The following is a 55,109-nucleotide window of genomic DNA, read 5'->3' on the forward strand; positions in this document are numbered from 1 at the left end:
CCAGGCATACAGCGTGGCCATCAGCCCGGTCACCAGCAGCATCAGCACGGCCAGTGCACCGGCATCGGCCAGATTCAGCTCGTAGGCCACCAATTGGTAGATTTCCACCTCCACCGTGGCATAACGCTGTCCGCCCAGCAGCAGCGCCAGACCAAAACCGGAGAAGCAATACAAAAACACCAGACACAGCGCCGACCACAACCAGGGCCGCACCGCTGGCCACTCCACCCGCCAGAACACCCGCCACGGCGTGGCACCCAGCGTGCGCGCCGCCGCAATGCGGCTGGCCGGTATCAGGGACAAGCCTTCACACGCGGCACGAATCACCAGTGGCAGATTGAAAAACAGATTGCCGTACAGCAGCAGCCAGGGCGTGTCCTGCAGATTGATACCCAGCAAGCCTTGCGGACCGAACAGCGCCAGCACGCCCATGCCGGCCACCAGCGTGGGCATGACAAAGGGCAGCATCAGCAGGCGCAGCGTCAGGCGGCGTCCCGGAAACTGATAGCGCGCCAGACACCAGGCCAGCGGCAGGCCCACCAGCAGCGCGGCCACACAGCTGGCGGCCGCTTGTAGCAGCGACCAGACAATACGCCATTGCAGGTAGGAATCGGCCAGCAGCCCTACAGAAAACTGCCCCTGCCCCTCTTGCAGCAAACGCAGCAGAGGCAGGATGGACATCAGCAACAGAAAGGCCAGCGGCAACAGCGCCAGCGCAAAGGTACGGCGGCGCGCTGTCATGCATGGTCCTGCACGAAGGGCCAGTCGGCCACCAGCACGTCTTCCGGGCCGTCTTCCGGGTCTTCCACCCGCTCCAGCCAGCGAAAGCCCAGCCGGGCCGCCAGCTGCTGCGAGGGCAGATTGTCCGGGCTGATGGACAAGACAAAACGCTTCACCCCGGCGGTGTGGACCGCCCAGTCGGCACAGGCGGTCAAGGCTTCGGTGGCATAGCCCTGACGCCGGAAGGCGGGCAGCACGGTATAGCCCAGCTCCACATCACCGCGCCCCTTCAGGTAAGGGTGGCCCGGACAGGTATGAAAGTTGATATGCCCCACCAGCTGGCCGGTTTCGCGCAACAGCATGGCGCGCATCGACCATGGCGCGTAGTCCGGCTCGTTTTCCATCTGGTCCAGCCGCAGCGACATCACTGCCGCTTCCTCCAGCCAGCTGATGGGCAAGGGCGCGCCCAGCCAGCGTGCTGCTTCGGCCAGCCGCGCCTGCATGCTGGCCCGCAGCATGTCCGGCGTCAGATGACGCAGGATCAGTCGCGGGCTGACGATGTCCGGCACGGTACTGGCTGGAGGTATAAGTGGCTGCATTACTGGCCGGACTTCAGCACGATGCGGGTCCACTTGCCTACCCAGGCGGTGGTTTTGGCGGCAATCTGGCGGCTATCCGGCGTGGTGTGCGCCGTCGGTTTTTCCGCATGCTGGAATACCGGATCCAGCGCGATGCCCGGCTGCACCGGGTACATCCACATGCTGGTGGGAATATCCTTCTGCACCGCGTCCGAGCGCAGGAATTCAACAAACTTGCGCGCCAGCGCCGCTTCCTTGCCGCCTTTCACCAGCGCCGCACCTTCCACTTGCTGGAACACGGCACCAGGCAACAACAGGTTGCCGGTCGGCGAGGCGGTCAGCTTTTCCTTGCTGTAGAACACTTCCGCCGCCGGGCTGGTGGCATAGCTCACCACGATGGGGCGGGCACCGCCATTGCGGGAGAAATCGGTGTAATAGGCTTCGGTCCAGCCCTTGCTCACCTTCACGCCGTTATCGCGCAGCTTGCCCCAGAAGGCCATGGCCTTGGCTTCGCCCATGGCGGAAATGGTGGACAGCAAGAATGCCAGGCCAGGGCTGGAGGTGGCAGGGTTTTCTACCACCAGCAGGTCCTTGTAGGCCGGGCGGGTCAGGTCATCCAGTGTTTTGGGCAGCGGCAGCTGCTTTTTGGCAAACCAGGCTTTGTCGTAGTTGAGCGTGACATAGCCGTAATCGATGCTCACTGCACCGGGCAGCGACACCGCGCCGCCCTTGTCGCTCATCGGCAGCAGCACACCGGCAGTTTCAGCCTTGCCAATCAGGGTGTTGTCGATGCCGTACACCACGTCGGCAATCGGGTTGGCGCGGGTGAGGATCAGCTTGTTGACCATCTCCCCGGCGTCCCCCGCCTTGATGATGCTCAGCTTGACGCCGTTCTGCTTTTCGAACTCGGCCAGCAGCGGCTTGGCCACGGCAAAAGAACTATGCGTGAGTACGCGCAACTCGGCAGCGTGGGACAGGCCTGCGGCCAGCAGCGCGGCCAGCAAGGTGGTGGTTTTGAACAATTGCATGACATTCTCCGTGCGACAAAGCGCAATCGCCGGAGCAAGCGAAACAACAGACGGGTTGGCCTTCTGCATCACGCTCCCTCCGCTGGCATTATCCAGTTCAGGTTCTAGGGTGTTTCTCAGCCCGCGCGGGGCACCCCTGGTGATTGGCGGCATCCTTCAGATACCTGCCGACATGTTCGCTTACAAGGCGTTACCCGTTTTTCACGAAAATTAACACCCTGCCGCCAACAAACAATGGATTGTACACACTTTCCCGCCATGATGAATTCACAACAACAGCACGCTTGTTCAACCCGAATCACCAGATAACCCGAAGGAGCACCACCATGAAACTGACTACCCGCATCATGCTGATCAGCCTGTCCGCCGTCACCTTCGCCAGCCTGTCCGCCACCGCATCGGCCGAAACCGAATGGCAAAAACAGCACCCGCGCCGCGCCGAAGTGAACCACCGCCTGGCCAATCAGGACAAGCGCATCCACCAGGAACGCAAGGAAGGCGAAATCAGCAAGCAACAAGCACACGAACTGCACCAGCAAGACCGTGCCATCCGCCGCCAGGAACGTGCCGATGCCCGCCAGAACCACGGCCACATCACCAAGCAGGAACAAAAAACCCTGAACCAGGAAGAAAACACGGTCAGCAAGGAAATCGGCAAGTAAAATCCAGCCATGGGCTGGCCGCCCGCCAGCCCATTCTTACCGCACCCCGCAGCACTGGCAGCAGCTACCGCGCCGTGTTGCGGGCCGGTTTTTGCTGCGAGGCCATCCGTGAACATTGTCATCCGTCTGCTTCTGCTTGCCATGCTGCCGCTGCAAGCCTGGGCCGGCATCGGCGAGGCCGGTGCGCGTCATTTGCTGTCCCGTACCGGTTTCGGGGCAAATCCGGCGCAAATTGCCCTGTATGCACCGCTCAGCCGCCAGCAGGCGGTGGACCGGCTGCTCGATCACGTCAGCTACACCGCCCTCACCCCCCCGCCCGCCTGGGTCAACGAACCGTTTGAACGACCAGGCAAGCCCAATCTGACTGAAGACGAAAAGAAAGCGCTGCAAAAAGAGCGCAATGAACACGCGCTGGAACTGCGTGGCTGGTGGCTGGAAGAAATGCGCATCAGCCCCAGCCCGCTGACCGAAAAAATGACCCTTTTCTGGCACAACCATCTTGTTTCCGGCCTGGACAAGGTGGGTGTGCCACAGCTGATGTATCAACAGAATGTTTTGCTGCGCAAGCAGGCGGTGGGCAATTTCGGCCAGCTATTGCACGCCATCGCCCGCGACCCGGCCATGATGCGCTACCTGGACACAGTGAATAATCGCAAGGGCCAGCCCAATGAAAACTTTGCCCGCGAGGTGATGGAACTGTTCACCCTGGGCGAAGGCCATTACAGCGAGCAGGACATCCGCGAAGCCGCCCGCGCCTTTACCGGCTGGTCGCTGGACAAGGACTTCCAGTTTGTCTACCGGCCGAACCTGCATGACAACGGCGACAAGACCATCTTTGGCCAGCAAGGGAATTTTGATGGCGACGACGTGCTGGACATGCTGCTGCGCCAGCCGCAAACCGCCCGCTTTGTCACCCTCAAGCTGTGGAAATACCTGGTTTCCCCCACACCGAACGAGGCCGACATCCAGCGCCTGTCCGCGCTGTTCTACCGTGACAATTACGAAATCCGCCCGCTGCTGCGCGCCATGCTGCTCACCCCGGCTTTCTGGAACAGCCAGGGCCAGCTGGTGAAATCGCCGGTGGAACTGACCGTGGGCACACTGGTGACCTTCGACCTCACTCCGCCGGACTGGCGTGCGCTGGCCGGACTTAACCGCCAGCTGGGGCAGGACGTGTTCAATCCGCCCAATGTCAAGGGCTGGCCCGGTGGCGATAGCTGGATCAACAGCACCACCTTGCTCACCCGCAAACAGTTTCTCGACCGCCTGAGCCACGACGCCGCCCCCATCCGCAACAGCTTTGTCATGGCCGATGGCCAGATGGACGAACAACGTGGCCGCGAAGCCCGTATCCGCCGCCTGGTGCAGGCTGGTCTGCGTCCCATCAAGCTGCAACCGGACGAATGGGCCGCCATCTACCACGTCAACACTGCTGCCGATGCCACACGCCTGCTGCTGGCCGTGCCCCCCGCCCAGCCACTGCCGGCCGACATGAATGGTGCCCAGGCCATTGCCCCGCTATTGCTGGACCCGGCCTACCAGGTGCACTGAACCGCCCATTAAGGAAACTGCCATGTTTCAACGCCGCGAATTTCTCAAAGCCATGAGTGCCGGCCTGCTGGTATCGGTACTGCCCAATCTCAGCTATGCACTGGCCCCGGCCGGCTACCAGCGCCTGCTGGTGCTGGTGGAACTCAAGGGCGGCAATGACGGGCTGAACACCGTCATCCCCTACGTCAGTGACGACTATTACCGCCTGCGCCCCAGCATAGCCATTGCCCGCCCGCAAGTACTGCAACTGAGCGAACAAGTGGGCCTGCACCCGGCCATGCAAAGCCTGCTGCCGCTATGGCAAAAGCAGGAAGTAGCCGTGCTGCAAGGCGTAGGCTACCCGGAGCCCAATCTGTCCCACTTCCGCTCCATCGAAATCTGGGAAACCGCCTCGGCCAGCAATCAGTATCTGGGCGAAGGCTGGCTCACCCGGCTGTTTCGCAGCCAGCCCACCCCGCCCGGTTTTGCTGCCGATGGCGTGGTACTGTCCAGCCAGAACCTGGGCCCGCTGGATGGCGGTGCCCGTGCCGTAGTGCTGAACAATCCGCAAGACTTTGCCCGGCAAGCCAAGCTGGCGGCCGACCAGCAAGCCGGCGCGCACAGCAGCGCGCTGTCCCACATCCTGAAAGTGGAAGGCGACATCCGCACCGCCGCCAGCGCCCTGCAACAACCGGTGATGAAACCACCAGCCAACCCGGCCGACGCCCCCACCGCTCCCCCCAAAGCAGTCGGCGGCTTTGCCCAGGCCATCAACACCCTGGCTGATATCCTGCAAAACGGCACCCGCATTGCCGTGGCGCGCATCACCCTTACCGGCTTTGACACCCACGGCAACCAGCAGCCCACCCAGGCCCGCCTGCTGGGCGAACTGGCCGACGGCCTGGCCCTGCTCAAAACCCGCATGCAGGCGCAAGGCCGCTGGGACGACACCCTGGTATTGAGTTATGCCGAATTTGGCCGCCGCCCGCGCGAAAACGGCAATCGCGGCACCGACCACGGCACCGCCAACAGCCACTTCCTGCTGGGTGGACGCGTCAAGGGCGGCCTGTACGGCCAGACCGCCCCGCTGGCCGGGCTGACCGATGGCAACCTGCCCTACGCCATCGACTTCCGCCAGCTGTACAGCACCGTGGTGCAAGACTGGTGGGGGAAAGACGCCACCAGCCTGTTCGGCCAGCGCTTTGGCCGGCTGCCGCTGCTACGCGCCTAAGCCCGCAGCGCCTGCTTTTGCATGCGCTCGGCCAGGCGCAAATGGCAAGCTGCCGCCAGTTTGACCAGCTCGCGGGTACTCACCGGCAGCGGCCCCGCCTGGGCCACGCCATCGGCCAAGGCCGTCAGCGTACTCACCTCGGCCTGCAAGGCCATTGTTTTGCCGGATGGCCGCCGCTGTCCCTGCTCCATCTGATAGTGCAGGGAAATCAGCCAGCGCGACTGCTGCCAGTCCGCCTCCCCCGCCAATACCGACTCCCACACCGCCTGCCCCACCTGCCGCGCCGCCTCACCGGCCAGTGCGTAGGCCAGTTGCAGCTTGTCCTGATCAGCGTGTGTGCCTTTGCGCAAGATGGGTAGCAGGGTGTCGTCCAGCCAGCCTTGCAGTTGTTGCGCCTGTGGTTTGCCGCAGGTGCGCAGTACATCGCGCAGTTCTGTTTCGCTCAGGGTAAGCAGGGCCGGGCCACTGGCGGGCGTCAGCAGGCAACCAGCCTTCTTGCCCAGTGCGGTTTGCAGGGCGGTTTCATCCCGGTATTTGAGCAGTTTGGCGATATCGGCCGCGACAAAGCGCGGGCCTTGTGCCAATGGAAAGACACCAAGGGTTTTCTTGTTGAAGCGGAACTGGATGGGCGGGGAGGTACTACTGAGAGGTGGTGCTTTTTTCATGTCAGAAGCTCCATGTGGCAAACGAGTCATTGCCCCCCCATCGCCAGACGGGTGGCAAGCCAAAGCGGGGCTGGCGAACCGGCACATGGACCCGGCAGACCGTAAGGTCTCCCCACCCGGCCCGCCATTGAAGACATGAAGGTACACGAGTGCAACAAGCAACTACCGGAGCAGCTGCGTGCCATATGCCAGGGTCGCCAGACCCATGCTGTGTTGTTACGCACAGGAGGCCAAGACTAAGAACCTGACAACAGGAGAACAAGGGTAAGGACCGCCGCAAACACTGGCAAGACGTGCAGGTATGTCAGCGTTTAGGATTTACCGCTGACACCTCCGGGCACATGCCTGCGCCTTGCCAGAAAAATCCTCACCACGCATGGCTTTGGCAAAGTACCAGTCCGTAGGGCGGAAGCCCCGGAGTTACAGGGGCGTTCCGCCTCGGTGCGAGTAACAGTGGCGGAAATCACAGGGTTTTGCATCCGCAAACGCGGATGATGTGTTGAGTGCCGCTTCCGCGCGGCAGACGGGAAGGAGGGCTTGCCTGGCCAAGCCCTCCTTCACCTCCAAGGCCACCCCGGCAAGCATGGCCTGCGGCTCCCCTCCGGGGCCTGACACTGCTGCGGCACGGCTGGAACTCGCGATTGGCTATCGTCCAATCGCTCAGACAGCCAGCCGCTTAAAACCGCAGCAGCGCCACCCGTCGGCATGCTTGATGGGGCCCAAGAGCGCGTTGGTACGGTGCTTGCGGTAGAGAAGTACGGTGTAGATGGAGTGCTGATGTAGGCTAAGGATATGTTAATGCCATTGAGCTAAAATGGCTGATGTCGGCCAACAGTTGACACTGTTGGCATTTCATTAGTTGTGCAAGTGGCCATATTAATTTCAATTTTCATTCAAAACCATTTGCAATTCTTTGCTTGGTATTGGTCCAATTAGACACAGCCAAATAAAAAAAGGACTTGACTTAATGCTGCTCGTATTGATATCTCTGTGTTTATTTTTTATATATATTTTTATTGTTGCTTATGGCACGCCCATTCCATGGATACTTCTCATTATATTCATACTGATGGCAATCCATATTAAATACGCTAGTGCAAAAATAAAAAGGGAGGCTGCCGTTTTCTTTGAAAAAAATATACCCGCAAAAAACGAAGAAGAATTTATGGCTCAATTTGGCCCTGAAAAATACATTGCACTAAAACTCTGTCAATTTTGGGGTGAAAATTACAATGTCAACTATTTAAAAATGAAGCCAAATGACAAAATAATAGACCTGATATATTCCGGATACAGAGATACCTCTCGAACACTGATCGGGCCTTACTCAGCAGTACTGAGCAGGCAGGAGATTTTAGCAGCACGATCCATTAGGCAGCTTGCAATAAAAATATATAAAAAATGTGAAGTATGAGAATTGTGACTGTAGACATAAGAAAAAGAGAGGCCGCTCAGGGTCGATTGAAGACATTGATATCAGACTGCTATCGGCCAGATAGCCGCACCCTCGATGCATACCAATTATTCCTTAAAATAAAAAATGCAGACTTAGGGTTGGTGTTAAAAAGCTTAATGCGGAGTTTTAATTTTGAACTGGTCTAAAATACTATCACTAGCGCCAAATAAAACAATAAGAACGCTATTGCGAATCGCAAGCATATTTTTTTGGACGATTGCACTACTATCGATAGTTTTTAGGTTGTGGAATGGCATTGCACCGACACTGTCATTGGCTGTGTTCTTAATGGGGTTGGCCAATAAGAAGCCAAGAAATGATACCCCAACTTCATTTATATCAGCGTCCGATGGTACGTTTCTGCTTCAGGGTGAATCCATTTTTGAAAAAAGAAAGATGGTAACTAGGCTCACGTTAAATCAGAAAGAGCTTATCGCCGCAAGAAATGATCAATTATTCTGGCGAATCCGATTAGATATGATTGCCTCTGTCGAGGTTGATATTAAGAAGATATTTTTCAGAAAAAAAACATATGCATTACTACTGGTAAGATTAAACGATGGGGATTCTTATTCAATGCCGTGTCAGGACTTTGAGTGTGCGCACGTTCAGGAAATGGCAATGATTATTACTCAATGCATTTTGAAGTAAAGATATTTGACTAAATAGTGAAAAGACAAATCTCTTAGGATGTCTGCTTCGGGTCGAAAGCAGAAGTTCCACTTTGCAGTAGTTCTGACTCGGCACACGAAGCCCCCACATTGCTTGACGTTTCACCGCACCAACGCGACCCTTGGGCCCCGTCAAGCATGCCGACGGGTGAACGGGGCGAGGTCTTAAGCGCCTGCCCTGTTTGAGCGATTTGACGTTAGCAAATCGCGAGTTCAGGCGCGCCTCGCCCCGGTCGGGCCCTGTCGGGTAGCCGCAGGCCATGCTTGTGGGGTGGCCTTGGAGGTGAAGGAGGGCTTGGCCAGGCAAGCCCTCTTTCCCGTCCGCCGCGCGGAAGCGGCATCCAAATCACCATCCGCGTTAGCGGATACAACCTGTTTTACTGTGATGGTGAAGATGACAGGAATGACCGGACAGTGAGTCAGCACCGAAGCGGACTCCCCCCTGCTGCTCCACCGCCCGATGCATGATTCAAATACGCCACCGTCCCACCTCACAATCAAGCTCACGTAAAGTAGTCAATTACCATAGAATACTTTGATGATGCTGTGGTTTCTCACGTCCTCACACTGCGGAGGAAGAACGGGGAGATAATGTGACCGACAATGTATCCGAAGCCGCCTTGCGGCATGGCCTGGCGGCTGGTGAATTCTGGCCAGCCTTCCAGCCCCAGTTGAATCTGGTCAACGGGCACGTTTGTGGCTTCGAGGTGCTGGCGCGCTGGAACTCCCCGCAATATGGACGTGTCTCCCCTGCCATTTTCATTCCGCTGGCCGAGCGCAGCGGCATGTTGCATGCCCTGCTGCTGCAACTGATGGGCGAGGCCTGCCATGTGGCTGCAAGCTGGCCGGGTCAATTCTCGCTGGCATTCAACCTGGCACCCAGCCAGTTTTTGTTACCGACACTGGTGAGCGACCTGCTGGACACTGTAGGTAGCAGTGGTTTTCCCTTGTCACGGGTGGTGATTGAAATCACCGAAAGCGAGCTGTTCCACGATAACGCCTCCGTGCAGCAGGTGCTGGATGACCTCAAACGACACGGCATGGCGCTGTCGCTGGACGATTTTGGCACCGGTTATTCCAGTCTGACCCGGCTGAATTCACTACCGTTTGATGAGCTGAAGATCGATGCCAGTTTCGTGGCGGCCTTAAGCAGCGATACGCAATCGCTGCGGATCGTGACTGCCGTGCTGGGGCTTGGCCAAAGCCTGGGGCTGACCGTTGTCGCCGAAGGCGTGGAAAGCACGGAACAGGCCGCCGTACTGCGCAAACTGGGTTGCGATGCCGGACAGGGCTTTTTGTGGTCACCGGCGGTGCCGGCGGCACAAGCCTTGCAGCTGTTGCAGCAATGGGGCGTAGAACCAACCCAGACCACGCTGGACCTGTCGCCCTTCCAGCGCCTGCACCAGCTGGAAGCGCTGTACCAGGACTCCCCGGTTGGCTTGTGCTTCATCGATTGCCAGATGCGCATTGTCAGTGCCAACCAGCTGCTGGCCCGCTATCTGGGTGTAGAGCTGGACTACATTCTGCGCAAGTCGGCCAGCCAGATATTCGGCCATGAAATGACCCCCAACCTGATGGCGGTGCTGGTGCGGGTCATGGCGGGTGAAGTCTGTGAAACCACCGAGTACCGCCATCAACCCAGCGGTACTGCCTTCCTGATCGCCCATCAACGCATTGTCGATGCCCAGCAACTTCCGCTGGGTGTGTCCTTGGTATTGGTGGACATTACCAGTCGTGTAGAAGCGGAAAAGCAGCTGCGGCAAAGCGAAACCCACTTCCGGACTGTGCTGGAGCTGGGCCCGAATGTCACCTGGCGCGCCAATTGCGACGGGCTGGTTGACTATATGGGTGAATTCGTCGATTGCCCGGCAGATGCCAGTTATCAGGAGCGTCACGCTTGCTGGCTGGCACGCATGAATCCCGACGACCGGGTTCGTGTACGCGAAACCTGGCTGAAGCACCTGCCCAGCAAGCAGCCGTTTCTGATTGAATTCCGCATTTTGTGGCCGGATGGCAGCTGGCGCTGGATGCGCAGCCGTGCCTTTCCATCACTGAACGAACAAGGCGAGGTGCTGGCCTGGTACGGCATCATTTCCGATTTCACTACCGAGCATGAATTGACGCTGCGCGTGGTGGCGCTGGAGCAACAGCTGCACAAACTTCAGTCCAGCGCCTCTTGCTAACGCAGCGGCTAAGGCTTTTCTCACGTGAAAGGCAAGCAAGGCGATTGCCGGAGAAACACCTGCCCAAGAACCTTGAGGCCTGCCTGATGGCGCTTGGCAGCCAGCAACACGGCGGGAAACTGGCGGAGCATTGCAGCAATATGCAGACAAAAAAAGGGCCTGGGCAAATTGCCCAGGCCTGGCTTGATGCACGATTAAAGCCGCAGATTGCAACGGGACAGACTCACTCGCAAACCCGGCGCCACCGGGTATGCCCCTACTACTATGCAAACACCGTGCCAGCTTTTTTCGGGATAAATCGTCAGTAAAACCAGACAAATTTTGTTGCGCCGCACCAATAGCACGCCCTTCATGCACCGATTTCAGGATTTCCTGCACAACGCTGTTGCATGAGTACGCTATGATTAGCGCATGAACACGCCTGCCAATACCAGTAAACCGGCCCCGCCGCCCGAGCCCGAGCTGCGCGCCCCGGAAAGCGAGAATACCCTCGCCACCCTGGCCATGCCGCTGGGGGAATCGGTGCTTACCCTGACCGCAGGCTCGGCTCCGGTCTATGGCATCCTGCATCGCAGCCGTGCCATGACAAGTCAATCAGATTTCTTCCGCCTGCAATTTCGTGGTTTTGCCAGGATAGAAGGCAGCCAATGGCAGCATTATGCCAATGACGATGCCCGCTTCCACGTTGCCTACAACTGCGCCTGGGTGCGGGTGGACCATCCCAGCCGTTCGGTTACCTTCGGCCCCAAGAACGGCATCAACTGCACCGAGGCTTTTCAAAACCTCGGGCTGGATACCTTTTTGTTTGCCCAGACCATCACCTGGGTCAAAGGTGCCTACCCGGACTACGCCATCAGCCCCGGCCTGATTGCCATTACCGGTAATGCCAGCGAAGAAGAAAAGCTGCGGCGCAACGCCTTTTACGCCAGCCAGGGTTTCCAGTTTGACTGGCAGGATGCGGCGCAACGCAGCGGCCTGTTTTTCAAGGACAAGATCAACCGCTTGCTGGGCGTGTGGGACAAGGACCATATCCAGGAGGTAGGCGGCGAAGCCATGCTGCAATCGCTGGCCATGCAGGATGAGTCGCGCGTGGCGCTGGAGGACAAGGTCAACCGGCTGGAAGCTGCGCACAGCAGTATGAAGTCGGCCCTGCAAAAGGAACGCAATACCTCGCAAATTTTGATGGGCGTGCTGATAGTCGGGGTGATGCTGGCCTTGTGGGCGGTGATTTAAATAGTCATTGCTTGGAATTCCTGTCGGTTTTTAAAGATGAATCCTATAAAAGACAGGAGCATGCCTTATGTCAAAGTACGCCTACAGCAGGCGAGGTAGCATGCCGCAAGGCTGAAAAACATAGCGTGGTGCAAACCGGATCAAACAGTGCATGACAGCAGGGCCGGGGACAGGCTGACGTTCACCTGTCGTTTCTTGCAGTACCTGCCAGAGAGATAAAACAAGATTCTGGTTGCCTACGGATACTGCGGGCGGGAGAGAGATGAAACAAGAGAAACGGGGAGTTGCCCGGCTGTTTGAGCATGGGCTTGGTGTGCTGAACCTGGAATGGATGATTCCATTGTTCAGCCTGTTCCTGATTGCCATGATCTGGAGCGCGGTGTTGTGGCAGGTGAATACCGACAAGGTACGCAGCCAGCTGGAAATGCAGCGCCAGAGCGAAAACCTGGTCCGGGTGTTCGAGGAACACATTTCGCGCACCATTCGCGCGGTGGACCAGTCGGTTCTCTTCCTGAAGTACCAGTATGAGACCGAAGGCAACAAGATGAATATCCGCAGCTATCTGGACAAGGGCATCATCCAGAGCCAGCTGTTTGTGGGCCTGTACATCATCGGCCCGGATGGCATGCTGGAACTCTCCAGCCTGCCCAACTCGAAACGCATGAACCTGAGCGACCGGGAACACTTCAAGGTGCATATTGCACAGGACAGTGGCCAGTTGTTCATCAGCAAACCGCTCAAGGGACGTGCCTCGAACAAGTGGTCCTTGCAATTCACCCGCCGTATCAACAAGCCGGATGGCAGTTTTGGCGGCGTTGTGGTGGTATCGGTCGATCCCTTTTATTTCACCAGCTTTTATAAAGACCTCAACCTGGGCAAGACCGGGGTGGTGACCCTGGTAGGCCAGGACGGCATCGTCCGGGCCCGAACCAGTGCAGGTGGTGCGGGCATCGGCATGGACATCCACGCCAGCGGGCTGTTCAGGCAATGGCCGGGCAAGGACCACGGCCAGTACCAGCAGTTGAGCAGCATCGACCAGATTCAGCGCACCGTGAGTTTCCGTGCGGTGGAAGGCTACCCGCTTGCCGTATTGATGGGGGTGGGCGAAAACGAGGCCATGGCCGACTACTACGAACACCGCAATGCTTACTTCCTGGTGGCCAGTGTAGTCAGCCTGCTGATTTGTGCCGCCGGTTTCGTGATGTACCAGATGGCGGTACGGCTGAAAAACAGCAAGGCGCAAGCCGAATCGGCCAACCGCATGAAGTCGGAATTCCTGGCGCACATGTCGCACGAGTTGCGCACCCCGCTCAACGGCATTCTGGGCTGTTCGGAATTCCTGCAAGCCACCCTGAGTGACCCAGGGGATCTGGAAACCGCCAGCATGATCCACAAGAGTGGCCAGCATTTGCTGACGCTGGTGAATTCCATTCTGGACATGGCGCGCATCGAGGCCGGCCGCATGCCGATGGAAATGGTGGAGGTGGATCTGGCGCGGATGTTGCGTGACACGGTGGAGTTGTTCCGGCCCAAGGCGGAAGGCAAGGGTTTGCAGCTGGAATTTGACTACCAGCAGGCCGCTGGCTGCCCGGAACACTTCCGGCTGGATCAGACCAAACTGACCCAGGTGGTGAACAATCTGATGCACAATGCAGTGAAGTTTACCGAGCAAGGCAGCATACAAGTGACGGCCAAGGTGAGCGCTCACCAGTTGCAGCTGGCTATCCGCGATACCGGCTGCGGTATTCCGGCAGACCAGCAACAACTGGTATTCGAGCAATTCCGTCAGGCAGAAGCCTTCCTCACCCGGGCGCAAAGCGGCTCCGGCCTGGGGCTGGCACTGGTGAAGGAGCTGGTGCGGCTGATGGAAGGCAAGGTCAGTTTCGAATCACAAGTCGGCGTGGGAACGGTGTTCCACGTCAGCATTCCGCTGGAAGGAAAACAAGCATGAGCAAGCTGGACACCATTCTTGTCGTTGATGATGACGAAATCAATCGCAAGGTGGCAGGCCTGTTTCTGCAACGCATGGGCTGGAAGACCGATCAGGCCGCCAGCGCCTTCGAAGCACTGGAACATCTGCAGCAGCACGATTACCACTGCGTGATGCTGGACATCAGCATGCCGGGCATGAGCGGCATCGAACTGTGCCGCCAGCTGCGTCAGGAGCCGCGCTGGCAAAACCTGCACCTGATTGCCTACACCGCACACGCCATGAGTGACGAGCAACAAACCATTCTGCAAGCGGGTTTCAACGCCATTGTCACCAAGCCGCTGACCCGCGACAGCCTGGTGGCGGCGCTGGACAGCATCAAGTGATGTTGTGCTGGCAAACACCCGCAGAATGACCATGACAACCCTTGCCTGATAAACCCAGGTGGAGCACCGCTGGCCGTGCAAGAACAAAACAGACAGCCCGATACCACAACACGCGCCGAAACCAGCCCGGCACCTGCACCGGCGGCAGGTTTCGACTTTCAGCACGCCGCCTTGCAACAGCTGGAGCAACTGGGCGACCTGATACTCTCCTGCCGGCAGGACGGACAACTGCTGCACGCCAATCAAGCCTGGCTGGAAAGCCTGGGCTATTGCGCGTCGGAACTGGGCACGCTCAACATCTACCCTTTGCTGGCCGAGGATAGCCGGACTGCATTCCGCACCCAGTGCCAACACTTGCAAACAGGCCAGGCACCACAAGCCATTGCGCTGGTGATGCACGACCGCATGGGCCAGGCACTGTCGATGCAGGCCTGCTTTTTTCCCTTGCCCGGTCATGGTGTGCAGGTGGTGTTGCGCGATCTGACCGCACAAAAGAAACAGGCGCTGTGGCTGTCCACCCTGCTGGACAATATGGACGATGGCATCATCGCCATGGACACGGACGGGCTGCTGACCTACATGAACCAGCAGGCCGAACGCATCTTGCACTGGCAGCTGGAAGAGCTGCACGGCAAGAACGTGCACGAGCACATTCACCACCACCGTGCTGACGGTGCGCCGCTGTCCGTGGAAGACTGCCCGATCTACGACGCAGTACGGCAGAAAAGTACTTATCACTCCAGCGATGAAGTGTTCTTCCGCAAGGACGGCAGCATGGTGGCAGTGCGGGTAAGCAACACCCCGCTGCTGCTGGAAGGCCAGTTGGTGGGCAGTGTCACCACCTTTGCCGATGTCAGCGCCATGCGGCTGCGCGAACAGGAAATGCGGCAGGCCACACAGGCGGCGGAGGCGGCGGCGCGCGCCAAGAGCGAATTCCTGGCCACCATGAGCCATGAAATCCGCACGCCGCTCAACGGGGTGATCGGCATGATAGACCTGCTGATGGACACCCCGCTGGATGCCGAGCAATCCGACTTTGCCCGCACCATCAAGATGTCGGCGGACACCCTGCTGTCCATCATCAACGACATCCTGGACTTCTCCAAGATTGAAGCTGACGGGCTGGAAATCGAGACCATCGATTTTTCCCTGCGCCAGCTGCTGGAAGGCACGGTGGACATTCTGGCCAACAAGGCACATGGCAAGGGCCTGACCCTGGCCAGCTTTGCCACACCGGAAGTACCGGACAGCCTGCAAGGCGACCCTACCCGCTTGCGCCAGATCCTGCTGAACCTGCTGTCCAATGCCATCAAGTTTACCGAACAGGGCATGGTGCTGGTTTCCGCCACCGTCGAAGGCAACGACGAAAAACAGCTGCGGCTGTGTGTCAAGGACACCGGCATCGGCCTGTCCGAGCAGGCCAGAAGCCGCTTGTTCCAGCCCTTCTCCCAGGCCGACAGCTCCACCACCCGCAAATACGGCGGCACCGGCCTTGGACTGGCCATCTGCAAACGGCTGGCCGAGGCCATGGGTGGCAGCATCGGGGTGGAAAGCACGCTGGGCCAAGGCTCGGAATTCTGGATCAGCATCCCGCTGCATGCCATCAAGGGTGACAGCTGCCTCTCGGCAGGCCCACAGCTTGACCAGCATCTGGTACTGCTGGCTGGCGACAATGCCTGTCAGCAATCCCTGTGGCATCACTATCTGGACAGCTGGGCCATACCGCACCACTGCGCCGACAGCCTGGCAAGCCTGCTGGAAACCCTGCGCCGACTGGATGCAGCCGGTAGCAAGCCCGATGTGCTGCTGCTGGTGGAACCCTTGCCGGATGCCACGCTGGAGCAGGCAGCACAAACTCTGGCCGTAGAAGGCATCCCGCTGGTGGTCTGCCTGCAAGGACAGGACAACCAGCGCAAAACCAGCCTGGCCCAGCAAGGCATTGCCGTGCTGCACAAGCCGATGAAGCAATCTGCGCTGCTGGATGCACTGACCATTCAATGGGCACCAGGCACCATCCGCCTGCACACCCCGGAAGTGAGCAACAGCCAGATCACGCAGACTGCCAGCGCGCAGCGCCATCACCATTTGCTGCTGGCCGAAGACAACCCGGTGAACCAGCGCGTGGCCGCCAGCATGCTGCACAAGCTGGGCTATGGGGTTGATGTGGTGAGCGACGGAAACGAAGCGCTGGCCGCAATAGCACAGCGGCATTATGATGCCATCCTGATGGACTGCCAGATGCCGGGCATGGATGGCTACGCCGCCACGCGGCAGCTGCGCCGACAGGAAAGTGAGTCGGCACAAGGTGGGCACCTGCCGGTGATCGCCATGACCGCCAATGCCATGGAGGGGGATCGCGAGCTGTGCCTGGCAGCAGGCATGGACGACTATCTGGCCAAGCCCATTGAATACGCCAGACTCAAAAACCTGCTGGAACACTGGCTGCCCCAACAGGCTGGCGTAGCCACCGCAACGGCCACCGCAGCAAAAACACCGCGTGGCCAGGTACAAGGCAGCCTGACCGTGCAGCGCCTGACCGAGTTTCTGGGCGACGACCCGGCAGGCATTGCCGAAATGCTGGATATCTTCCGCGACTCGCTGCAACGCTGGCGCGAACGCCTGCGGCTGGACATGCGTCATGGCGGACAGGGGCTGCGGCAACTGGCGCACGAGCTCAAGGGCAGCGCTGCCAATGTCGGTGCCGATGCGCTGGCCTCGCTGGCCGGTCAACTGCACGCCGCTGCGCTGGATGGCAAGCCGGATGCCATCCGGCACATTGCCGCACAGATTGAAACCGAAATGGAAGACCTGCTGGCCTTCATTGCCGCGTACGGAAAGGATGATTGATGTCCCACGTCATCGTGGTGGACGACAACGACACCAACCTCTTGCTGCTACGCCATATCCTGCAACGGCTGGAAGGCGTGACGGTGGACACCTTTGCCGACCCGCAACTGGCACTGGCCTGGTGTGCCGAGCAGGAACCGGACCTGGTCTTGCTGGACTACATGATGCCGGAGATGGACGGTCTGGAATTCATGCGCCGCTTCTTTGCCCTGCCGCAACGGCAGGATGTGCCGGTAGTGATGGTCACCGCCGATACCGAACGCGATGTACGTCACCTGGCCTTGCAACAGGGCGCGCGCGACTTCCTCACCAAACCGGTGGACAAGGTGGAGCTGACGGTACGGGTGCGCAACCTGCTGGCACTGCGCAAAAGCAGCCAACAGCTGGCCAACCGTGCCGCCTGGTTGCTGGAAGAAGTCAAACTGGCCACGACGGAAATCCGTGCCCGGGAGAAAGAAGCCATCCTGCGCCTGTCGCGTGCAGCAGAATACCGCGACCCGGAAACCGGCGCCCACCTGTTACGCATGTCGGCCTATACCCGGCTGATTGCCCGCCAGTTGGGCCTGCCCCAGTCCGAACAGGAAATGCTGCAGGAAGCCGCCCCCATGCACGATATCGGCAAGGTGGGCATTCCGGATGCCATCCTGCTAAAACCCGGCAGGCTGACCGAACCTGAAATGGCCATCATGCGCCAGCATCCGCTGTTCGGGCATGAAATTCTCAATGGCTCCGTCTCCCCCTTGCTACAATGCGCCGCCGTAGTGGCGCTGAGCCATCACGAAAAATATGATGGCAGCGGCTATCCGCATGGCCTGCGCGGCGAGGATATTCCCTTATGGGGCCGTATCGTGGCGGTGGCGGACGTGTTTGACGCCCTCACCTCCTCACGCCCCTACAAACCAGCCTGGCCACTGGAAAAAGCCAGGCACTACCTTGAAAGCAACAAGGGCAGTCACTTCGACCCGGCCTGTGTCGAAGCGCTGTTTGCCCTGTGGCCCGAAGTCATGAACATCCGCCAGCAATACGCCGACGAACAAGAGCTGTTCAGCATGCCGCAAATGCCACCCGGAGCGCCGTATGCTTGAGGCCAGCAAGTTCAACGAACTGAAAATCAGCGGTAATCTGCCCTCGCCCAAGGGCACGGTATTGAAAATCATGGAGTTGAGCGAGCACAACAATGTGCCGCTGCCCGAGCTGATTGCCGTGCTGAATACCGATCCGGTCATGATTGGCCGCCTGCTCAAGCTGGCCAATTCCGCCTCCTTCGTACGCAGCCGCCCGGCGGTGGCGCTGACGCCGGATGTGCTGATGTCCATCGGCCTGAATGCGGTACGCCAGATTGCCCTCACCTTTGCCCTGGTGGCGGAACACCACCGTGGCGAATGCCAGCAATTCGATTACAACCTGCACTGGTCGCGTGCGCTGGCCTGTGGTGCAGCCATGCAGCTGTTGGGTCAGCAGTTGCGCATTGCGCCGCCAGGCGAGCTGTTTACCATCGGCATCCTCTCCTCCATTGGCCAGCTGGCCATGGCCACCCTGCATCCGGTCGAGTATGGCGCACTGATCCAGGCGCAGGGCAACCCTTATGCACGGGGGATGACACGCGAGGAAGAAAGCCGCTTCGGCTACCACCACCTGGACATTGCTGGCGCCCTGTTGCGCGACTGGGGCCTGCCAGGCATGTTCTGCGATGCCGTGCGCCAGCATGAAGACCTGCCGCCGGTGGATGTGGCGGAACACTCACGTGCCGGCAGGCTGGCATTGTGCCTGCATCTGGCCAGCCGTCTGGCCGATGTCTGCCTGCTGGAAGGCCAGGCCCGGGCACATGGCTATGAAGAACTGAAAAAGCAGGCCTGCCGGCTGGAAGTGGACCCGACGCATTTTCCAAGGCTGTGCGACGAGGTGGTGCAGGAATGGCGCGACTGGAGCGCCCAGCTGTCCATCAGCACGCCAAGGCAGGAGTCCTTCTCGCTGCTGGAGCGCCGCCAGCCTGCACCAGCTGAACCCGCAGGTGCGGAAGAAGAACTGCCACCGCTGCATATCCTGGTGGTGGAGGATGAAGCCAGCCAGCGCATGATGCTGCAGCGGCTGCTGCAGATCCTCGGCCATCAGGTGGATGTTGCCGCCAACGGTCAGGAAGCATTCGAGCTGGTGCAAAAACAGCCGCCGCAACTGGTGATTACCGACCTCGCCATGCCGGAAATGGACGGCATGGAGCTGATCCGCCGCCTGCGCGCCCTGCCGGACGGGCGGCAGCTGTACATCATCGTGCTGACCATTCTGGATGACGAAGACAATCTGGCTGCCGTATTCAGCAGCGGCGCGGACGACTTCATCAGCAAGCCGATACCGCCGCGCATCCTGCAAGCCCGGCTCAAGGCCGGACAGCGCATCATTCTGGAACAGCAGAACCTGCGCCAGGAACAGGCCCGCCTGCGCCGTCATCTGGAAGAGCTGTCCATCGATAACCGGCTGGCACAGGAAGCGGCCCAGACCGACGGCCTCACCGGCCTGTACAACCGTCACTATGCCATGCGCTATCTGCCGCAAATCTGGGAAGAAGCGCGGCTGGCGCAACAGCCCTTGTCGGCACTGATGCTGGATATCGACCACTTCAAGGTGGTGAACGATGAACACGGCCACGATGTGGGCGATAACATCCTGCAGCAATTTGCCGGCATCCTGCGGCTGTTCTGCCGACGTACCGACATCATCTGCCGCTTTGGCGGTGAGGAATTCCTCATCATCCTGCCCGATACCCGGCTGGATACCGCCATCCAGGTGGCCGAGCGCATCCGTGCCACGCTGGCCAGCCGCAATCTGGTGACGGCCGGGCTGTCGCTGTCGCTGACGGTGAGCATTGGCGTGGCGGAAAACCAGGCACAGCACAAGTCGGTGGAAGCGCTGATCAAGAGTGCAGACCAGGCGCTGTACCGCGCCAAGCGCACCGGCCGCAACCGGGTGGAAGCGGCCCACTGACCCTACGCGGTACATGACAAGGGCCAGCTGCCGTCACGGCGCTGGCCCTTGTCATTTCATGGCTGGCAAAACCGGCAGCTGATTACAGGTCGTCGGTGTCCGCCCAGCCTTCGCGATTGCCACGCTGGAATACCTTGTCGTCCGGGGCGATGTCCCCGGCACCCAGTACCGGCTGTTGCAACAACTGCTGGTAGATGGGGGTGAAGTCCACCGCCGTGGCATCAAACAGCTGCTGGAAGCTGTCGATGACGAAATAGGTTTTCTGGAAGGTGTCAATGCGATAGCGGGTACGCATCAGCCGTTGCAGGTCAAAACCCACACGGTTGGGGCTGGCACTATCCAGGCAATATTGCGACTCGGACTTGCTGGACACGATGCCGGCACCGTAAATGCGCATGCCCTGCGGGGTGTTGATCAGGCCGAACTCCACCGTGTACCAGTACAAGCGCGCCAGCACCGGCAGGAAGCCCAGGTGCTTGGCCTTGATGCCACCCTGGCCATAGGCTTGCAGGTAATCGGCAAACACCGGGTTCATCAGCAGCGGGACATGGCCGAACAGGTCATGAAACACGTCCGGCTCTTGCAGGTAGTCCAGCTGGTGTGGTTCGCGCAGCCACCAGGTCACCGGAAAGCGGCGGTTGGCCAGATGCTCGAAAAACACATCATCCGGAATCAGCCCCGGCACCGCCACAATGCGCCAGCCGGTGGCCGCCAGCAGCTTCTGGTTGAGCACGGCAAAGTCCGGCACCTGGTCGGCGTCCACTTCCAGCTGCTGCAAGCCCTGCATGAACTCGTCACAGGCCCGCCCCGGCAGCATCGCGCATTGGCGCTGGTATAGCGTGGCCCAGGTGGCGTGGTCGGCCGCGCTGTAACGCTCCAGCGGCTGCGGCAGGGTGTAATCGGCCGCATCGTGGGTCAGGCCCAGATTTTTGCGGGTGGTGATGTCGGGAACGACAAAATCGCTGCGCTCGTTCATGGCGGCACATCCGGTAGGTGGGGATGTCTTCAGTGTAGAAGCCCGCGCCTGCGGCAGGTCCGCAAGTTTTGCCAATAAGGCAATTTTTTTGCATACTTCCCGCACAAAACCGTCAATTCACGCAGGAAATAAGCAAAAATGGAACTGGACCGCTTTGACTGGCAAATCCTGCAAGCCTTGCAGCAGGATGCACGCAGCACGCACCAGAAACTGGCACAAGAGATTCCGCTGTCGGCATCGCAGATAGGCCGTCGCCTGCAACGCATGGAAGAAAACGGGGTGGTACAGGGCTATCAGGTGAATATCCTGCCGGACCGGATAGGCCTGTCGGTGATGGCCTTTGCCCATGTCAGCCTGGAGCGGCACAACGAAAGCGCCTTGCGCGAATTTGCCCAGGCCATCCACGCGCTGCCGGAAGTGCTGGAGTGCTATGCCACCGCGGGTGAGGCCGATTACCTGCTGCGCATCGTGGTGGAGGACCTGCCCTCGCTGTCGCGCTTTGTGATGAACCGGCTGATGCAGCTGTCACTGGTGCGCAGCGTGAAATCCACCATCATCCTGGACGCCATCAAGCACACCAGCAAACTGCCACTGCCACACACACGCAGCTGAATCAGCGGCGCAGGCGCTGCCAGGACAGCAGCAGGCCCAGCGCCAGCGTACCGGCCACCATGCCCACCAGCACATCCAGAATGGCGGGCAACAGCAGGCGGGCCAAAGCGCCGACACCCGGCAGGTGCGACAGCGGGTGTACCAGGCCTTCGATGGCGTGGTGCAACCAGGGCCAGCCATGGCTGATGATGCCGCCACCCACCATGAACATGGCCACGGTGCCAATCACCGCCAGTGCCTTCATCAGCCAGGGCATGCCCTGGATCAGCCCGCGTCCGATCAGGCTGTTGATGGCACCGCCACGGCGCAGCAGGAACAGGCCGATATCGTCCAGCTTCACCAGCAGGCCGACAAAACCATATACGCCTACGGTCATGATCAAGGCCACGCCCACCAGCACCACCAGTTGCGAGCTAAAGGCGGCCGATGCCACCGTGCCCAGCGTGATGGCGATGATTTCCGCCGACAGGACAAAATCGGTCCGGATGGCACCCTTTACTTTTTCCGCTTCGACCTGCAGCAGGTCGATGGCCGGGTCGGCCAGCATGGCGTCCAGTTCGGCATCATGGGCGGCATCTTCTTCCTTGCCGTGCAGCAGCGGATGCGCCAGCTTTTCCATGCCCTCCAGGCAAAGATAAACCCCGCCCAGCATCAGCAAGGGCATCACTGCCCACGGCGCAAAGGCGCTGAGTGCAAGTGCCAGCGGTACCAGGATGGCCTTGTTGCGCAAGGAACCGCGCGCCACGGCCCATACCACCGGCAATTCGCGTTCGGCGCGTACGCCGGCCACTTGCTCGGCATTCAGCGCCAGGTCATCCCCCAGCACCCCGGCGGTCTTGCGCGCGGCCACTTTGGTCATGGCCGCCACATCGTCCAGCACGGTGGCAATATCATCAATCAAGGTTAACAGACTGGCTCCCGCCATGAATTTTCCTTCACTTCCTGATGCGGCTGGCCCGGTGGACCGCCGCTGTTATTGGCAGTCGGCATCGAGGCCGACCGTCCTGAGCGACAGGCCGTGTCATTGTAGCGGAAGCAAGGCTGCGGGGAATCACATGCCGGGAGCATCCTGCTGTGACGGGCTGGCGGGCATGGGGGAGATGGCGTGCAGCAGGCCGAAATCTACGTGGTCTTCGCCCTGTTCATCGGTGTACAGCAAGTCCTGGTACTGGTGGTTCCAGCGGATGTCGTCGTGACGGAACACATGGCGTGAGGCCATGCTCTGGCGGGTGATTTCATCGCTGCCGCTGATGGACAGAATGAATCCGGCATGCAAGCCGGTCAGCGCATCCGCATCCAGCCCGTACAGCGGGCTGTGCTCGTCGATCACATGCATCAGCGTCCAGCTGAGCACGAACATGGGATGGTGCTGGCGTTGCAGCTTGAGGTCGTGCAGGCGGCGCAGGCGGGTGCCCTCGCGGCTGACGGTATCAAACAGGACATGCAGCTGGGCGGTGGCATCCACGATGACATTCTGCCGGGCATTGGCGGCCCGCAGCATCAGCACCGGCACGCCATCCATCTGGCGGATGACCGGATTCCGGGCAAACACGATGCGCGAGCGCGGCAGGGAAAAACGGGCAAAGGTAACGCCGGTCACCAGCGCCAGGCTCATCATGCCGATGAAAATTTCCAGCATGCTGATGATGTGGGCGTACACCGTTTGCGGGTGCATGTCGCCGTAACCCACGGTAGCCAGGGTTTCCACGCTGAAGAAAAACGCGCCCCAGAAATCGCGCGGAAACTGGTTGGCAATGCTGGCCTCGCCCAGCTGGTACAAGCTGGCAAACAGCATGTTGAGCACAAAAAACAGCGCGGCAATGGCCACGTAAAACTGCGGCCAGCTCATGGTCATGGCCACGTGGTAGATGTCGTGCCCCAGTTTCAGCGGCAAGCGATGCACATGAATGATGCGCCCGCCCACCTCCAGCTGCCGGCCCTTGCCCCCTGCTCTACCCATATTCCGCCCTCCTGCTGTGAGCCGCCATTGTGTGCAGCGCCCATGGCGACGTCAATGCAGGCCGCCATGCGCTTTGGACGCTGCCGGCCAGGCTCTGGCATGATGGAAGGCATGCCTGCCTCCGCCACCCTCATCGTCCTGCTGCATGTCAGCCTGCAACTGCTGCTGATCATGCGCGTGCTGCTGCGCCCCAACCGCGACCCGGCCGCACGGGTAGCCTGGACCGTAGTCGTCGCCACCATGCCGGTGCTAGGCATGCTGGCCTATCTGCTGCTGGGTGAAGTAAGCATAGGCCGCCGCCGCATGGCCAGGCTGGCGCGCATCCAGCAGCGGCTGCCTGCCCTGCCCGCCTTGCCGCAGACAGTCCCCTTAAGCACGCTATCCCCCACTGCGGCGCAGCTGTTTCGCGTGGGCCAGTCCATCAGCGGCTTTGCTCCCAGCGCGGATAACCGGGCCGCATTGCAGGCTGACAGCAACAGCACCATAGACTGTCTGGTGGCGGACATTGATGCCGCGCAGCAGCATGTGCATCTTCTTTTTTATATCTGGCTACCGGATAACAACGGCAGCCGGGTAGCCCAGGCCCTCATGCGCGCCGCGCATCGAGGCCTCAGCTGTCGGGTATTGGTGGATGATGTGGGTTCGCGCCTGCTGTTGCGCTCCGCCCTGTGGCAGCAGATGAAAGACGCCGGCGTGAAAGCGGCGGCAGCCCTGCCGGTGGGCAACCCCTTGCTGCGCCCGTTCAGCGGGCGGATAGACCTGCGCAATCACCGCAAGATCGTGGTGATAGACCACTACACCGGCTACTGCGGCAGCCAGAACTGTGCCGACCCGGAATTCCGCATCAAGCCGCGCTTTGCCCCGTGGGTGGATGCGGTGATCAGGGTGGAAGGCACGGTGGTACAGCAGATGCAGCGGCTGTTTGCCACTGACTGGATGCTGGCCACCCACGAAGACCTGCTACCGCTCTTGAGCGCCACGCCACTGCCACCACGGGACAGTTCAGGTCCCGGCGTGCTGGCCCAGGTGATAGGCACCGGCCCCACCGCGCGCCATTCGGCCATGCCGGAACTGTTTGTCGCGCTGATGTACAGCGCACAGCGCAGCCTGACCATCACCACCCCCTACTATGTGCCGGACGAGGCCTTGCAATCGGCACTGTGCGCTGCGGCCCAGCGCGGGGTGACCACCACCTTGCAACTGCCAGCCCGCAACGATTCGCTGGTGGTGAGCGCCGCCAGCCGCAGCTATTACGCCGAGCTGCTGGCCGCCGGTGTGGTGATTGCCGAATATCACGGTGGCTTGCTGCACAGCAAGTTGCTGACGGTGGACGAAGACCTCTGCCTGATCGGCTCGGCCAATCTGGACCGGCGCAGTTTCGAGCTGAACTACGAAAACAATCTGCTGTGCCACGACCGGGAACTCACCACGGCCTTGCGCCAGCGGCAGCAGCAATACCTGCAGCATTGCAGCCTGGCAAGCCCGGAACAGGTAAGCGCCTGGCCGCTATGGCGACGACTGTGGAACAATGCGGTCGCCATGCTTGGGCCCTTGCTGTAAGGCGCTGCCTCAGCCAGCAAACAGGCCGGGTACGGTGTTTTCCTGCTCAAAGCGCAGCAAGGCGGCTTTCAGCGGCAGGCCGCCGGCATAGCCGGTGAGGCTGCCATCCGCCCCCAGCACCCGGTGGCATGGCACGATCAGCGCAATCGGGTTTGTCGCATTGGCCCGCCCCACCGCGCGGGCAGCACCGGGCTTGCCCAGCGCCAGTGCCAGTTCGCCATAGCTCATGGTCTGGCCGTAGGGAATCCGGCACAGCGCGGCCCACACTTCCTGCTGGAAGTCCGTGCCATGCGCGGCCAGCGGAATATCAAAACTGCGCCGCTCACCGCGCTGGTATTCATGCAGCTGGCGCGCCACTGCGGCCACCGCGGCATCGTCACGCCGGCTGCCGGACAACACCGCCCGCTGCATTTCCTGTTCCAGATGAAAATCCAGCCGCAACAGGCGGCCTTGCAAGTCCAGCCACACCATGGCGGGGCCGAAGCGGGTATCCACCACGCCGTGGCAGGCAGCATTGGGCGGCACGCTCAGGGCCGTCATGCTGTCCTCTTCTGCTTGCGGACTGGCGGACGCTGGGTGGGTCGTACCGCCTTGGCCATCCCACAAACTGCCCTGGGCAAACAATGGCGCGGCGGCGCGTGCAGCGGGCATGGACAGGCCGGACACGTCAGGCGCATCCTGGCTGAACAGATCGGGTATCTCGGGTTTCATGCATGCTCCGTCAGGCTGGCCCACAAATGCAGGGTGGCCAGGCTGCGACAAGGGGAAAAGACTTGCATCAGCTGCTCGGTCTGGCGGGCATCGGGCCGGGCCGGCAGCGCATGAAAACGCTGCAAGGCGGTGGCAAGGCCACTGTCGCCAATCGGCGCACAATCGGCCAGACCCAGCCCCCTCAGCATCACATAACGCGCCGTCCACGGCCCCACACCATGCAGGGACAGCAGTTGGCGCTCCGCTTCGGCCGCAGCAAGGCCGGGCAGCGCGTACAGCGGCAGGCTGCCATCCAGTACTGCCCGCGCAGCACCCAGCAGGTAGCTGGCCTTGGAACGGGAAAAACGCTGCGCCGTCAGCTGTTCGGCAGACAGTGCGGCCACCTGGGCCGGGCCGGGGTGGGCCAGCAAGTCACTACCGGCAATCGGCACACCCGCCAGCTGAATCAGGCTGCGCCTGAGCGCTGTGGCAAAGGACAGGTTGATCTGCTGGCCGATGATGGCCCAGCACAAGGCTTCAAACGGTTCAGCTGTCAGTGGCAGCCACAGTGCGGGTTTGCCTGCCAGCAGGCGGGCGGCATCCGGCTGCTGGCGGGCCAATGTCATCCAGGCATCGCGCTGGCCATCCAGCCCGGCCATGCGGCGCACCGCCTGCTGAACCTGCGGCAACAAGGCAGGCCAGTCATGACTGGCCGCACCACATACCCTGACCAGCAAGCGGTCCGGGCTGAAACGCAGCTGCAACTCCACCGCAGCCCCCTGCAGCAGCACGCCTTTGCGCAGGTGCTGCTCTTGCAGCCGTTCGGCCGGGCCTGCCGGGTCGCGGCCATGATAGGCCAGCACACTGGCGGCGTGATAATCCGCCGGCAAGGCAATCTCGAATGCGTGTTCCACCACCTGCTGCATGTTTGCTCCGGCCATGCGGCCAACGGTGCCGCGCTGGCGCGATTATCGCGCAGATGACTGGCGCTGGCACCTTGCATCTTGCGCTTGAATCAAGGGATGCAGGCTGAAGCCTGTTGCGCTCAGACTGTCAGGGAGGTTTCCGCCAGATCACCAGCAAACACCACCCGACGCTTGCCCATGCGCTTGGCCGCATACATGGCCTGGTCCGCCGCGCGCAGTACCTCGTTGGTGGCCATGCCCTCGGAAAATACCGCCACGCCCGCGCTGAAGCTGAAACCCACACTGCCGGACCTTGCTTCGGCACAGGCGGCTTGCAATTGCTCCAGCAGCTGGCCCACCTCCGCCACTGAATGACGGCTCAACAGCAAGCCGAACTCTTCACCACCAATACGACCCAGATAGGCAGGCTTGCTCAGCTGCTCCAGCAAGTCGGCAAAGCACACCAGTACCTGGTCCCCCACGGCATGGCCGTGGCTGTCGTTGATCTGCTTGAAGTCATCCAGGTCAATCAGCACCCAGAACCAGTGCTGGCCCTTGCCGGCCGGTGCGCGTTCATTCAGCCGGGCAAACAGCGAACGCCGGTTGGGAATGCGGGTCAGCGGATCGATTTCGGCCAGACGGCGGAATTCGTCCTGCATGAAGAACATGGAGTACATATTGTGCTGCATGGTCCGGTTCAGCGTGATGGCCACCACGAACACCCCGAAAGCCAGCAAGGCAAACAAGGCGGGCGACATGCTGGCTGCCGGCCCGAGGCCGCAGATGTAAAAGGCTGAGGCACCGGTAAAGCTGAGAATGGCCAGGCAGTCGTGCCTGGAGGGGGTGACAAAGGAATTGTAAAACCAGATGGTAATGATGATGGGAATGATGAAGGGATCGCCCGGACCGGCCATGCTTTTTACTTCCAGCGCAAAAATCAGGGTCAGCAATACCGCATAGGCAATGGTTCCGGCACGCCATACCAGCACGCTGGGCGACAGGGCCTTGACCAGTCCCACCAGGATGATGGCAGCCAGCAGCATGGCTTCGGTATTGCCCAGTCCGGCAGCCAGATAGGGGTTCATGACAAAGCTGGCAATGATGAAGACGATGCCGGCGCTCTCCAGAAACACCACCGGCCTGAACAACCTGCCGCGCATGTAATGGTAGTAGTCCGCCTCGGTGGCTTTGTAATTGCTGTTCATGGTAATGGCTCTGCTGGACAACAAGCCGTCAGTCTGTCGACTGGCGACACAACATGGCGGGTCAGGCAAAGCGTGCATGCAGCAGGTAACAAGCTGGCAAGAACAGCTGACAGTAGCGTGCTGGCACTGGGAAAGCCCAAGCCATACAGCGTGTTCAATGCCGGATTGGTACAGCAAGCCGCAGACCTTCCCCGATATTTTCAAATCAAAAGAACAGCTGTATTCATTGATTCGATCAAATACTAACAGCATTCATGCCATCGACCTAGCCAGCAGTGCTGACCGACGGCAGGTACTGATCATTTCATCCGGCTGCTGCAGCAGGCCTGTTTTAACATGCCAGTCTGACAGCACGGTGAACGTGGACTGACAGACAACACCAGCAGGCAAGCAGCTACTGCTACAGATTTTCCGGTATAGCAGCCCACCTCCTTGCAGAACAGGAAGTCCATGAAAAAAGGCCCCGCAGGGCCTTGGTCAAGCAAAAATCCGGATACAGACATCAGGCACGCGGGCGCACCAGCTGCCAGGCGCGGCCCAGATAGGCCAGCGCGCCAAAGCCGCTCCATACATGCACCAGACGGGTAAAGGGGAAGATGACGAACACGCTCATCCCCATGAACAGGTGCAGTTTGAAGATGGGGGACGCAGCCACGATGTACTGCGCAGCATCGCCTCGGAAGGTGACGACATGCTGTGCCCAGGTCATCAGCAGTACCATTTCGTGGCCATCCAGATGCTGGGCGGACACGGCGATGGTGCACAGGCCCAGTACCAGCGTGGCCAGCAGCCACAGCAGTACCAGCTTGTCGCGCCAGGTGGTGTTGGCGGCCAGACGCTGGTTGCTCAGGCGGCGATGCAGCAGGATCAGCAGGCCGATCAGGCCCAGCGAACCCATGATGCCACCGGCCGTCATGGCAAATACCTGTTTGAAGCTGTGGGTGACGCCCAGTGCTTCCCATACCGACAACGGAGTCAGCAGGCCCACCAGATGGCCGAAGAACAGGCCCAGCACACCGATGTGGAACAGGATGTTGCCCAGGCGCAGATTGCCGCGATACACCAGCTGGGAGGATTCGCTCTTCCAGCTGTACTGTTCGCGCTCAAAGCGCATCAGGCTGCCCAGCAAAAAGATGCTGAGCGCGATGTAGGGATAAATCCCGAAAACGAATTGATGCAGATAGTCCATATCTCTCTCCTTGCTGTTCCGGCCAGCCCATGACAGCGCGGGCCGGGAACGGGCAGATTCAGGCGCCGGGTCGCGACGGGTAGAAATTGACCGGAGCTATGGCCGGCATGGCGGGCTTGAGCAAGGGCTCGCTGCCATCCGCACCGGGGCCAAAGGTTTCCAGCAGTTCGTCCATGTCGCGGATGGGCGGTACGGTCAGCGGCTCCGGTGCCACCGGCGACAGCCATACCAGCAAGTCAAGCACCCCGGCATAGGGCGAGGACGATTCGCGCAGCTTGCCGGCGATATGGCCCAGCACATGCACCGCATCGCCCAGCAGGCGGCTGCCCTCTTCTGCCTCGCACTGCGACAGGAACTCCAGGAACAGCGGCACGTAGTCGGGCAGCTCGGCGCAGACCGGCTCGAAACCGTGGGCCTTGTACTCTTCCATCAGGTCCACCATGGCCTGACCGCGGGCGCGATCCTCGCCATGAACATGCTCGAACAGGTGCAGCGAGTGCGACGGGCTGCGGTCGAAAGTCTGCACATAGCCTTCCTGCAGCGCGATCAGATCGCTGCCCTCCAGCTGCGCCAGCAGCGGTTCCAGCATGCTGGCTGCCGTTGGCGTAGCCTGCAGCGCGCTGCGGATGTCATCCAGCGCCGCCAGCAACTCGGGCTCCGGATAGCACAGCAGGGCCGAGGCAATCTTGAACAATGACTGGTTCATGGCTTAGCTCCCGGCGTTGGCCTTGCGGTCGCGCCGCATGTCGTGGAACACGATGGGGGTGGCCTTCTTCTTGCCAAACAGGCTGGATTCGGACGTGCCGCCGGAGCAGCCATTGCCGAAGGTGAAGCCACAGCTGGCCTTGTCGTCGAAGGTGTTTTCCACCATTTCCTTGTGGCTGGACGGAATCACGAAGCGGTCTTCGTAATTGGCAATCGCCATCACCTGGTACATTTCTTCCACCTGGGCCGGTTTCAGATGCGTACCGCGCAGGGTGGCCGGGTCGCTCACCTTCTCCACGCTCTTTTTGCGCATGTAACGACGCATGGCCACCATGGTTTCCAGTGCGCTCACCACCGGCTCCTCCTTGCCTGCGGTCAGCAGGTTGGCCAGATAGCGGATGGGGATGCGCAGGTCTTTCACGTCCGGGATGATGCCGTTGTCACCGATCAGGCCGTTTTCCAGCGCGCTCTGGATGGGAGAGAGCGGCGGGATGTACCACACCATGGGCAGGGTGCGGTATTCCGGATGCAGCGGGAAGGCTACTTTCCATTCCATGGCCATCTTGTACACCGGCGAATTCTGCGCGGCGCTGATCCAGGCTTCCGGAATGCCCTGCTTGCGGGCCTCGGCCTGGATTTCCGGCGAGTTCGGATCGAGGAACACGCCCAGCTGCGCTTCGTACAGGCTCTTCGGGTCTTCCACGCTGGCAGCGGCTTCGATGCGGTCGGCGTCGTACAGCAGCACGCCCAGGTAGCGGATGCGGCCTACGCAGGTTTCCGAGCACACGGTGGGCTGACCAGCTTCGATACGCGGATAGCAGAAGATGCACTTTTCGGCCTTGCCACTGGTCCAGTTGTAGTAAATTTTCTTGTACGGGCAGCCGGACACGCACATGCGCCAGCCACGGCACTTGTCCTGGTCGATCAGCACGATGCCGTCGTCTTCGCGCTTGTAGATGGAGCCGGACGGGCAGGAGGCGACACAGGCCGGGTTCAGGCAGTGTTCGCACAGGCGCGGCAGATACATCAGGAAGGTGTTCTCGAAGGCCGAGTACATTTCCTTCTGGATGCCTTCAAACAGGGCATCCTTGCTGCGCTTGGAGAACTCGCCGCCCAGGTCGTCTTCCCAGTTGGGGCCCCATTCGATCTTGTCCATCTTCTTGCCGGTCAGCACCGATACCGGGCGGGCCGTCGGCGGGGTCTGCATTTCCGGCGCGTTCTGCAAGTGCTCGTAATCGAAGGTGAAAGGCTCGTAGTAGTCGTCAATGGACGGCAGGTTGGGGTTGGCAAAGATATTGGCCAGAATGCGCATCTTGCCGCCCTGCTTGGGCACCAGCTTGCCATTGGGCTTGCGTTCCCAGCCGCCCTGCCATTTTTCCTGGTTTTCCCAGTCCTTGGGGTAGCCGACGCCGGGTTTGCTTTCCACATTGTTGAACCAGGCGTATTCCACACCGTCGCGGCTGGTCCAGACGTTCTTGCAGGTGACTGAACAGGTATGGCAGCCAATGCACTTGTCCAGGTTCAGCACCATGCCGATTTGTGCACGGATTTTCATTTGGTATCTCCTGCGGGCTGTGCTACTTGGTCCAGCCAATCCACTTTTTTCATCTTGCGCACGATGACGAATTCGTCACGGTTGGCACCCACCGTGCCGTAGTAGTTGAAGCCCCAGGACAGCTGGGCGTAACCGCCAATCATGTGCGTCGGCTTGGTAACCGCACGGGTCACCGAGTTGTGGATGCCGCCGCGCTTGCCGCTGGTTTCCGCACCCGGCACGTTCACGATTTTTTCCTGGGCGTGGTACATCAGCGTCATGCCTTCCGGTACGCGTTGCGATACCACCGCACGGGCGGTCAGCGTGCCGTTGACGTTGAATACTTCGATCCAGTCGTTGTCGACGATGCCAGCCTTTTTGGCGTCCACTTCCGATACCCATACATGCGGGCCGCCACGCGACAGCGTCAGCATGCGCAGGTTGTCCGAATAGGTACTGTGGATGCCCCATTTCTGGTGCGGGGTGATGAAGTTGAGCACCAGCTCGTGGTTGCCATTGGACTTCTTGCCCAGGATGGCCTGGGTGGTTTTCAGGTCCACATGCGGCTTGAACACGCACAGACCTTCACCAAAAGCACGCATCCACTGGTGATCCTGATAGAACTGCTGGCGGCCGGTGATGGTGCGCCATGGAATCAGCTCGTGCACATTGGTGTAGCCGGCGTTGTAGCTGACTTCTTCGCTTTCCAGGCCAGACCAGGTGGGAGAGGAAATGATCTTGCGCGGCTGCGCCTGCACGTCGCGGAAGCGGATGCTGTCATGCTCGCGCGGCAGTGCCAGATGGGTGTGGTCGATACCGGTTACCTTGGACAAGGCTTCCCAGGCTTTTACCGCCACATGGCCGTTGGTTTCCGGGGCCAGGGTCAGAATCATCTCGGCCGCGTCGATGGCGGTATTAAGCCGTGGCTGGCCCTTGCCTGCGCCCTCGGCCACGGTATGGTTCAGGCCGCGCAGCACGTCCACTTCGTGGCCGGTTTTCCAGCTGATGCCCTTGCCGCCATTGCCCACTTTTTCCAGCAGCGGGCCGATGGAGGTGAACTTGTCGTAGATGGCGCCGTAGTCGCGCTCTACCACCGTCATGGCCGGCATGGTCTTGCCCGGCACCGGTTCGCACTCGCCCTTCTTCCAGTCACGCGGGTCAAACGGCTGGCCCAGTTCCTGCGGGGTGTCATGCATCAGCGGGGTGAGCACCAGGTCCTGCTGCACGCCCAGGTAGTCCTTGCCGATTTCGGAAATCTTCTTGGCAAAGCCCTTGTAGATTTCCCAGTCCGACTTGGCCTGCCACAGCGGCTGTACGGCTTCGGACAGCGGGTGGATGAAGGGGTGCATGTCGGAGGTGTTGAGGTCGTCCTTCTCGTACCAGGTAGCGGTCGGCAGCACGATGTCGCCGTACAGGCAGGTGGTGGACATGCGGAAGTCCAGCACCACCAGCAGGTCCAGCTTGCCTTCCACCGCCGGACGCACGGTGATTTCGGTCGGCTTGATGCAGTCTTCCTCATTGCCCATCACTGCGTTCTGGGTGCCCAGCAGATATTTGAGGAAGTATTCGTGGCCCTTGCCGGAGCTGCCCAGGATATTGGAACGCCACACAAACATATTGCGCGGGAAGTTCTTCGGGTTGTCCGGGTCGTTGCAGGACATGTCCAGCGTGCCGTTTTTCAGGCTGTCCACGGCAAACGGGATGGCATCCTTGCCAGCGGCCTTGGCGGCGCGGGTGATGTCCAGCGGGTTGGTGGTCAGCTGCGGGGTGGACGGCAGCCAGCCCATGCGTTCGGCCTTGGCGTTGTAGTCAATCAGGCTCATGTTGGCCATCTTGCCGTCGGCAGTCGGGCACAGGATTTCATTAATGCCCAGCTTTTCATGCCGCCACTGGCTGGTATGGGCATAGAAGAAGCTGGTGCCGTTCATCTGGCGTGACGGACGTACCCAGTCGCCAGCAAAGGCCAGCGGAGCCCAACCGGTTTGCGGACGCAGTTTTTCCTGGCCCACATAGTGGCACCAGCCACCACCGCTCTGGCCGATACAGCCACACAGCATCAGCATATTGATGATGCCGCGGTAGCTCATGTCCATGTGATACCAGTGGTTCAGCGCGGCACCGACAATCACCATGGACTTGCCATGGGTCTGGTCGGCGTTCTGGGCGAATTCGCGCGCTACCTGGATTACCATTTCCGGCTTCACGCCGGTGTGCTTTTGCTGCCAGGCCGGGGTGTACGGTACGTCGGCCATGTAGTCGTTGGTGACATTGCCGCCGCCCAGGCCACGGTCGATACCGTAGTTGGCTGCCATCAGGTCGAATACCGTGGCCACCAGTGCGGTGCTGCCATCAGCCAGCACCACCTTGCGGGCCGGTACGTTACGGGTAAGCAGTTCTTCGTGTTCGGCCCCGAAATACGGGAAGCCAACGCCAACTACTTCGTCACGGTTTTCAATCAGGGACAGACGGGCCGATACCTCGCGGCCAGTGCTGCTGTCATGCTGTTGCAGGTTCCACTTGCCGCTCTGGCCCCAGCGGAAGCCGATGGAACCGGTGGGAGCCACGATGTCGCCACTGGTTTCGTCGAATACCAGGGTCTTCCATTCCGGGTTGTTGTCTTCGTTCAGCTTGTTTGCCAGATGGCTGGCACGCAGGAAGTAGTCCGGCACATAGTGTTCGCCATCCTTGCGCAGCGTCACCAGCATCGGCATGTCGGTGTAGCGGCGGATGTAGTCGGTGAAGTAGGCCGACGGCTTGTCCAGGTGGAATTCCTTGAAGATGACATGGCCCATGGCCATGGCCAGTGCGGCATCGGTGCCCTGCTTCGGGGCCAGCCAGATGTCGCCGAACTTGGCCATTTCGCCAAAGTCACTGGAAACGGCCACGGTCTTGGTGCCCTTGTAGCGCACTTCGGTATAAAAGTGGGCGTCTGGGGTACGGGTCATCGGGATGTTGGAGCCCCACACCATCAGGTAGGTGGAGTTGTACCAGTCGGCCGATTCGGCCACGTCGGTCTGCTCGCCCCAGATTTGCGGGCTGGCCGGCGGCAAGTCGCAATACCAGTCGTAGAAGGACAGCGGCACGCCGCCGATCAGGCTGAGGTAACGGCTGCCCGCGGCGTAGGACACCATGGACATGGCCGGAATCGGCGAGAAGCCCACCACACGGTCCGGGCCGTAGTTCTTGATGGTGTAGGCATTGGAAGCCGCGATGATTTCGTTGGCTTCATCCCAGTTGGCACGCACAAAACCGCCCTGGCCGCGCTTGCTCTTGTACTGCTTGGCCAGTTCCGGGTTCTGGCTGATGTGCTCCCAGGCTTCAACCGGGCCCATGCTCTTGCGCGCCTCGCGCCACAGCTTGGCCAGACGGCCACGGATCATCGGGTATTTCACCCGCTGGGCCGAGTACACATACCAGCTGTACGAAGCGCCACGCGGGCAGCCGCGCGGTTCGTGATTGGGCAGGTCCGGCCGGGTGCGCGGGTAGTCGGTCTGCTGGGTTTCCCAGGTAATCAGCCCGTTCTTGACATACACCTTCCAGCTACAGGAGCCGGTGCAGTTCACCCCGTGGGTGGAACGCACGATCTTGTCGTGCTGCCAGCGTTGGCGATAGGCGTCTTCCCACTGGCGGTCTTCATTCACCACCGCGCCATGGCCATCGGCAAAGGTGGATTTCACCTTGCCAAGGAAATTCAGTCTGTCCAGAAAGTGGCTCATCTTGCCTCCGAGTTTTTACCGCCAGATGCGGTGCCGCGGCCGCGCCGCGCAGACATTGCTTACGCTGGACAGATTAAGTCCGGGCAACAACGACGCCCATTCGCCACTAGAGGAAAAGCCCATGCGCAGAGTGAGGAGACGCGCTAGACCATAAGGAGTAGCTCGCCCTACTCCGTCACCCGAGGACATGAAAAAAGCGCCCGCGTGGGGCGCTTGTGTTGCGGCTGGATGCAAGGAGCACTCAGCAAGGCATTTCCGCGTTTTTGCGCGCGTAGAACCACCAGTTGATCAGCACGCAGCTGGCGTAGAACAGGATGAAGGCGTACAGTGCAGCCTCCACGCCACCGGTCATGGAAATGGAGGTGCCATAGCTCTTGGGAATGAAGAAACCGCCATAAGCACCAATGGCACCGGAGAAGCCCAGCACGGCAGCCGCTTCACGCGTGGCATCGGCCTGTGCCTGCTTTTGTACCGCCTCGCCCTTGCCGGCCAGGCGCTGATGCAGGGTGAGGAAGATCACCGGCACCTGCATGAAGGTGGAACCGTTACCCACACCGGTCAGCGCAAACAGGCAGAGGAACATGGCAAAAAAGCCCTGGAAACTGCCGCCCTGGCCTGCATGCGGCAAGAACACCAGCACGCCGCCCACCGCCAGCATCATCAGCAGGAATACCGCCTGGGTCACCTTGGCACCGCCAATCTTGTCCGCCAGCCAGCCGCCTACCGGACGCGCCAACGCGCCCACCAGCGGGCCGTAGAACACGTATCTGGTGGGGTCCACATCCGGGAACTGGCCTTTCATCAGCAGCGGGAAACCGGCAGAGAAACCGATGAAGGAACCAAAGGTGCCGATGTACAGCCAGCACATCAGCCAATTGTGCTTGCGCTTGAAAATGACCACCTGGTCGGCAAAGGATGCGCGAGCCGAGGCGATGTCGTTCATGCCCAGCCAGGCGGCAATGGTGGACAGCACAATAAAGGGCACCCAGACAAAACCCGCATTCTGCAGCCACATTTTTTTGTGCACCGCCGCCTTCACCCACACTTGCGGCTCGCCGCCAAAGGCACCGAACACGCCCATGGTAATCACCAGCGGCACCACGAACTGCACCAGCGACACGCCCAGATTACCCAGTCCGGCATTCAGCCCCAGCGCCGTGCCCTTTTCCGCCTTGGGGAAAAAGAAGCTGATATTGGACATGGACGAGCTGAAATTGCCACCACCAAAGCCGCACAGCAAGGCCAGCACCACCATGGTGATGTAGCTGGTATTCGGGTCCTGCACCGCGTAACCGATGCCGACAGCCGGAATCAGCAGGCTGGCGGTGGAAATGGCGGTCCATTTGCGGCCACCGAAAATCGGCACCATGAAGCTGTAGAAAATGCGCAGAGTGGCACCGGACAGTGCCGGCAATGCCGCCAGCCAGAACAGCTGGTTCTGGCTGTAGCTGAAGCCGATATTGGGCATGTTCAGCACCGCCACGCTCCACACCTGCCAGATGACAAAAGCCAGCATCAGCGCGGGGATGGATATCCACAGATTGCGCCGGGCAACGGCCTTGCCCTCCTGCTGCCAGAACTCCTTGTTTTCCGGTTCCCACCGGTTAAGTACATGTGACATCACGTCCTCCCTGACGGCCACTCGGCCATCAATCAAAAATGGGGTTGCCGGGCTTAGCCGGCCTTGCTGGCTGCCAGTGCAGCCTTGCCCTGTGCGGGCTTGAAGGAAAAATGCATCCACACCAGCGACACGCACACCGTGCCGTACAGCAGCATGAAGGCGCTGCTGCGCACGCCGGTGACATCCAGCAGCACGCCAAACAGGATGGGCAGCAGGAAACCGCCCATGCCGCCCGCCAGGCCCACCACGCCGGATACCGCGCCGATATTGTCGGGAAACTCATTGGCAATGAACTTGAACACCGAGGCCTTGCCGATGGCCATGGCAATGCCCACGCCAAACAGCATCAGGGTGAACTGGGTTACCCCCAGTCCGATATGGAAGCTTTGCACGCCATGGGTAGTGGTGATGCTGAAGTCGGTTTGCGGATAGGACAGGATGAAAAACGCCACCCAGCAGGTCCACATCACGCCCCAGGTCACCTTGTAGGGGCCAAAACGGTCGGACAGCCAGCCGCCCATCGCCCGCAGCACGCCGCCGGGCAGGGAGAAACAGGCCGCCAGAAAGGCCGCATGCTTGATGTCAAAACCGTACTCGCCCACGTAGTACTTGGTCATCCACAGCGCCAGCGCCACATAGCCGCCAAACACTACCGAGTAGTACTGGCAGTAGCGCAGCACCGCCGGGTTCTTCATCAAGGCCAGCTGTGCACCCAGGCTGGCCTTGCTGCGTACCAGATGCGCCGTGTCCTGATAGGAAAACAGCCAGAACAGGATGGCTGTCACCAGCATGATGCCGGCGTAGACCGAAGGCACCAGCTGCCAGCCACCGATGGCGATGATGCCGGGAGCCACCAGCTTGGTGAGCGAGGAACCGGCATTACCGGCACCAAACACGCCCATGGCCATGCCCTGCTGTTCCGGCTTGAACCAGCGCGCCACATAGGGCGTGCCCACCGAAAACGCGCCGCCAGCCAGCCCCACCAGCAGGCCGATGGCCAGGAACTGCCAGTAAGCCGTGGCGTACTGCATGATGAAAATGAAGGGCACGCAGGTCAGCATCAGCATAAACAGCACGATGCGGCCGCCAAAACGGTCGGTCCAGATGCCCAGCGGCACCCGTACCAGCGAGCCGGACAGCACCGGCGTGGCGGCGAGGATGCCGAATTCGGTTTCGTTCAGGCCCAGATGCTGCTTGATGGGAATACCCAGCACGGCAAACATCATCCAGATCATGAAACAGATGGTGAAGGCAGTGGTGCTGGAAGCCAGTACCGCATATTGCTTGAAGCGTAATGAAGCCATGATGCCAAGCTCCGCTATTGGGATAGCTGGCATTTAACCCTTTTCCACACGCGGGAAATATTCACCGATAGCAGCACACCAGGTGGCATGAGGAGCTAGGCCACAGCGGCAGATGGAGAAGCCGGACTAATCACAATGGGGGATGGTCAGCCGCCAAACCGCGCCACAGCAGGCTGTCTGACTGCGCTCGGCACGGTGGCTTTCTCCACCTAATGGAGAATTGCTGTCACATGGGACAGGCATTATTGTTAAGCTGGAATACAGTCAGACGGCCCTGCCCTCTGAAGCCTTAAGCCCTACCGGACCCGCCCTGAATGATGCTTTACCAGACCCCGCAATGGCGCAGCCTGTCCACCAAACTGCTGATGCTGACCATCGCCTGGCTGCTGCTGGCCATGACTTCCATCGGCTACACCCTGGTGTTGTCGTGGAAGCTGGAAGGCGGCGCCGCCGCCATCAACGACGCCGGCAGCCTGCGCATGCGCAGCTACCACATTGCCCTGCAAGTGAGCGAAGGTGCGCCGCTGACCGCCATACACGATGAAGAACAGCAATTTGCCACCATTCTGGCGCGCCTGAAAAAGGGCGACCCGGCCCGCCCGCTGTTTTTGCCGGACAATGCTGCCGTGCACCAGCAGGTGGCGCTCATCGAGCAAGCCTGGCGACAGGACATGCAGCCCCTGCTGGAAAACGCCGCCCGGCAGGCGGGCCAGCCACGCAAGATGGAGCGGCCTGACATTGCCAGCTTCGTCAACCGCATCGACCGGCTGGTGAAACTGGTGGAAGAAGACAATGCGCGCAATACCACCTTGCTGCGCTTTTTCCAGATGGCGCTGATTGCCATGGCCATTGTCGGCTCGTTCAGCATGATGTTCTTGCTGTTCCTGCTGGTGATCCGCCCGCTCAATGCCCTGGGCGAAGGCATGCTGCGACTGCGCGACGGCCAGCTGGATGCGCGGGTGGGCGTGGACAGCAGCGAAGAGTTTGCCTCCATTGCCACCGGCTTCAACCAGATGGCCGACCGCCTGCAAGACCTCTACACCACGCTGGAACAGAAAGTGGCCGACAAGACCCGCTCGGTGGAAGAAAAAAACCGCCAGTTGGCCGCCCTGTACAATGTCACGGCCTTTTTGCATGGCTCGCACACGCTGGACAATATGTGCAGCGGCTTCATCACCCGGCTGATCGAGCTGACCGGGGCCGATGCCGGCAGCGTGCGGCTGGTGGATTTCAAGCGTGGCCGGCTGGAACTGATTGCCCAGCAAGGCCTGCCACAAGACATGCTGGAACACGACGACTGCGCGCCCATCGACGGCTGCCTGTGCGGTGAGGCCGTGCAACAGCCGGTGTCGGTGATACACCGCTTTGACCAACTGCCAAAACTGGAAGAAAAACACTGCCAGCGTGCCGGTTTTGCCAGCATTTCAGTGTTTCACATCCGCCATAACCAGAATAACGTCGGCATTTTCACGCTGTACTTCTACCAGCAGCCGCAATTGACCGCGCAAGACCAGTTCTTGCTGGAGACCCTGGGCAGCCACCTGGGCGTGGCGGTGGAAAACCAGCGCCTGGCGGCACGCGACCGCCAGTTTGCCGTGGCCGAGGAACGCAACCTGATGGCGCAGGGCCTGCACGACAGCATTGCCCAGTCGCTGTCCTTCCTCAATCTACAAGTCCAGATGCTGGAAGCCGCGCTGGCCGAGGGACAAACGGAACAGGCACAGGAGAACCTGGCCTTCATCCGCGCGGGTGTACAGGAATGCTATGAGGACGTGCGCGAACTGCTGCTCAACTTCCGCACCCGCATCAACAAGCAAGACTTTGCCGATGCGGTGCGCACCTTGCTGGACCGCTTTGAAAAACAGGCCCGCGTACCCACCCAGCTCAGCCTCAGCGGCAACGGCCTGGCGCTGGACCCGCAGCAGCAATTGCAGGTGATTTTCATCCTGCAAGAAGCGCTGTCCAATGTGCGCAAACATGCCCACGCCCGCCGCGTGATGGTGGAAATCCGCAATGATGCCGACTTTTGCATGCTGATACGCGATGATGGCTGCGGCTTTGACGAAGACCTGGTCGCCAGCCGCCGCTCCAGCCATGTCGGCCTGTCCATCATGCAGGAACGCGCCGCCCGCATTCATGGCCAGATCAGCGTGCAAGCCCATAGCGACGGCGGCACCGAAGTCAGCCTGTTATTACCCCATACCGAAAGACAAGCCGCATGAGCACCATCCGCATCCTGCTGGTCGACGACCACACCCTGTTTCGTAGCGGCCTCAAGGCCCTGCTGCAACGACAAAGCGACTTTGACATCGTCGGCGAAGCCGCCGACGGCCTGGAAGGCGTCAAACTGTGCGAACAACTGAAGCCCGACGTGGTGCTGCTGGACATCGACATGCCGCAGATGAACGGCCGCGAAGCGCTGGCGCAAATCCTGGTCACCCAGCCGCAGCTGGCGGTGCTGATGCTTACCGTGTCCGAAGACGGTGAGGACCTGGCCGAATGCCTGAAAACCGGCGCACGCGGTTATCTCTTGAAAAACATCAATGCCGACTTCCTGCTGGACAGCATCCGCCGCGCGGTGGATGGCGACAGCGTGCTGTCACCGGAAATGACATCCAAGCTGCTGTCGCAATTGCGCGGCGGCGAAAGCAGCAAGGGCAAGCGCAGCGGCGTGGAGCAGCTGACCCAGCGCGAGCGGGAAATCCTGGCCTGGCTCAGCCGTGGCGTCAGCAACAAGGAAATCGCCCGCTCGCTGGACCTGGCCGAGAGCACCATCAAGGTGCATGTGCAGAATATCCTGCGCAAACTCAGCCTCAATGGCCGGGTACAGGCCGCGCTGTTTGCCGTCGAACACGGGCTGGACAAGCTGCCCTGACCCATGTCCTTGTCATGACTTGGCATGAATAGTATTGAAGCTGGCAAAAAGGACAACTACCATGTCATACATGGACACGCCCAACCCTGACGCTGCCTGCCTGACACCATGACTTCCTTTGCGCTGCTGGATGCACTGCACACCCCTGTCTGGATCATCCTGCCAGCCAGCGGAAAACTGTTGTTTGCCAACCGGCAGGCAAGACAGCTGTCCCGCGATCAGGACATCGCCTGCCTGCGGGGTGGTCATCTGTCCGCCTGCGCGCTGGAACAGCTGAGCGACTACAGCCCGGACATGCTGCAATACCAGCAGGTGGTGGAAGTATGGACCCTGCCAGGCGAAAACGGCCCGCAAGTGCTGTGCTGCCATCTGGGCCATCTGCTACTGGGTGATGGCCGCCCGGCCATCATTGCCGAAGGCATGCTGGAAGCCGCCCTGCCGACAGATAACACCAGCACACTGACTGCCGACCCCGGACGCGACGGCAGCTTCCACGAAATGCTGATGCAAACCAATAGCGCGCCCATGCTGCTGATCGACCCGGCCGATGATGGCCGCATCGTCAATGTCAATCAGGCGGCCGCCCGTTTTTATGGTTATCCGCGTGACGTGTTCATCCACAAGCACACCTGGGAAATCAACGCCATGGGGCGGGACATCCTGCCGGTGATGCACCATATCTCGCAGTTGCCGGGCGGGCACAAGCCCCTGAGTTTTGTCCACCGGCTGGCCGATGGCAGCCTGCGCGACGTGCAGACCTATGCCGGGCCCGTGGTAATAAACGGCCAGCGCCTGATGTTGTGCGTGGTGCACGACATCACCGAGCAAAAACGGCTGAAGGCCGAACTGGAACAGGCCGCGCTGAAAGACCCGCTCACCGGCCTGTGGAACCGGCGGCACCTGCTGCTGCAACTGGAACGCGCCATCCAGGACAAGCGGCGCTTTGGCAACGATTTCAGCCTGATCCTGATCGATGCGGACAACTTCAAGCAGATCAACGACCAGCACGGCCACTTTACCGGTGACGAAGTGCTGGTATGGCTGGCCCGCACCCTGGAGTCACGCGTGCGGGCACAGGATACCGTGTGCCGCTGGGGCGGCGAGGAGTTCGTCATTCTGCTGCCGCAAACCAGTCACGACAATGCCATGCGTCTGGCCGAGGCGCTGCGCCACACGGTGGCAGAAAACCGGCATGAGAAACTGCCCGCCATCACGGTAAGCCTGGGCGTGGCTATCCATCAGGACAATGAAACGGTGGAAAGCCTGATCATGCGGGTGGACAACGCGCTGTATCAGGCCAAACACCTGGGCCGCAACCGCGTGATGGCGGCCTGAGCCGCCCCCTACTCCCTACGGCGTAGCCCGGCCTCCACCACTGGCCAACTGGCAAGCCGCCACGCTCAGCCTACACTGACAGCCATTCTCCCCTTCTGGTGCCAGCCATGCTGTCCGACCGTTTTGGCAGAACCATCGACTATCTGCGGGTGTCCGTCACCGACCGCTGCGACCTGCGTTGCAGCTACTGCATTCCCAAAGGCTTCAAGGGATTCGAGGAACCGGCCAACTGGCTGCGCTTTGACGAAACAGAGCGCGTGGTGGCCGCCTTTGCCCGGCTGGGCACGCGACGCTTCCGCCTGACCGGCGGCGAACCGTTGCTGCGGCGTGACTTGCCGCAACTGGTAGGCGCGCTGGCAGCCCTGCCCGGCGTGGAAGACTTGTCGCTCACCAGCAATGGCACCCAGTTGGCCAGCCTGGCCGCACCGCTGAAATCTGCCGGCCTGCACCGGCTCAACATCAGCCTGGACTCGCTGCGCCGCGACTGCGTGGCCAGTATCAGTGGCAGCGACAGCCTGGACAAGGTGCTGTCAGGGCTGGCGGCGGCCAAAGCGGCAGGGTTTGCCAATATCAAGATCAATATGGTGCCGCTGGCCGGGGTGAATGATGGTGATATCGAATCCATGCTGGCCTACTGCATGGAGCAGGGTTTTGTGCTGCGCCTGATCGAAGCCATGCCGATGGGCAGTACCGGCCAGGCCACGCAGGGACTGGACCTGAGCCAGTTGCTGGAAAAGCTCACCCGCCAGCACGGCCTGATGGCCAGCAGCCGCAGCCTGGGGGGCGGCCCGGCCTCTTACTGGCAGAACGCCGACGCCAGCTTCACCCTGGGACTGATCACGCCGCTGTCGCAGCACTTCTGCGCCACCTGTAACCGGGTGCGGCTGTCGGTGGATGGCACGCTGTACATGTGCCTGGGGCAGGAAGAACAACTGGAACTGCGCCCGCTATTGCGTGCCGGTTGCAGCGACGCCGAACTGGAAGCCGCCATTCGCGCCGCCATCGAACTGAAACCGGAAAAACACGAATTCATCCAGCAGCCACAACAGGTGGTGCGCTTCATGTCGATGACCGGCGGCTAGGCCGGTTTGCCGCCACCGGCTTGTCAGCCAGCAGCGGCAACTGCAACAAGGCGGCCGTCATGCGCTGGGCCAGGTAATACAACGAGCCCACCCCGCCATAACTCCAGGCCGGTGCCACCGCCGCCAGCCGCTGCTGCCGGACAAAAGGCATGCCCTGCCACAGCGGGCTGGCAAACAGCCGCCCCGCTTCGGCAAACGGCTGCTGATACAGCACCACCTCGTCTCCCCAGGCTGCCAGATCCACAACCCGCTGCTGGCTGATCCCCCATACCGAAGCCGCCGGCGTGCTGGTGGTGTTCAGCCCCAGCCGACACAAGGCCAGCACCGGCATGGCATTGCTGCCATATACATACACGTTGGAGGCATTGGCAAAACGGATCACCTGCACCCGAGGCAGACGCCGGGCACCATGCGCCTGCAATTGCTGACGCAATTGCGCAAAGCCCTGTGCCAGCTGGCCAAGCCTGGTTTTAGCCTGCGGCTGGCGGCCCAGCACCCGACCCAGTTGCAGGAAAATGGCTTCGGCCGCCTGGGCATGGTCCTCGTTCGGGCGGAAAGCATCGATGGTCAGCACCGGCGCAATGGCTTGCAGCCGCGGGCGCAAGGCACCCAGCACCGGACTGCTGAGGATCAGATCAGGCTTCAGGCTGGCCAGCAATTCCAGGTTCGGCTCCAGCCGGCTGCCCGCCGACAGCGCTCCCGCGGGTAGCAATGGCTGCGCCACCCAGCGCCGGTAGTCGTCGGCATCCGCCACCGCCAGCGGGGTGATTCCCAGCTCCAGCAGGTTTTCCGCCGCCTCCCAGCTGAGCGCCACAATACGCTTGGCCGCCGGCATGGCCGGTGCCGCCCTCAGCTCATCCACACCACCGGCCATGGCCGGGCAGGCCAGCACCCACCATAACAGGACACAAAACCAGCCTCGCCTCATTGCCCACCTCCACGCCGCAGGCGCTGCCACCCCAGCAACAACAGGAAATAACAACCGCACAAAACCGATGCCAGCATGCCCAGCGGCAATTGCCGCGGGTAAATCACCACCCGCCCCAGCCAGTCTGCCAGCAGCAGCAAACCGGCCCCCAGCAAGGCGGCCACCAGCAGCTGTGTTGCCGCCTGCCGCGCTCCCAGCATGCTGGCAATATGAGGTGCCAGCAGGCCCAGAAATGCCACCGGCCCCAGTACCGCGGTCACCGCCGCAGTCAGCAAGGCCACCAGCAGCAACAGGCCCAGACGGGCGGCAGCCAGATGCAGGCCACGGCCTTGCGCCAGGCCATCACCCAGACCAAGCAGGGTCAGCACACGCTGGCAGGCCAGGGCCAGCACGGCCAACAGCAGCACGGCCAGGCTGAGCCACACTGCCTGCGCCGGTGTCACCCGGTAACTGGAACCGGACAACCATGCCAATACCGCCAGGCTGTCCGGCGTGCCCCTGGCCAGCACCGTTTGCAACATGGCATCCAGCATGGCGGCCAGGGCAATGCCGCTGAGCGCCATCATGCCCGGCGCATACTGGTGGCGACGGCCCAGCCCAAGCAAAGCGGCCAGCACCAGCAAGGCCCCCAGCAAGGCAAACATGATGCCGTCCTCCAGCAAGGACCGCCCCAGGCAAGCGGCCACCAGCAGCATGCACAAGGTGGAGCCAGCCGACAGGCCGAGCAGATCGGGACTGGCCAGCGGGTTACGCAGCAGCCGCTGCAATAGCACGCCAGCCAGCGCCAGGCCCGCCCCGGCACTCAGGGCCACCAGGCTGCGCGGCCAGCGCAGCGACCATAGCAAGGCATCCGGCCACTGCCATTGCCAGCCATCAGGGCCGGGGGCCAGTGCGATACTCAGCCAGCACAGGCCCAGCAATGCCCCCACTAGCAGCAGGTAGTTGCGCTTGCGCCACTGACGCTGACTGCCCGGCATCTGCAACATCGCCGTGTGCTGTGCCGCGTTCATGCTGCGCCGTACCAGCCACAGCAGCAGCGGCCCGCCCAGCAAGGCAGTCACCGCGCCGCTGGGCAGGCTGCTGCCCGCCCAGTGGCCGATGGCCAGTGCCAGACAATCGCTGCCCAGCAAGCAAGCCGCCCCCAGCAGCGCACTGCAGGCCAGTTGCGCCAGCGGACGGCGCGCGCCCAGCAACCGGGCCAGATTGGGGGCCAGCAGGCCGATGAAACCGATCAGCCCCACCGCCGTCACCGTCACCGCACTGAGCCACAGTGCCGCCAGCAACAGCAGCAGAATGGTGCCCAGTGCCAGCCCTCGGCCGCGCGCGGCAGCCACGCCCAGCGACAGCATGGCCAGTGGACGGGGTGCCAGCCACAGCAACAGCGCGGCAGGCAGCAGGCGCGGCCACAGCCACTGCGCCCATTGCCAGTCGATTTGCGCCAGATCGCCAGCACCCCAGACAAACAGATTGCTGGCGTACTGGTCGTGCAATAACACCAGCATGGCGGCCATGCCGCCCAGCAGCAGATTCACCGCCATGCCGGCCAGCACCAGCGGCAAGCCGTTCAGCCCGCGCGGTCCGGCCAGCAACAAGACCAGCCCCAGCGCCAGCATGGCACCCAGCAAGGCCGGCCAGCCGCTGCTCAAGGACGGATTGTCGGGCAGCACCACGGCGGCCAGCACCACGCCCAGCCAGGCACCCGATGAAATGCCCAGCGTCATGGGAGACACCAGCCGATTGCCGCTGAGTTGTTGCAACACGCTGCCGGACAAGCCCAGTGCCGCCCCGGCCAGCAGCGCCATCACCATGCGTGGCAGGCTGGCGTAATAAAACTGCAGGCTGGCAATGTCCTGCTGCTGCCACCACGGCCCGGCAGGCGGCATGCCACCGTTAAGCCACAGGTGCAAGCCTGCCAGCAGGCAGAGCACCGGCAATATCCAGCGCAAATGACCATGCGCCCCGGCCCCCTGGCCGGGCTTGGCAATCACATGCTCCATATCAGGCCACCACCGCCACCGGACAGGCCTGCCCGGCCTGCTCCAGCAAGCGGATTTCTATGCCGTACAGGCCGGACAGCCGCGGCGAGTGCAATAATTCCAGCGGACTGCCGTCAAAATACAGGGCACCGCGCTGCAAGGCGATGATGCGGTCGGCAAAGCGGGCGGCCAGGTTCAGATCATGCAGCACCACCACCACGCCACGTCCGGTCTGCCGGTTCAGGCGGCGCAGCAGGCCCATCATTTCGTATTGATGGGCCAGGTCCAGCGCCGAGGTGGGCTCATCCAGCAGCAGCAGCGGCGATTGCTGGGCCAGCAGCATGGCTATCCAGGCCCGCTGGCGCTCGCCACCGGACAGGCTGTCCGCCGCCCGCGCGGCATACTGGCTGACATCGGCATCGGCCATCGCCTGTGCCACCGCGGCGCTATCCTGCTCCCGCCAGCGGCCAAACACCCCGCACCAGGGATATCGTCCCAGCGCCACCAGTTCCGCCACCGTCAGCCCGGCAGCGTCCGGCAGCCGCTGCGGCAAGTACGCCACCTGGCGGGCAAACTGGCGGGCGGACAGGCGGGCGCTGGGCGCGCCATTGAGCAGCACCTGCCCCCGGTCCGGCTGCAACTGGCGGGCCAGTACATTCATCAGGGTGGATTTGCCGGAGCCGTTATGCCCCAGAATGACGGTGAATGCCGTCCCGTCCAGCTGCAAGGCTGGTAACTGCAACAGGCAGCGCCCCTGACGCCGCACCTGGATATCATGCAAGCTCAACATCTTGTTGTGCCCACTCCTGTCTGAGCAGCGCAATGCGCGCTGCCGGTTTCAATTTCGGACACGTACTGCACAGTGTCCCGTCACAGCGACGAAAATGCTGGCAGCAGGCCCGCCGCTCCAGTGCCAGCCGCTCGCCGCCCTGCTCCAGCGCCACCGGCCACAGCCCGCTGGCCTGCGGCAGTTGCATTGCATCCAGCCACTGCCCACACCAGTCGGTTACGGTGGTGTTGGCCAGCGTAGGGCGCTGCTGCTGCACCCTCAGCAAGGCGGCGGCCACGCAATCGGCCAACAAGCGGCCTGCCAGCTTGGGGTGCAATGGCTGCTGGGCGTGTAGCTGGGCATGCAGGCAGTCGGCCATCTCCACCAGTTGCCGTGCAGCCTGCTGGCGCAGGCTGGCTATAGCGGCAGGCTGCAGCATTTGCTCCGGCAGGCTGAAACCGGCCACCATGCCGGGCAGCAAGCGCTGTTGCATGGTGCTGAAATCCGGCAGCACTGCCGCCAGCTCCACCGCCAGCACCGTGGCATAGGCAGGCTGCCACAGCAGCAGGCTCCAGCTGCGGCAGCCCCAGTAATGCGGGCCGGCTTCCGGATGTTGCTGACGCAGGTGCAGCAGCAGTTGGCCGATGGCCGCACTGGCGCTGCCAATGGCAAACTCATCCGGCGCGGGCGGCCCTACCCGGCCCTCCAGCCCGGGCAGCGCCCGGGCCAGCAGCGGCAGCAAACGGCCCAGTGGCAGTGTGCTGCCTGCGGCCCGCTCAGTCGGCCACATGATTAGCCACATGATTGCCCAGAGGATTGCGCAAGGTGCCGGCAAACTTGAGGTTGCCGGCCGGGTTGGCCAGGTCCAGCATTTGCTGGTTATTGCCCAGTTGCAGCCGGTTGAGGCATGAGCGGTCAAACTCCGGCATGAACAGGTCGTAGCGGGCAAAGCGCTCGGCCAGCTGCGGGAATTGCGCCTGGTAAGTGCGCACGCACTGGGCCACCTCCTGCCAGAACGCTTGCTCCGGCAGGCCGCAATGTTCATCCAGAATGGCGGACAGGTAGCGGAAGAAACCATCGAACACATCGGTGAACAAGGCCAGCAGCTTCATGTGTTCCGGCACCTTCACCGCCAGCCGCGCCACTGCCGGTGGCAGGGCGGCATCCGGGTTCAGGATGGCCGCTTCCTCGGCAATGTCCTTCATGATGGCGCGCTGCGGGATATTGTTTTCCAGCTGCAGGATGAGGTTTTCCCCGTGTGGCATGAACACCAGCTCGTGGGCATAAAAGCAATGCAGCAGCGGTGCCAGATAGGCTTGCAGATAGCGCGCCACCCAGTTGCGCGCATCCAGGCCGGAACTCCTGATCAGCGCGGCCAGCAAGGATTCCCCGGCCGCATCGATATGCAGCAGCGCGGCCATGGTCATCAGCCGTTTGCCCGGCCCCAGCAAGGCAGCGGGGCTTTCACGCCACAGCGCCGACAACATCTTCTTGTACGGCGAGTCCTTGCTGATGCCGTTGTCGAAATAGGGATTGCGAAAACCGATGGACGCCACTTCGCGCAAAATGGCAAAGCCTTGCTGGCGCAGGTAGGCATCGCTGTCCACCAGCTGGCGGATCCAGTCGTTGATGGCCGGGGTGGCCAGCATGTAATACGGCGACAGCCCGCGCATGAAACCCATATTGAGAATGGACAAGGCAGTTTTCACATAGCGGCGCTGCGGCTGGCTGATGTTGTAGAAGGTGCGGATGGACTGCTGTGCCAGATAGGCATCCTCGCCATAACCCAGGCAGACGATATGGCGCTCTGCCACTTCCGGCGCAAAGGAAATGGCCAGCTTGTTGAACCACTGCCAGGGGTGGGCCGGCATCAGCAGGTAGTCATCCATGTCCAGTTGCTGCGCGGCCAGCTGGCGGGCAAAACCGGCCAGCACCTCGCTGCCCAGCTCTTCTTGCAGCAGGCGCTGGTAGTCCAGATCGGCCGCGCACGAGAAGGTGGCGCGCGCCTTGTGCACCGCCAGCCAGATCAGGCGCTGCGGTGCCGCAGCTTCCGGCGCATGGCGCAGGTAATCCACCGCATCAAAACCGATACGGCCGTTATTGGCGACAAAGCCGGGGTGGCCCTCCATCATGCTGGTTTCCACCGACTGGAAATCCGCCCGGGTCAGTTCCTCGGCACTCAGTCCGCCGCGGGCATGCTTGTAGGCACTGCCATACAGGGTGCTGCTGATTTCCTCCAGGTACACCGGCATCATGTCGTCGCCAATGCCCAGCGGTGTTTTGAATTCGATAATGAAAGCCAGCGCATCCAGCTCGGCAGCGGCACCCCGCACGGTACGCCGGATGGATGCCGGGTCGATCAGCCAGTGCTCCAGCGCCAGCACACGGGCACGGAAAGTGTATGCGCCGCTGCCATCGGGAATGGGCAGGCGGTATTCGCCCCAGCCGTCCTCTTGTTGCTGCAGTTCGGGTGTCAGCAACAGTTCGTGGGAAAACTCGGCAATGGCCTTGCGCAGCAGCAGGCGGTTGACCTTGGCCCAGATGGCCGGCTGCAGATGGGAAACCAGTTGTTGCGGATGTTGATGATTGACGTTTTGCATGGTGTTCCTTGCACCAGGGCGTGGCCGCCTGACAGCGGCTGCCCCGGCAGGGTAAATGTTGTCAGAGTGCACACGTGGCCTGGCCGGCGATGGCTTGCAGATGGGCGTCAAACTGCGCCCGTGTGCAGAAAGCCAGCGCGGCGCGCTTGTGCGGCAACGCGATTTCGCCGTGATAGACAAAGCCGGCATAGCGGTTGAGCTGGTGGATCTTGTCATTGCGCACATCCGGCTCCACCACCACGCGGCGGACGGACGGTTCGGCAAACAGGGCCGCCAGCACCGTATCCATCGCCACCCGGCTAAAACCGCTGCGCGGCTGCGCTGGCGGAGCCAGCAGCAAATGCATGCCGATATCGCCGGGCTGCACCGGGTAATGGCGGCCCAGTTCGTCATGGGCCGGGTCGTAGCGCTCCATCAGGAAAGCCGGTGCACCGTCCAGCCAGGCAAGCCAGGCCTGGGCATGGCCACTGGCCTGCAAGCTGGCATAGGCGGCAGTGACCGCTGCCAGCTCATGCCCCTGCATGCCCCAGTAGCGGGCGTAATCACGCTGCACCCAGTCATGCAGCAAGGGGATGTCCTCGGGAATGCGCAAGGCATGCAGGCGAAAGCAGCCAAAACCCTCCACCTGACGGGTGAACAAAGGTAAACGCGCCGTCATGGGCAAACTCCTTGGGAAAGCGCCGGGGCAGGTTCCCGCAGCAATACAGGGGATAACAGCCAGCACAGCAGCAGCCCCAGCGCCGCAGCCACAAACGGGGCCAGCAAGCCATGGCCTGCCACCAGCACACCGGCAGCGGAAGAGGACAGCAACACGCCCAGGTTCTGGCACAGGCTGATGCGGCTGTAGTCACGGGCATAGCGTGCCGGGCTGCTGTGGCGGAACAATTGCAGGTCCAGCCACACCGTCAGCTGGAACAGCGCCCAGCCAAACAGGCAGCGCCCCAGCAACAGCAGTGGCAGCCAGGGCTGGGCCTGCAACAGCAGACCGGCCGCCCCCAGCCACCACAGGTGGCGCAGGCCAGCAGTTGCCGTCAGGCCACGCTGCGAACGCCGCCGCGCATGCCACAAACCCAGCAAGGCCATGGCAGCAGGCAGGGCAAACACCGCCGCGGCCAGCAGGCTGTTGTCGATACCGCTTTGCTGCTGCCAGTACAGGGCAAAGAAGCCGCGCACCAGATAGGCACTGCAGTAGAACAACAGCATCAGCAGTCCCAGCCGCCACAGCGCAGCACCTGCCGCCGGCGGGCTGGCTACCTGATCCTGCTCTGCCTCCGGGGTGGCGCAGGACGCGCGCGGATGCCAGCGCAGCCACAGGCACAGGGCCATCTGCAGCAGGTCTGCCAGCGCCATCAGCAAGAAGATATCCCCCGGCGGCAACAGGCCCAGCAAGGCACCGCCCAGCAAGGCCCCGCCGATGCCACCAAAGTGGACAATCACCGACAGCAGGCCGATCAGGCTGCCGTGCTGTTGCCGTGGGGTCTGGCTCATCAGCAGCGGGTAAATCAGCAGATAGCTGGCCTTGCACGCCACCATGCACAGCGATGCCAGCCAGAAGGCCGCCATGCTGTTGCTGTAGGCGCTGCACAGGCATAGCAAGGCGGCTGCCAGCTGGGTGACAGGCAGTAGCCGCAGCAAGGCCACCCGCCGTGCCAGTGCCGCCCAGGCGGGCAGCGCCAGCATCACCACCAGGCACATGGCGGCCAGGTAATTGCCCACCAGGCTGGCATCGTTCACCCCGAAGCGGCTGGCAAAGTACTGGGGATAAAACGGCAGTAATACCGCATCGCCCACCACCGCCAGGCTGGTCAGGGTCAGCAATACCCGCCTCATGCGCTCAGGCGCTCCGGCGCGGGTTGCGACTGCGGCACGGTGAATTGCTGGAAGGCAATGCGCTGCTCCACCGGATAGTGGGCAACACCGGTGATGCTGCGTATCAGCCGGGCATTGCGATAGCACGCCATGCCAAGGTCCGGCGACGACAAGCCGTGGGTGTGCAGTTCGGCGTTTTGCACAAACAGGCGGTGGTCGGCATCGATGCTGTAATCACGCGCTACGGCAAAGCGGCCACGGGCATCGCGCTGGATACGCCCGGCAACCGGTGCCAGGAAGTCTGGCTGGCGGTAGCCATAACCGGTGGCCAGCACCAGTGCGGCGGTTTCCAGCTGGAAGTCCTGCTGTTGTTCCTGCTGCTGCAGGCTGAGCACGAAGCGCCCGCTGGCCTTGTCATGCCGGCAGGCGGTGAGCGCGGTATTGGCCAGCAGCAGGGTGCCTGGCGTGCCGTTCAGGTGCTTGCGGTACAAGAGTTCGTGAATGTCGTTGATCAGGCTGGCATTGATGCCCTTGAACAAGCCTTTTTGCTGCTGCAACAACTGGTCGCGCTGCGGCAGCGGCAACTGGTGGAAGTAATCCACATATTCCGGCGAAGTCAGCTCCAGCGTCAGCTTGGTGTATTCCAGCGGGAAGAAACGCGGCGAGCGGGTGAGCCAGTTCAGCTGGTAGCCGTAGCGATCGATGTCCTGCAGCAGGTCGTAATAAATCTCCGCCGCGCTTTGCCCGCTGCCGACAATGGTGATGGAAGGCTGGCGCTGCAAGGCGGCCTTGTCCGCCAGATAGCTGGCGGAGTGGCTGGCCTGGTGCTGCACCGACTGGCAGCACTCAGGCCACAGCGGCACGGTGCCGGTGCCCAGCACCAGATGGCGGCCACGGTATAGCTCGGCCTCACCGGTGGCCAGGTTGCGGCAATGCACCTGATAGAGGTGATTGATTTCGTCGTACTCCACCCGCTCTACCCGGCGCTGCCAGCGCAGGCTCTCCAGCTGCGCGCACACCCACTGGCAGTACTGGTTGTACTCCTGACGCAGCATGAAAAAGTCTTCGCGGATGTAAAACGCGTAAATCCGCCCGCTTTGCTTGAGGTAGTTCAAAAAACTGAAGCGGCTGGTGGGGTCGGCCAGCGTCACCAGGTCGGCCAGGAACGGCGTTTGCAGGGTGGCATTTTCCAGCAGCATGCCGGGGTGCCAGTCAAAACCGCTGGCCTGATCGAGAAACACACCATCCAGCCCGTCCAGCGGCTGGCTCAGGCAGGCCAGGCCCAGGTTGAAGGGGCCGATGCCAATGGCAACAAAGTCGTGGATCTTGTTGTTCATTACAGCGCCCTCCTGACAGACAACACAGGAATGACGGCTTGCGGGACAAAAATCTGCTTCATGTTTTCATCGCTCCGGGTACTGGCTGGGCCAGTGGGTGGGAGGTCCGGTACCGGCAGGCCACTGTCTGGGCAAACCGGACGGACAAGGCTGTCCCGGCGGGCGCTTAACGACCCGCCAAGGGCTTACAGGAAGCCTGCCTGCCAGCGCGCTGCATGCTGCTAGTTGTCATGAATGCCACTCCTGCAATCAGAATTTTCACAATATTATTGCGAATGATAATAATTATCAATAGCATTATTGCATCAATCCTGCCGCGACCACACGCCGCAGGCATGGTCGAATGCTTCCCGTTCAGCACGCCGGCAGGGGGCCGGACGCGGGAGGTGGTATCCGTCACCCATCAAGGAAACAGTGATGAACAACAGCAAGAAGAACCCGTCTGCCAGCCTGGCACTGGGTCACGCAGTGTGCATGGCCAGCCTGGCGCTGGCGGTGCAACAGGCTTATGCCGCCACGGACAGCGCCACGCTGGAAACGGTGAAAGTGAACGCAGAGCAGCGCAATGATGCGCTGGCCCCGACGCAGGGTTATCAGGTGGGCAGCAGCAAGAGCGCCAGCAAAACCGATACGCCGCTGCAGGACATTCCGCAGGCGGTATCGGTGGTCACCCGTCAGCAAATCGAGGACCAGCAAGCCCGCACCATCAGCGAAGCACTCAATTACACCCCGGGGGTATTTACCGGCGCAGTGGGTTCCACCACCCGCTACGACTACATCGTGTTGCGTGGTTTCAGCGACCATCCCACCGCCAATGAATTTCTGGATGGACTGCGCCTGTTTGGCGACCCGGATGGCTATAACACCCTGCAGATTGACCCCTACGTGGTGGAAAGGCTGGACGTGGTACGCGGGCCGGCATCCGCCAGCTATGGCCAGGCCGCGCCCGGTGGCGTGGTGGCCATCACCAGCAAACGCCCGCTGCAATCGGACTACCACGAGTTGTCATTAACGGTGGGCAACCACCAGCAACGCAGCCTGGGGCTGGATTTTGGCGGTGCCGTGGCCGGGCGCGACGACTTGTCCTACCGCCTGGTCGCCAAGGGTAGCGCCGCCGACCAGCAGCAAAACGGTGCCAGCACCGAGCGCTATGTGCTGGCTCCCTCGCTCAACTGGAAAATCAGCGACAGTACCAATCTGCTGCTGCAAGCCTATTTGCAGAAAGACCCCAGCACCGGCTACCACGGCACCCTGCCCTACTACGGCACCGTGGTGCCGCATAACGGCAAGACCATCTCCACCAGCTTCAACGAAGGCTCCAGTGGCGACGGCATGAGCCGCGATCAGCAATACTTTGGCTATCAGCTGGAACACCGCATCAACGACGCGCTGACCTTCCGCCAGCAATACCGGCTGCAACTGAGCAAGACCGACCTGAGCCAGTACTCCGACGTGGGCTGGGTGTCGGACAGTTCCGACCTGCTCAACCGCACCTATGCCCGCTCCAGTGAGCGCTCCACCGCCCACATCATCGACAACAACCTGGAAGCCCGCTTCAGTGCGCTGGGACTCAGGCACACCGTGCTGGCCGGGCTGGACTACCAGACCAGCCGTAACAAGGGCGACAACTCCTATACCTACACCGGCACCACCATCAACCCCTTCAATACCGTCTATGACGACAGCAGTCACCCGCTGTCCTACAAATACTTCGACCGCAAGCGCGATCAGACCGGTGTCTACCTGCAGGACCAGATGGCGCTGGACAACTGGAAGCTGACCGCCGGCCTGCGCCACGATCAGGCCAAGGTATCGGAAACCAATACCGGCACCGGCGTGAGCAACAGCTGGGATGGCGGCAAGACTACCGGTCGGCTGGGGCTGGTCTACCAGGCGGCCAATGGCCTGAGCCCCTACCTGAGCTACAGCGAAGGCTTCGACCCGAGCCAGGCCTATGCCACCGATACCAATGGCAATGTGCTCAAGCCGATGCAAAGCAAGCAAAGCGAAGTCGGCATCCGTTACCAGCCAGGCAGCGACATCCAGCTGTCAGCGGCCATTTACGACTTGCGCCAAAGCAATGTCGCCCAGTACAACGCCACCACCTTCAAATACGACCCCATCGGCAAGGTACGCTCACGCGGCGTGGAACTGGAAGCCAATGCCAGGCTGAGCCAGCGCCTGTCGCTGCTGGCGGGCTACACCTATACCGACATGGAAGTGACCGAAGGCAGCAACCAGGGCAAGACGCCGTATCTGGCACCGGCACACAAGGCCACCGCCTGGCTGGACTATGCCTTTGACAGCGGCATCAATCTGGGC

43 protein-coding genes and 1 riboswitch are annotated in these 55,109 nt (G+C 61.3%); of the genes, 19 read left to right on the top strand and 24 right to left on the bottom strand.

The features are described 5' to 3' along the window. The 3 genes from JHD62_RS09805 to JHD62_RS09815 all read right to left on the bottom strand — a co-directional run. Positions 1–741: iron ABC transporter permease (locus JHD62_RS09805; protein WP_199102735.1), on the bottom strand; the 741-nt coding region annotated here is incomplete at its 3' end. After that, entirely contained in the window at positions 738–1,319 is a 582-nt protein-coding gene (locus JHD62_RS09810; protein WP_199102736.1) for a GNAT family N-acetyltransferase, read from the bottom strand. The genes JHD62_RS09810 and JHD62_RS09805, both read right to left, overlap by 4 nt. Next, the gene (locus tag JHD62_RS09815; RefSeq protein WP_045846112.1) at positions 1,319–2,326 is read right to left on the bottom strand and encodes a thiamine ABC transporter substrate binding subunit; all 1,008 of its coding nucleotides are present in this window, start codon (positions 2,324–2,326) and stop codon (positions 1,319–1,321) included. The genes JHD62_RS09810 and JHD62_RS09815 overlap by 1 nt, the downstream gene beginning before the upstream one ends. 56 nt (positions 2,327–2,382) lie before the next feature. Next, a riboswitch (TPP riboswitch) is annotated at positions 2,383–2,474 on the bottom strand. Between the two features lie 178 nt (positions 2,475–2,652). On the opposite strand from JHD62_RS09815, the gene JHD62_RS09820 reads away from it, so the two are divergent. The 3 genes from JHD62_RS09820 to JHD62_RS09830 all read left to right on the top strand — a co-directional run bounded on the left by JHD62_RS09820 (position 2,653) and on the right by JHD62_RS09830 (position 5,749). Next, a complete protein-coding gene (locus JHD62_RS09820; RefSeq protein ID WP_199102737.1) occupies positions 2,653–2,988 on the top strand; it encodes a hypothetical protein in 336 nt (111 codons plus the stop codon). A gap of 108 nt (positions 2,989–3,096) precedes the next feature. Further along, entirely contained in the window at positions 3,097–4,539 is a 1,443-nt protein-coding gene (locus JHD62_RS09825; protein WP_370541050.1) for a DUF1800 family protein, read from the top strand. 22 nt (positions 4,540–4,561) lie between these two features. Next, positions 4,562–5,749 (top strand): DUF1501 domain-containing protein, encoded by a 1,188-nt coding sequence (locus tag JHD62_RS09830; protein ID WP_199102739.1) that lies wholly within the window; start codon positions 4,562–4,564, stop codon positions 5,747–5,749. Here the strand turns inward: JHD62_RS09830 and JHD62_RS09835 are convergent. After that, the gene (locus tag JHD62_RS09835; RefSeq protein ID WP_199102740.1) at positions 5,746–6,414 is read right to left on the bottom strand and encodes a hypothetical protein; all 669 of its coding nucleotides are present in this window, start codon (positions 6,412–6,414) and stop codon (positions 5,746–5,748) included. The genes JHD62_RS09830 and JHD62_RS09835 overlap by 4 nt on opposite strands. A 967-nt stretch (positions 6,415–7,381) precedes the next feature. Here JHD62_RS09835 and JHD62_RS09840 point away from each other — a divergent pair. The 9 genes from JHD62_RS09840 (at position 7,382) to JHD62_RS09880 (ending at position 20,099) form a co-directional block, all read left to right on the top strand. Continuing rightward, complete coding sequence (locus JHD62_RS09840; RefSeq protein WP_199102741.1) at positions 7,382–7,828, top strand: hypothetical protein; 447 nt, start codon at positions 7,382–7,384, stop codon at positions 7,826–7,828. A 174-nt stretch (positions 7,829–8,002) separates the two neighbouring features. Further along, a complete protein-coding gene (locus JHD62_RS09845) occupies positions 8,003–8,521 on the top strand; it encodes a hypothetical protein (RefSeq protein WP_199102742.1) in 519 nt (172 codons plus the stop codon). Between the two features lie 613 nt (positions 8,522–9,134). Further along, complete coding sequence (locus JHD62_RS09850) at positions 9,135–10,724, top strand: EAL domain-containing protein (protein ID WP_199102743.1); 1,590 nt, start codon at positions 9,135–9,137, stop codon at positions 10,722–10,724. Positions 10,725–11,135: 411 nt separating this feature from the next. After that, positions 11,136–11,957 carry a hypothetical protein gene (locus JHD62_RS09855; protein ID WP_199102744.1) on the top strand — a complete coding sequence of 274 codons (822 nt, stop codon included), beginning with the start codon at positions 11,136–11,138 and terminating at the stop codon, positions 11,955–11,957. A gap of 262 nt (positions 11,958–12,219) precedes the next feature. After that, a complete protein-coding gene (locus JHD62_RS09860; protein WP_199102745.1) occupies positions 12,220–13,908 on the top strand; it encodes an ATP-binding protein in 1,689 nt (562 codons plus the stop codon). Next, a complete protein-coding gene (locus JHD62_RS09865; protein WP_062790120.1) occupies positions 13,905–14,273 on the top strand; it encodes a response regulator in 369 nt (122 codons plus the stop codon). Before JHD62_RS09860 ends, JHD62_RS09865 begins: the two co-directional genes overlap by 4 nt. Positions 14,274–14,348: 75 nt before the next feature. Beyond that, positions 14,349–17,120 carry a PAS domain-containing hybrid sensor histidine kinase/response regulator gene (locus JHD62_RS09870; RefSeq protein ID WP_199102746.1) on the top strand — a complete coding sequence of 924 codons (2,772 nt, stop codon included), beginning with the start codon at positions 14,349–14,351 and terminating at the stop codon, positions 17,118–17,120. Further along, positions 17,120–18,205 carry an HD domain-containing phosphohydrolase gene (locus JHD62_RS09875; protein ID WP_199102747.1) on the top strand — a complete coding sequence of 362 codons (1,086 nt, stop codon included), beginning with the start codon at positions 17,120–17,122 and terminating at the stop codon, positions 18,203–18,205. The genes JHD62_RS09870 and JHD62_RS09875 overlap by 1 nt, the downstream gene beginning before the upstream one ends. After that, positions 18,198–20,099 carry a diguanylate cyclase gene (locus JHD62_RS09880; protein WP_199102748.1) on the top strand — a complete coding sequence of 634 codons (1,902 nt, stop codon included), beginning with the start codon at positions 18,198–18,200 and terminating at the stop codon, positions 20,097–20,099. The genes JHD62_RS09875 and JHD62_RS09880 overlap by 8 nt, the downstream gene beginning before the upstream one ends. 82 nt (positions 20,100–20,181) lie before the next feature. Here the strand turns inward: JHD62_RS09880 and phhA are convergent, their stop codons facing one another. Then, positions 20,182–21,075: a phenylalanine 4-monooxygenase gene (phhA, locus tag JHD62_RS09885; RefSeq protein ID WP_199102749.1), complete on the bottom strand. Its 894-nt coding sequence runs from the start codon at positions 21,073–21,075 to the stop codon at positions 20,182–20,184. Between the two features lie 138 nt (positions 21,076–21,213). Between phhA and JHD62_RS09890 the strand changes: the two genes are divergently transcribed. Further along, positions 21,214–21,687, top strand: a complete 474-nt coding sequence (locus JHD62_RS09890) for an Lrp/AsnC family transcriptional regulator (protein ID WP_045846266.1) — start codon at positions 21,214–21,216, stop codon at positions 21,685–21,687. A gap of 1 nt (position 21,688) precedes the next feature. Here JHD62_RS09890 and JHD62_RS09895 read toward each other — a convergent pair whose 3' ends face one another. Both JHD62_RS09895 and JHD62_RS09900 read right to left on the bottom strand, forming a co-directional pair. Further along, positions 21,689–22,612 (bottom strand): DUF808 domain-containing protein, encoded by a 924-nt coding sequence (locus JHD62_RS09895; protein WP_199102750.1) that lies wholly within the window; start codon positions 22,610–22,612, stop codon positions 21,689–21,691. Between the two features lie 126 nt (positions 22,613–22,738). Beyond that, positions 22,739–23,647: an ion channel gene (locus JHD62_RS09900; RefSeq protein ID WP_199102751.1), complete on the bottom strand. Its 909-nt coding sequence runs from the start codon at positions 23,645–23,647 to the stop codon at positions 22,739–22,741. Positions 23,648–23,689: 42 nt separating this feature from the next. Here JHD62_RS09900 and cls point away from each other — a divergent pair, with 42 nt between their 5' ends. Then, a complete protein-coding gene (gene cls, locus JHD62_RS09905) occupies positions 23,690–25,207 on the top strand; it encodes a cardiolipin synthase (RefSeq protein WP_199102752.1) in 1,518 nt (505 codons plus the stop codon). A gap of 9 nt (positions 25,208–25,216) precedes the next feature. Here cls and JHD62_RS22970 read toward each other — a convergent pair whose 3' ends face one another. From JHD62_RS22970 to JHD62_RS09950, 9 genes are all read right to left on the bottom strand, one after another. Continuing rightward, positions 25,217–25,918, bottom strand: a complete 702-nt coding sequence (locus JHD62_RS22970; RefSeq protein ID WP_304506245.1) for a methylated-DNA--[protein]-cysteine S-methyltransferase — start codon at positions 25,916–25,918, stop codon at positions 25,217–25,219. After that, entirely contained in the window at positions 25,915–26,823 is a 909-nt protein-coding gene (locus JHD62_RS09915) for a DNA-3-methyladenine glycosylase 2 (RefSeq protein WP_199102753.1), read from the bottom strand. Before JHD62_RS09915 ends, JHD62_RS22970 begins: the two co-directional genes overlap by 4 nt. Before the next feature lie 119 nt (positions 26,824–26,942). Then, positions 26,943–28,007: a diguanylate cyclase gene (locus JHD62_RS09920; protein ID WP_199102754.1), complete on the bottom strand. Its 1,065-nt coding sequence runs from the start codon at positions 28,005–28,007 to the stop codon at positions 26,943–26,945. Positions 28,008–28,509: 502 nt separating this feature from the next. Further along, positions 28,510–29,196, bottom strand: coding sequence for a respiratory nitrate reductase subunit gamma (gene narI, locus JHD62_RS09925; RefSeq protein WP_045846262.1), 687 nt, complete (start codon positions 29,194–29,196; stop codon positions 28,510–28,512). 58 nt (positions 29,197–29,254) lie between these two features. Then, complete coding sequence (narJ, locus tag JHD62_RS09930; RefSeq protein WP_199102755.1) at positions 29,255–29,902, bottom strand: nitrate reductase molybdenum cofactor assembly chaperone; 648 nt, start codon at positions 29,900–29,902, stop codon at positions 29,255–29,257. Between the two features lie 3 nt (positions 29,903–29,905). Further along, complete coding sequence (narH, locus tag JHD62_RS09935) at positions 29,906–31,456, bottom strand: nitrate reductase subunit beta (protein ID WP_110312945.1); 1,551 nt, start codon at positions 31,454–31,456, stop codon at positions 29,906–29,908. Continuing rightward, positions 31,453–35,151, bottom strand: a complete 3,699-nt coding sequence (locus JHD62_RS09940; protein WP_199102756.1) for a nitrate reductase subunit alpha — start codon at positions 35,149–35,151, stop codon at positions 31,453–31,455. Before JHD62_RS09940 ends, narH begins: the two co-directional genes overlap by 4 nt. Before the next feature lie 241 nt (positions 35,152–35,392). Further along, positions 35,393–36,772 (bottom strand): NarK family nitrate/nitrite MFS transporter, encoded by a 1,380-nt coding sequence (locus JHD62_RS09945; protein WP_199102757.1) that lies wholly within the window; start codon positions 36,770–36,772, stop codon positions 35,393–35,395. A 53-nt stretch (positions 36,773–36,825) separates the two neighbouring features. Next, a complete protein-coding gene (locus JHD62_RS09950) occupies positions 36,826–38,076 on the bottom strand; it encodes a nitrate/nitrite transporter (RefSeq protein WP_199102758.1) in 1,251 nt (416 codons plus the stop codon). Between the two features lie 314 nt (positions 38,077–38,390). Here JHD62_RS09950 and JHD62_RS09955 point away from each other — a divergent pair, with 314 nt between their 5' ends. From JHD62_RS09955 to moaA, 4 genes are all read left to right on the top strand, one after another. Continuing rightward, positions 38,391–40,298, top strand: a complete 1,908-nt coding sequence (locus JHD62_RS09955; RefSeq protein WP_199102759.1) for a type IV pili methyl-accepting chemotaxis transducer N-terminal domain-containing protein — start codon at positions 38,391–38,393, stop codon at positions 40,296–40,298. Then, positions 40,295–40,951 (top strand): response regulator transcription factor, encoded by a 657-nt coding sequence (locus JHD62_RS09960; RefSeq protein ID WP_045846256.1) that lies wholly within the window; start codon positions 40,295–40,297, stop codon positions 40,949–40,951. Before JHD62_RS09955 ends, JHD62_RS09960 begins: the two co-directional genes overlap by 4 nt. A gap of 108 nt (positions 40,952–41,059) precedes the next feature. After that, a complete protein-coding gene (locus tag JHD62_RS09965) occupies positions 41,060–42,286 on the top strand; it encodes a sensor domain-containing diguanylate cyclase (protein ID WP_199102760.1) in 1,227 nt (408 codons plus the stop codon). Between the two features lie 107 nt (positions 42,287–42,393). After that, positions 42,394–43,368, top strand: coding sequence for a GTP 3',8-cyclase MoaA (gene moaA, locus JHD62_RS09970; RefSeq protein ID WP_199102761.1), 975 nt, complete (start codon positions 42,394–42,396; stop codon positions 43,366–43,368). Here moaA and JHD62_RS09975 read toward each other — a convergent pair. The 8 genes from JHD62_RS09975 to JHD62_RS10010 all read right to left on the bottom strand — a co-directional run bounded on the left by JHD62_RS09975 (position 43,346) and on the right by JHD62_RS10010 (position 52,787). Continuing rightward, positions 43,346–44,296 carry an iron-siderophore ABC transporter substrate-binding protein gene (locus JHD62_RS09975; RefSeq protein WP_199102762.1) on the bottom strand — a complete coding sequence of 317 codons (951 nt, stop codon included), beginning with the start codon at positions 44,294–44,296 and terminating at the stop codon, positions 43,346–43,348. The two genes, moaA and JHD62_RS09975, sit on opposite strands and share 23 nt — an antisense overlap. Continuing rightward, positions 44,293–46,293: a Fe(3+)-hydroxamate ABC transporter permease FhuB gene (gene fhuB, locus JHD62_RS09980; RefSeq protein WP_199102763.1), complete on the bottom strand. Its 2,001-nt coding sequence runs from the start codon at positions 46,291–46,293 to the stop codon at positions 44,293–44,295. Before fhuB ends, JHD62_RS09975 begins: the two co-directional genes overlap by 4 nt. Before the next feature lies 1 nt (position 46,294). Further along, the gene (locus JHD62_RS09985; protein ID WP_199102764.1) at positions 46,295–47,062 is read right to left on the bottom strand and encodes an ABC transporter ATP-binding protein; all 768 of its coding nucleotides are present in this window, start codon (positions 47,060–47,062) and stop codon (positions 46,295–46,297) included. After that, positions 47,046–47,831: a siderophore ferric iron reductase gene (locus JHD62_RS09990; RefSeq protein WP_199102765.1), complete on the bottom strand. Its 786-nt coding sequence runs from the start codon at positions 47,829–47,831 to the stop codon at positions 47,046–47,048. The genes JHD62_RS09985 and JHD62_RS09990 overlap by 17 nt, the downstream gene beginning before the upstream one ends. Further along, positions 47,818–49,641: an IucA/IucC family siderophore biosynthesis protein gene (locus tag JHD62_RS09995; RefSeq protein ID WP_199102766.1), complete on the bottom strand. Its 1,824-nt coding sequence runs from the start codon at positions 49,639–49,641 to the stop codon at positions 47,818–47,820. Before JHD62_RS09995 ends, JHD62_RS09990 begins: the two co-directional genes overlap by 14 nt. A gap of 61 nt (positions 49,642–49,702) precedes the next feature. Continuing rightward, positions 49,703–50,299: a GNAT family N-acetyltransferase gene (locus tag JHD62_RS10000; protein ID WP_199102767.1), complete on the bottom strand. Its 597-nt coding sequence runs from the start codon at positions 50,297–50,299 to the stop codon at positions 49,703–49,705. After that, a complete protein-coding gene (locus JHD62_RS10005) occupies positions 50,296–51,471 on the bottom strand; it encodes an MFS transporter (RefSeq protein ID WP_199102768.1) in 1,176 nt (391 codons plus the stop codon). The genes JHD62_RS10000 and JHD62_RS10005 overlap by 4 nt, the downstream gene beginning before the upstream one ends. Then, positions 51,468–52,787: a lysine N(6)-hydroxylase/L-ornithine N(5)-oxygenase family protein gene (locus tag JHD62_RS10010; RefSeq protein ID WP_199102769.1), complete on the bottom strand. Its 1,320-nt coding sequence runs from the start codon at positions 52,785–52,787 to the stop codon at positions 51,468–51,470. The genes JHD62_RS10005 and JHD62_RS10010 overlap by 4 nt, the downstream gene beginning before the upstream one ends. Before the next feature lie 417 nt (positions 52,788–53,204). Here JHD62_RS10010 and JHD62_RS10015 point away from each other — a divergent pair. Next, the coding region (locus JHD62_RS10015) for a TonB-dependent siderophore receptor (RefSeq protein ID WP_199102770.1) at positions 53,205–55,109 on the top strand (1,905 nt) is incomplete at its 3' end.

The sequence above is a fragment of the Aquitalea sp. ASV11 genome, assembly GCF_016429185.1.
Taxonomy (GTDB): domain Bacteria; phylum Pseudomonadota; class Gammaproteobacteria; order Burkholderiales; family Chromobacteriaceae; genus Aquitalea; species Aquitalea pelogenes.

Bases quoted from the DNA above. Each gene is read 5' to 3' on its own strand.
- JHD62_RS09995 (WP_199102766.1), bottom strand. From the start codon at position 49,641: ATGCAAAACGTCAATCATCAACATCCGCAACAACTGGTTTCCCATCTG.
- JHD62_RS09820 (WP_199102737.1), top strand. From the start codon at position 2,653: ATGAAACTGACTACCCGCATCATGCTGATCAGCCTGTCCGCCGTCACC.
- JHD62_RS09915 (WP_199102753.1), bottom strand. From the start codon at position 26,823: ATGCAGCAGGTGGTGGAACACGCATTCGAGATTGCCTTGCCGGCGGAT.
- phhA (WP_199102749.1), bottom strand. From the start codon at position 21,075: ATGAACGAGCGCAGCGATTTTGTCGTTCCCGACATCACCACCCGCAAA.
- JHD62_RS10010 (WP_199102769.1), bottom strand. From the start codon at position 52,787: ATGAACAACAAGATCCACGACTTTGTTGCCATTGGCATCGGCCCCTTC.
- JHD62_RS09830 (WP_199102739.1), top strand. From the start codon at position 4,562: ATGTTTCAACGCCGCGAATTTCTCAAAGCCATGAGTGCCGGCCTGCTG.
- JHD62_RS09890 (WP_045846266.1), top strand. From the start codon at position 21,214: ATGGAACTGGACCGCTTTGACTGGCAAATCCTGCAAGCCTTGCAGCAG.
- narH (WP_110312945.1), bottom strand. From the start codon at position 31,456: ATGAAAATCCGTGCACAAATCGGCATGGTGCTGAACCTGGACAAGTGC.
- moaA (WP_199102761.1), top strand. From the start codon at position 42,394: ATGCTGTCCGACCGTTTTGGCAGAACCATCGACTATCTGCGGGTGTCC.
- JHD62_RS09860 (WP_199102745.1), top strand. From the start codon at position 12,220: ATGAAACAAGAGAAACGGGGAGTTGCCCGGCTGTTTGAGCATGGGCTT.
- JHD62_RS09920 (WP_199102754.1), bottom strand. From the start codon at position 28,007: ATGAACAGCAATTACAAAGCCACCGAGGCGGACTACTACCATTACATG.
- JHD62_RS09985 (WP_199102764.1), bottom strand. From the start codon at position 47,062: ATGTTGAGCTTGCATGATATCCAGGTGCGGCGTCAGGGGCGCTGCCTG.
- fhuB (WP_199102763.1), bottom strand. From the start codon at position 46,293: ATGGAGCATGTGATTGCCAAGCCCGGCCAGGGGGCCGGGGCGCATGGT.
- JHD62_RS09895 (WP_199102750.1), bottom strand. From the start codon at position 22,612: ATGGCGGGAGCCAGTCTGTTAACCTTGATTGATGATATTGCCACCGTG.
- JHD62_RS09950 (WP_199102758.1), bottom strand. From the start codon at position 38,076: ATGGCTTCATTACGCTTCAAGCAATATGCGGTACTGGCTTCCAGCACC.
- JHD62_RS09840 (WP_199102741.1), top strand. From the start codon at position 7,382: ATGCTGCTCGTATTGATATCTCTGTGTTTATTTTTTATATATATTTTT.
- JHD62_RS10005 (WP_199102768.1), bottom strand. From the start codon at position 51,471: ATGAGGCGGGTATTGCTGACCCTGACCAGCCTGGCGGTGGTGGGCGAT.
- JHD62_RS09815 (WP_045846112.1), bottom strand. From the start codon at position 2,326: ATGCAATTGTTCAAAACCACCACCTTGCTGGCCGCGCTGCTGGCCGCA.
- JHD62_RS09900 (WP_199102751.1), bottom strand. From the start codon at position 23,647: ATGGGTAGAGCAGGGGGCAAGGGCCGGCAGCTGGAGGTGGGCGGGCGC.
- JHD62_RS09865 (WP_062790120.1), top strand. From the start codon at position 13,905: ATGAGCAAGCTGGACACCATTCTTGTCGTTGATGATGACGAAATCAAT.
- narJ (WP_199102755.1), bottom strand. From the start codon at position 29,902: ATGAACCAGTCATTGTTCAAGATTGCCTCGGCCCTGCTGTGCTATCCG.
- JHD62_RS09990 (WP_199102765.1), bottom strand. From the start codon at position 47,831: ATGTGGCCGACTGAGCGGGCCGCAGGCAGCACACTGCCACTGGGCCGT.
- JHD62_RS09975 (WP_199102762.1), bottom strand. From the start codon at position 44,296: ATGAGGCGAGGCTGGTTTTGTGTCCTGTTATGGTGGGTGCTGGCCTGC.
- JHD62_RS09880 (WP_199102748.1), top strand. From the start codon at position 18,198: ATGCTTGAGGCCAGCAAGTTCAACGAACTGAAAATCAGCGGTAATCTG.
- JHD62_RS10000 (WP_199102767.1), bottom strand. From the start codon at position 50,299: ATGACGGCGCGTTTACCTTTGTTCACCCGTCAGGTGGAGGGTTTTGGC.
- JHD62_RS09810 (WP_199102736.1), bottom strand. From the start codon at position 1,319: ATGCAGCCACTTATACCTCCAGCCAGTACCGTGCCGGACATCGTCAGC.
- JHD62_RS09945 (WP_199102757.1), bottom strand. From the start codon at position 36,772: ATGTCACATGTACTTAACCGGTGGGAACCGGAAAACAAGGAGTTCTGG.
- cls (WP_199102752.1), top strand. From the start codon at position 23,690: ATGGCGACGTCAATGCAGGCCGCCATGCGCTTTGGACGCTGCCGGCCA.
- JHD62_RS09875 (WP_199102747.1), top strand. From the start codon at position 17,120: ATGTCCCACGTCATCGTGGTGGACGACAACGACACCAACCTCTTGCTG.
- narI (WP_045846262.1), bottom strand. From the start codon at position 29,196: ATGGACTATCTGCATCAATTCGTTTTCGGGATTTATCCCTACATCGCG.
- JHD62_RS09940 (WP_199102756.1), bottom strand. From the start codon at position 35,151: ATGAGCCACTTTCTGGACAGACTGAATTTCCTTGGCAAGGTGAAATCC.
- JHD62_RS09960 (WP_045846256.1), top strand. From the start codon at position 40,295: ATGAGCACCATCCGCATCCTGCTGGTCGACGACCACACCCTGTTTCGT.
- JHD62_RS09965 (WP_199102760.1), top strand. From the start codon at position 41,060: ATGACTTCCTTTGCGCTGCTGGATGCACTGCACACCCCTGTCTGGATC.
- JHD62_RS09955 (WP_199102759.1), top strand. From the start codon at position 38,391: ATGATGCTTTACCAGACCCCGCAATGGCGCAGCCTGTCCACCAAACTG.
- JHD62_RS09835 (WP_199102740.1), bottom strand. From the start codon at position 6,414: ATGAAAAAAGCACCACCTCTCAGTAGTACCTCCCCGCCCATCCAGTTC.
- JHD62_RS09855 (WP_199102744.1), top strand. From the start codon at position 11,136: ATGAACACGCCTGCCAATACCAGTAAACCGGCCCCGCCGCCCGAGCCC.
- JHD62_RS22970 (WP_304506245.1), bottom strand. From the start codon at position 25,918: ATGAAACCCGAGATACCCGATCTGTTCAGCCAGGATGCGCCTGACGTG.